At 72.8% G+C, this 55,153-nt stretch carries 55 protein-coding genes and 3 tRNA genes (1 of these 58 cut by a window edge); 34 read left to right on the top strand and 24 right to left on the bottom strand.

Annotation, left to right across the window (positions count from 1 at the left end):
- Positions 1–646, top strand: the 3' portion of a protein-coding gene (locus ABZ815_RS40645) for an MFS transporter (RefSeq protein WP_357706688.1). Its footprint begins 653 nt before the window's first position; the window shows 646 of its 1,299 coding nt (coding positions 654–1,299); its start codon lies off the left edge, out of view; its stop codon occupies positions 644–646.
- 67 nt (positions 647–713) lie between these two features.
- Here ABZ815_RS40645 and ABZ815_RS40640 read toward each other — a convergent pair whose 3' ends face one another.
- Positions 714–2,045: an MFS transporter gene (locus ABZ815_RS40640; protein ID WP_357706687.1), complete on the bottom strand. Its 1,332-nt coding sequence runs from the start codon at positions 2,043–2,045 to the stop codon at positions 714–716.
- A gap of 91 nt (positions 2,046–2,136) precedes the next feature.
- Here ABZ815_RS40640 and ABZ815_RS40635 point away from each other — a divergent pair, with 91 nt between their 5' ends.
- From ABZ815_RS40635 to ABZ815_RS40615, 5 genes are all read left to right on the top strand, one after another.
- On the top strand, positions 2,137–2,817 hold the full coding sequence (locus tag ABZ815_RS40635; protein ID WP_357706686.1) for a GntR family transcriptional regulator: 681 nt from the start codon (positions 2,137–2,139) through the stop codon (positions 2,815–2,817).
- A gap of 10 nt (positions 2,818–2,827) precedes the next feature.
- Positions 2,828–3,190: a DUF2203 domain-containing protein gene (locus tag ABZ815_RS40630; protein ID WP_357706685.1), complete on the top strand. Its 363-nt coding sequence runs from the start codon at positions 2,828–2,830 to the stop codon at positions 3,188–3,190.
- Between the two features lie 73 nt (positions 3,191–3,263).
- Positions 3,264–4,217 (top strand): hypothetical protein, encoded by a 954-nt coding sequence (locus tag ABZ815_RS40625; protein WP_357706683.1) that lies wholly within the window; start codon positions 3,264–3,266, stop codon positions 4,215–4,217.
- Between the two features lie 5 nt (positions 4,218–4,222).
- Positions 4,223–5,179 carry a hypothetical protein gene (locus tag ABZ815_RS40620; RefSeq protein WP_357706682.1) on the top strand — a complete coding sequence of 319 codons (957 nt, stop codon included), beginning with the start codon at positions 4,223–4,225 and terminating at the stop codon, positions 5,177–5,179.
- 59 nt (positions 5,180–5,238) lie between these two features.
- Positions 5,239–5,778, top strand: coding sequence for a CGNR zinc finger domain-containing protein (locus ABZ815_RS40615; RefSeq protein WP_357706681.1), 540 nt, complete (start codon positions 5,239–5,241; stop codon positions 5,776–5,778).
- A 47-nt stretch (positions 5,779–5,825) separates the two neighbouring features.
- Here the strand turns inward: ABZ815_RS40615 and ABZ815_RS40610 are convergent, their stop codons facing one another.
- Positions 5,826–7,148 carry an MFS transporter gene (locus tag ABZ815_RS40610; RefSeq protein WP_357706679.1) on the bottom strand — a complete coding sequence of 441 codons (1,323 nt, stop codon included), beginning with the start codon at positions 7,146–7,148 and terminating at the stop codon, positions 5,826–5,828.
- A gap of 214 nt (positions 7,149–7,362) precedes the next feature.
- Here ABZ815_RS40610 and ABZ815_RS40605 point away from each other — a divergent pair, with 214 nt between their 5' ends.
- On the top strand, positions 7,363–7,992 hold the full coding sequence (locus ABZ815_RS40605) for an alpha-ketoglutarate-dependent dioxygenase AlkB (RefSeq protein WP_357706677.1): 630 nt from the start codon (positions 7,363–7,365) through the stop codon (positions 7,990–7,992).
- 54 nt (positions 7,993–8,046) lie between these two features.
- Entirely contained in the window at positions 8,047–8,379 is a 333-nt protein-coding gene (locus ABZ815_RS40600; RefSeq protein ID WP_357706675.1) for a hypothetical protein, read from the top strand.
- A 30-nt stretch (positions 8,380–8,409) separates the two neighbouring features.
- Here the strand turns inward: ABZ815_RS40600 and ABZ815_RS40595 are convergent, their stop codons facing one another.
- The 4 genes from ABZ815_RS40595 to ABZ815_RS40580 all read right to left on the bottom strand — a co-directional run bounded on the left by ABZ815_RS40595 (position 8,410) and on the right by ABZ815_RS40580 (position 12,592).
- Positions 8,410–9,465: an oxidoreductase gene (locus tag ABZ815_RS40595; protein WP_357706673.1), complete on the bottom strand. Its 1,056-nt coding sequence runs from the start codon at positions 9,463–9,465 to the stop codon at positions 8,410–8,412.
- 80 nt (positions 9,466–9,545) lie between these two features.
- On the bottom strand, positions 9,546–10,445 hold the full coding sequence (locus tag ABZ815_RS40590; protein WP_357706671.1) for a D-alanyl-D-alanine carboxypeptidase family protein: 900 nt from the start codon (positions 10,443–10,445) through the stop codon (positions 9,546–9,548).
- A 126-nt stretch (positions 10,446–10,571) separates the two neighbouring features.
- Positions 10,572–11,750, bottom strand: a complete 1,179-nt coding sequence (locus ABZ815_RS40585) for a glycosyltransferase family 4 protein (RefSeq protein ID WP_357706670.1) — start codon at positions 11,748–11,750, stop codon at positions 10,572–10,574.
- Positions 11,747–12,592, bottom strand: a complete 846-nt coding sequence (locus ABZ815_RS40580; RefSeq protein ID WP_357706669.1) for a sulfotransferase — start codon at positions 12,590–12,592, stop codon at positions 11,747–11,749. The genes ABZ815_RS40585 and ABZ815_RS40580 overlap by 4 nt, the downstream gene beginning before the upstream one ends.
- A 202-nt stretch (positions 12,593–12,794) precedes the next feature.
- Here ABZ815_RS40580 and ABZ815_RS40575 point away from each other — a divergent pair, with 202 nt between their 5' ends.
- Both ABZ815_RS40575 and ABZ815_RS40570 read left to right on the top strand, forming a co-directional pair.
- Complete coding sequence (locus ABZ815_RS40575) at positions 12,795–13,781, top strand: LacI family DNA-binding transcriptional regulator (RefSeq protein ID WP_357706761.1); 987 nt, start codon at positions 12,795–12,797, stop codon at positions 13,779–13,781.
- A 39-nt stretch (positions 13,782–13,820) separates the two neighbouring features.
- Positions 13,821–14,411, top strand: coding sequence for a phosphatase PAP2 family protein (locus tag ABZ815_RS40570; RefSeq protein ID WP_357706667.1), 591 nt, complete (start codon positions 13,821–13,823; stop codon positions 14,409–14,411).
- A 16-nt stretch (positions 14,412–14,427) separates the two neighbouring features.
- Here ABZ815_RS40570 and ABZ815_RS40565 read toward each other — a convergent pair whose 3' ends face one another.
- Positions 14,428–15,414 carry a LacI family DNA-binding transcriptional regulator gene (locus ABZ815_RS40565; RefSeq protein ID WP_357706759.1) on the bottom strand — a complete coding sequence of 329 codons (987 nt, stop codon included), beginning with the start codon at positions 15,412–15,414 and terminating at the stop codon, positions 14,428–14,430.
- Positions 15,415–15,659: 245 nt separating this feature from the next.
- Here ABZ815_RS40565 and ABZ815_RS40560 point away from each other — a divergent pair, with 245 nt between their 5' ends.
- From ABZ815_RS40560 to ABZ815_RS40540, 5 genes are all read left to right on the top strand, one after another.
- Positions 15,660–17,861: an RICIN domain-containing protein gene (locus ABZ815_RS40560; RefSeq protein ID WP_357706665.1), complete on the top strand. Its 2,202-nt coding sequence runs from the start codon at positions 15,660–15,662 to the stop codon at positions 17,859–17,861.
- 79 nt (positions 17,862–17,940) lie between these two features.
- Positions 17,941–19,257, top strand: coding sequence for an ABC transporter substrate-binding protein (locus tag ABZ815_RS40555; RefSeq protein ID WP_357706663.1), 1,317 nt, complete (start codon positions 17,941–17,943; stop codon positions 19,255–19,257).
- A complete protein-coding gene (locus ABZ815_RS40550; RefSeq protein WP_357706662.1) occupies positions 19,257–20,177 on the top strand; it encodes a sugar ABC transporter permease in 921 nt (306 codons plus the stop codon). Before ABZ815_RS40555 ends, ABZ815_RS40550 begins: the two co-directional genes overlap by 1 nt.
- Before the next feature lie 11 nt (positions 20,178–20,188).
- The gene (locus ABZ815_RS40545; RefSeq protein ID WP_357706661.1) at positions 20,189–21,040 is read left to right on the top strand and encodes a carbohydrate ABC transporter permease; all 852 of its coding nucleotides are present in this window, start codon (positions 20,189–20,191) and stop codon (positions 21,038–21,040) included.
- Positions 21,037–23,034 (top strand): DUF5107 domain-containing protein, encoded by a 1,998-nt coding sequence (locus tag ABZ815_RS40540; RefSeq protein ID WP_357706660.1) that lies wholly within the window; start codon positions 21,037–21,039, stop codon positions 23,032–23,034. The genes ABZ815_RS40545 and ABZ815_RS40540 overlap by 4 nt, the downstream gene beginning before the upstream one ends.
- 76 nt (positions 23,035–23,110) lie before the next feature.
- On the opposite strand, the gene ABZ815_RS40535 is transcribed toward ABZ815_RS40540, so the two are convergent.
- The 6 genes from ABZ815_RS40535 to ABZ815_RS40510 form a co-directional block, all read right to left on the bottom strand.
- Complete coding sequence (locus ABZ815_RS40535) at positions 23,111–23,857, bottom strand: hypothetical protein (RefSeq protein WP_357706659.1); 747 nt, start codon at positions 23,855–23,857, stop codon at positions 23,111–23,113.
- An 84-nt stretch (positions 23,858–23,941) separates the two neighbouring features.
- Complete coding sequence (locus ABZ815_RS40530; protein ID WP_357706658.1) at positions 23,942–24,562, bottom strand: maleylpyruvate isomerase N-terminal domain-containing protein; 621 nt, start codon at positions 24,560–24,562, stop codon at positions 23,942–23,944.
- Between the two features lie 177 nt (positions 24,563–24,739).
- A tRNA-Val gene (locus ABZ815_RS40525) sits at positions 24,740–24,814 on the bottom strand.
- A 1-nt stretch (position 24,815) separates the two neighbouring features.
- A tRNA-Cys gene (locus tag ABZ815_RS40520) sits at positions 24,816–24,889 on the bottom strand.
- Positions 24,890–24,905: 16 nt separating this feature from the next.
- Positions 24,906–24,977: transfer RNA gene (locus ABZ815_RS40515), tRNA-Gly, on the bottom strand.
- Positions 24,978–25,025: 48 nt separating this feature from the next.
- The gene (locus tag ABZ815_RS40510; protein ID WP_357706657.1) at positions 25,026–25,661 is read right to left on the bottom strand and encodes an ACT domain-containing protein; all 636 of its coding nucleotides are present in this window, start codon (positions 25,659–25,661) and stop codon (positions 25,026–25,028) included.
- A 79-nt stretch (positions 25,662–25,740) separates the two neighbouring features.
- Here ABZ815_RS40510 and dusB point away from each other — a divergent pair, with 79 nt between their 5' ends.
- Positions 25,741–26,850 (top strand): tRNA dihydrouridine synthase DusB, encoded by a 1,110-nt coding sequence (gene dusB / locus ABZ815_RS40505; protein WP_357706656.1) that lies wholly within the window; start codon positions 25,741–25,743, stop codon positions 26,848–26,850.
- A gap of 68 nt (positions 26,851–26,918) precedes the next feature.
- Here the strand turns inward: dusB and ABZ815_RS40500 are convergent, their stop codons facing one another.
- Positions 26,919–27,698, bottom strand: coding sequence for a phytanoyl-CoA dioxygenase family protein (locus tag ABZ815_RS40500; protein WP_357706654.1), 780 nt, complete (start codon positions 27,696–27,698; stop codon positions 26,919–26,921).
- Between the two features lie 41 nt (positions 27,699–27,739).
- Here ABZ815_RS40500 and ABZ815_RS40495 point away from each other — a divergent pair, with 41 nt between their 5' ends.
- Positions 27,740–28,648, top strand: a complete 909-nt coding sequence (locus tag ABZ815_RS40495; RefSeq protein ID WP_357706652.1) for a helix-turn-helix domain-containing protein — start codon at positions 27,740–27,742, stop codon at positions 28,646–28,648.
- 17 nt (positions 28,649–28,665) lie between these two features.
- Here the strand turns inward: ABZ815_RS40495 and ABZ815_RS40490 are convergent, their stop codons facing one another.
- Positions 28,666–29,169: a DUF2087 domain-containing protein gene (locus tag ABZ815_RS40490; RefSeq protein ID WP_357706650.1), complete on the bottom strand. Its 504-nt coding sequence runs from the start codon at positions 29,167–29,169 to the stop codon at positions 28,666–28,668.
- An 8-nt stretch (positions 29,170–29,177) separates the two neighbouring features.
- Here ABZ815_RS40490 and ABZ815_RS40485 point away from each other — a divergent pair, with 8 nt between their 5' ends.
- Positions 29,178–29,741 carry a hypothetical protein gene (locus ABZ815_RS40485; protein WP_357706649.1) on the top strand — a complete coding sequence of 188 codons (564 nt, stop codon included), beginning with the start codon at positions 29,178–29,180 and terminating at the stop codon, positions 29,739–29,741.
- Positions 29,742–29,872: 131 nt separating this feature from the next.
- Here the strand turns inward: ABZ815_RS40485 and ABZ815_RS40480 are convergent, their stop codons facing one another.
- From ABZ815_RS40480 to ABZ815_RS40470, 3 genes are read right to left on the bottom strand one after another with little or no spacing between them, the layout of a single operon-like run.
- On the bottom strand, positions 29,873–32,380 hold the full coding sequence (locus ABZ815_RS40480; protein WP_357706758.1) for a DUF3516 domain-containing protein: 2,508 nt from the start codon (positions 32,378–32,380) through the stop codon (positions 29,873–29,875).
- Positions 32,377–32,916 (bottom strand): N-acetyltransferase family protein, encoded by a 540-nt coding sequence (locus ABZ815_RS40475; RefSeq protein ID WP_357706647.1) that lies wholly within the window; start codon positions 32,914–32,916, stop codon positions 32,377–32,379. The genes ABZ815_RS40480 and ABZ815_RS40475 overlap by 4 nt, the downstream gene beginning before the upstream one ends.
- Before the next feature lie 37 nt (positions 32,917–32,953).
- Positions 32,954–34,219 (bottom strand): acyltransferase, encoded by a 1,266-nt coding sequence (locus ABZ815_RS40470; RefSeq protein WP_357706646.1) that lies wholly within the window; start codon positions 34,217–34,219, stop codon positions 32,954–32,956.
- A 186-nt stretch (positions 34,220–34,405) separates the two neighbouring features.
- Here ABZ815_RS40470 and ABZ815_RS40465 point away from each other — a divergent pair, with 186 nt between their 5' ends.
- Positions 34,406–35,653, top strand: coding sequence for a sensor domain-containing protein (locus ABZ815_RS40465; RefSeq protein ID WP_357706645.1), 1,248 nt, complete (start codon positions 34,406–34,408; stop codon positions 35,651–35,653).
- Positions 35,644–36,291: a response regulator transcription factor gene (locus ABZ815_RS40460; protein WP_357706644.1), complete on the top strand. Its 648-nt coding sequence runs from the start codon at positions 35,644–35,646 to the stop codon at positions 36,289–36,291. The genes ABZ815_RS40465 and ABZ815_RS40460 overlap by 10 nt, the downstream gene beginning before the upstream one ends.
- A 129-nt stretch (positions 36,292–36,420) precedes the next feature.
- On the opposite strand, the gene mihF is transcribed toward ABZ815_RS40460, so the two are convergent.
- The 3 genes from mihF to ABZ815_RS40445 form a co-directional block, all read right to left on the bottom strand.
- Positions 36,421–36,726 carry an integration host factor, actinobacterial type gene (mihF, locus tag ABZ815_RS40455; RefSeq protein ID WP_043641121.1) on the bottom strand — a complete coding sequence of 102 codons (306 nt, stop codon included), beginning with the start codon at positions 36,724–36,726 and terminating at the stop codon, positions 36,421–36,423.
- Positions 36,727–36,828: 102 nt separating this feature from the next.
- Positions 36,829–37,233 carry a heme-binding protein gene (locus ABZ815_RS40450; RefSeq protein WP_357706642.1) on the bottom strand — a complete coding sequence of 135 codons (405 nt, stop codon included), beginning with the start codon at positions 37,231–37,233 and terminating at the stop codon, positions 36,829–36,831.
- A gap of 108 nt (positions 37,234–37,341) precedes the next feature.
- On the bottom strand, positions 37,342–38,577 hold the full coding sequence (locus ABZ815_RS40445) for an ROK family protein (RefSeq protein WP_357706641.1): 1,236 nt from the start codon (positions 38,575–38,577) through the stop codon (positions 37,342–37,344).
- A 23-nt stretch (positions 38,578–38,600) separates the two neighbouring features.
- Here ABZ815_RS40445 and ABZ815_RS40440 point away from each other — a divergent pair, with 23 nt between their 5' ends.
- The 11 genes from ABZ815_RS40440 (at position 38,601) to ABZ815_RS40390 (ending at position 49,775) form a co-directional block, all read left to right on the top strand.
- Complete coding sequence (locus tag ABZ815_RS40440) at positions 38,601–39,827, top strand: MFS transporter (protein ID WP_357706640.1); 1,227 nt, start codon at positions 38,601–38,603, stop codon at positions 39,825–39,827.
- Positions 39,828–40,085: 258 nt separating this feature from the next.
- The gene (locus ABZ815_RS40435) at positions 40,086–41,117 is read left to right on the top strand and encodes a LacI family DNA-binding transcriptional regulator (RefSeq protein ID WP_357706639.1); all 1,032 of its coding nucleotides are present in this window, start codon (positions 40,086–40,088) and stop codon (positions 41,115–41,117) included.
- On the top strand, positions 41,114–42,028 hold the full coding sequence (locus ABZ815_RS40430; protein ID WP_357706638.1) for a sugar ABC transporter permease: 915 nt from the start codon (positions 41,114–41,116) through the stop codon (positions 42,026–42,028). Before ABZ815_RS40435 ends, ABZ815_RS40430 begins: the two co-directional genes overlap by 4 nt.
- Complete coding sequence (locus ABZ815_RS40425) at positions 42,025–42,843, top strand: carbohydrate ABC transporter permease (RefSeq protein WP_357706637.1); 819 nt, start codon at positions 42,025–42,027, stop codon at positions 42,841–42,843. Before ABZ815_RS40430 ends, ABZ815_RS40425 begins: the two co-directional genes overlap by 4 nt.
- 12 nt (positions 42,844–42,855) lie before the next feature.
- On the top strand, positions 42,856–44,166 hold the full coding sequence (locus tag ABZ815_RS40420; protein ID WP_357706636.1) for a sugar ABC transporter substrate-binding protein: 1,311 nt from the start codon (positions 42,856–42,858) through the stop codon (positions 44,164–44,166).
- On the top strand, positions 44,163–45,128 hold the full coding sequence (locus ABZ815_RS40415; protein ID WP_357706634.1) for an ADP-ribosylglycohydrolase family protein: 966 nt from the start codon (positions 44,163–44,165) through the stop codon (positions 45,126–45,128). Before ABZ815_RS40420 ends, ABZ815_RS40415 begins: the two co-directional genes overlap by 4 nt.
- Before the next feature lie 5 nt (positions 45,129–45,133).
- Positions 45,134–46,093 (top strand): ADP-ribosylglycohydrolase family protein, encoded by a 960-nt coding sequence (locus ABZ815_RS40410; protein WP_357706632.1) that lies wholly within the window; start codon positions 45,134–45,136, stop codon positions 46,091–46,093.
- Entirely contained in the window at positions 46,090–47,229 is a 1,140-nt protein-coding gene (locus tag ABZ815_RS40405; RefSeq protein ID WP_357706630.1) for an ADP-ribosylglycohydrolase family protein, read from the top strand. Before ABZ815_RS40410 ends, ABZ815_RS40405 begins: the two co-directional genes overlap by 4 nt.
- Complete coding sequence (locus ABZ815_RS40400; protein WP_357706629.1) at positions 47,226–48,566, top strand: ADP-ribosylglycohydrolase family protein; 1,341 nt, start codon at positions 47,226–47,228, stop codon at positions 48,564–48,566. The genes ABZ815_RS40405 and ABZ815_RS40400 overlap by 4 nt, the downstream gene beginning before the upstream one ends.
- Positions 48,563–49,456 (top strand): ribokinase, encoded by an 894-nt coding sequence (rbsK, locus tag ABZ815_RS40395; protein WP_357706628.1) that lies wholly within the window; start codon positions 48,563–48,565, stop codon positions 49,454–49,456. The genes ABZ815_RS40400 and rbsK overlap by 4 nt, the downstream gene beginning before the upstream one ends.
- A 58-nt stretch (positions 49,457–49,514) precedes the next feature.
- Complete coding sequence (locus ABZ815_RS40390; RefSeq protein WP_357706626.1) at positions 49,515–49,775, top strand: hypothetical protein; 261 nt, start codon at positions 49,515–49,517, stop codon at positions 49,773–49,775.
- 75 nt (positions 49,776–49,850) lie between these two features.
- On the opposite strand, the gene ABZ815_RS40385 is transcribed toward ABZ815_RS40390, so the two are convergent.
- A complete protein-coding gene (locus ABZ815_RS40385; RefSeq protein ID WP_357706624.1) occupies positions 49,851–50,552 on the bottom strand; it encodes an FCD domain-containing protein in 702 nt (233 codons plus the stop codon).
- Positions 50,553–50,753: 201 nt separating this feature from the next.
- Between ABZ815_RS40385 and ABZ815_RS40380 the strand changes: the two genes are divergently transcribed.
- On the top strand, positions 50,754–52,430 hold the full coding sequence (locus ABZ815_RS40380) for a 2-isopropylmalate synthase (protein WP_357706757.1): 1,677 nt from the start codon (positions 50,754–50,756) through the stop codon (positions 52,428–52,430).
- Here ABZ815_RS40380 and pyrF read toward each other — a convergent pair.
- The gene (gene pyrF / locus ABZ815_RS40375; protein WP_357706623.1) at positions 52,411–53,217 is read right to left on the bottom strand and encodes an orotidine-5'-phosphate decarboxylase; all 807 of its coding nucleotides are present in this window, start codon (positions 53,215–53,217) and stop codon (positions 52,411–52,413) included. The two genes, ABZ815_RS40380 and pyrF, sit on opposite strands and share 20 nt — an antisense overlap.
- A 127-nt stretch (positions 53,218–53,344) precedes the next feature.
- Here pyrF and ABZ815_RS40370 point away from each other — a divergent pair, with 127 nt between their 5' ends.
- The gene (locus tag ABZ815_RS40370; protein ID WP_357706622.1) at positions 53,345–53,821 is read left to right on the top strand and encodes a DUF2283 domain-containing protein; all 477 of its coding nucleotides are present in this window, start codon (positions 53,345–53,347) and stop codon (positions 53,819–53,821) included.
- 65 nt (positions 53,822–53,886) lie between these two features.
- On the opposite strand, the gene ABZ815_RS40365 is transcribed toward ABZ815_RS40370, so the two are convergent.
- Complete coding sequence (locus tag ABZ815_RS40365; RefSeq protein WP_357706620.1) at positions 53,887–54,270, bottom strand: hypothetical protein; 384 nt, start codon at positions 54,268–54,270, stop codon at positions 53,887–53,889.
- A gap of 52 nt (positions 54,271–54,322) precedes the next feature.
- Between ABZ815_RS40365 and ABZ815_RS40360 the strand changes: the two genes are divergently transcribed.
- A complete protein-coding gene (locus ABZ815_RS40360) occupies positions 54,323–55,126 on the top strand; it encodes a Cof-type HAD-IIB family hydrolase (protein ID WP_357706619.1) in 804 nt (267 codons plus the stop codon).
- Positions 55,127–55,153: the final 27 nt, after the last annotated feature.

Here is a 55,153-nt window from a genome sequence, read left to right as displayed (position 1 = left end):
GAAGGTCGACGCGGGACGGGTGCGCGAGCTGTTCAGGCATCCCCACCTGTGGGCCCACGTCCTGGGCAACACCGGCTGGCAGGTGCTCTACTGGACGTTCGCGATCTTCGGTCAGACCATCCTGGTGGAGGCGTTCGGCCTGGAGCCGGCGGGGGCCAACCGGGTCGTGGCGCTCGGCATCGTGCTCAACGCGGTCGCCGTCGTGGTCGTCGGACGGGTCTCCGACCGGCTGCGGCTGCGCAAGCCGTTCACGGCCGCCGGCACCGCGCTGACCGTGCTCACCCTGGCCTACTTCATCGGCCTGGTCGGCCCCGGCGTCTCCCCGGGACACGTCACCGCCGTCTTCGCGCTGCTCTTCCTGTTCATGGGCGTCGCGTACGTCCCGTGGATGGCCAACTTCTCCGAGAACGCCGAGGACGTCGAGTCGCGCCTGCAGGGCTCGGCGCTGGGCATCTGGGGCATGGTCGTCCGCGTCATGATCGTGGTGCTGCTGGTCGTCTCGCCCATGGTGGTGGCCGCGGGCGGCTGGGGCACCTGGCTCACCGTGGCGCTGGCCGGGCAGGTCGTGTTCCTGGCCTCGATGGCGGCGTTCAAGGGCGACTGGCGCAGGCGCCGCCGGGTGACCGAGCCCGAGACCGCCGTCTGAACGGCCCGCGTGGGCGGCGGTGGCAGCCGCCGCCCACGCCTTCGCGGCGTTCCCGCCTCCCTCCGGCTCAGGCGAAGGGGCCCACCTGGCCGGGCAGCCTCCTGGCGGTGCCGCTCTCGCCGGCGGCGAGGTCCAGGTCGCGGGTTTCCGGGGCGATGGCCAAACCTACGGCGGTGACGGCCAGCGCGACAACCACGTACAGGGACACGGCGAGGGTGGTGCCGTACAGATCGAAGAGCTTGAGCGCGATGAGCGGGGCCAGCGCGCCGCCGACGATCCCGGCCACCTGGTAGCCCATGGAGGCGCCGCTGTAGCGCAGCCGGGTGCTGAACAGCTCGGCGATGAAGGCGGCCTGCGGGCCGTACATGGCGGCGTGGGCGACCAGCGCGACCACCGCCGCCAGCACGATCAGCGGGAACGACTTCGTGTCCAGCAGCGGGAAGAACGCGAACACCCACACGGCCGCCGCCAGCACGCCCGCGAAGTAGACCGGCCGCCGGCCCAGCCGGTCCGACAGCGCGCCGAACAGCGGGATCAGCCCGAGCTGCAGCGCCGAGCCGATCAGCACCGCGTACAGCGCCACCGACCGCTCCACCTTCAGCTGCCCGGTGAGGTAGACGATGATGTACGCGGTGAAGGTGTAGAACGCCACGTCCACGCCGATGCGCGCGGTGAAGGCCGACAGCAGGGCCCGCGGATGCGTGCGCACCACCTCCACCAGCGGCATCCTGGCCGTGCCGCCGTGCCTCTCGACGCGGGAGAACAGCGGCGACTCGGTGATCCGCGTCCGCACCCACAGCCCGACGAACACCAGCACGCCCGACAGCAGGAACGGCACCCGCCATCCCCACGCCTGGAAGGCCGCGTCCGACAGGCTGAAGGACAGGATCGCGAGCAGGCCGGTGGCCAGCACGTACCCGGCCGGGACGCCGACCTGCGGCCAGCTCGCGTTGAAGCCGCGCCGCCTGCTGTCGCCGTGCTCCAGCGACATGATCACCGCGCCGCCCCACTCGCCGCCGAGCCCGAAGCCCTGGACGAAGCGGAGCACGGCCAGCAGGACCGGCGCGGCCACCCCCACGCTCGCGTAGCCGGGAAGCACGCCGATGAGGAACGTCGAGAGGCCCATCAGCAGCAGCGTCACCACCAGCACGGTCTTGCGGCCCGCCCGGTCGCCGAAGTGGCCGAACACCACGCCGCCGAGCGGCCGGGCGACGAACGCGACGGCGTTGGTCGTCAGGGCCGCCAGCGTCGCGTTGAGCGGGTCGAGCGTCGGGAAGAACAGCTTGCCGAAGACCAGCGTCGCGGCGGTGGTGTAGAGGAAGAAGTCGTACCACTCCAGGGACGTGCCGATGAGAGCGGCGAGGATCACCCGGCGGGTCTGGTGCGCGGAGCTTGACATCGAAGGCTCCCAGATGGTCGAGGGGATAGTTTCAACGTAAGGATTGTTGAACAATTCGACAAGAGGTTTGCTCCATGATTCCCTGGCGAACGTGGATGACGTGGTCGCGGACCTCGCCCGGCACCGGTCGAGACTGAGCCGCAGCAGCACGGCCGAGCGCGTGGCCGACATCCTCCGCGACAACATCATCGAAGGCGCCTTCCCGCCGGGTGAGCGGCTGTCGGAGGAGGCCATCTCCGAAGGGCTCGGCGTCTCCCGCAACACGCTGCGCGAGGCGTTCCGCCTGCTCGGCCACGAACGCCTGCTCGACCACCGGCTCAACAGGGGCGTCTTCGTCCGGCTCCCGTCCGTGGAGGACGTCTCCGACCTCTACACGATGCGGCGGGTGCTCGAAGGGGCCGCCGTCCGGCGCGCGGCGTCACGGCAGGCGCTCACGCTCATCGGGGAGGCCGTGCGCGACGCCGAACGGGCCGCCGCCCAGGGCGACTGGCAGGGCGTCGGCACCGCCAACATCCGCTTCCACCAGGCCCTCGTCGGCCTGCACGGCAGCCCGCGCCTCGACGAGGCCATGCGGCAGCTCCTGGCCGAGCTGCGCCTGGTCTTCCACGTGATGGACAACCCGCGCGCCTTCCACGAGCCGTTCATCGGCCGCAACCGCGAGCTGCTCGCCCTGCTGGAGGCCGGCCGCACCGAGGAGGCGGCGGCCTGCCTCGACGACTACTTCGACGAGGCCGAGCGGCTTCTCATCCACGCCTACCAGCCGAACGGGTAGCGTTTTCCGCATGGACCGGATCTTCACCCTGGACGAGGCGCGTGCCCTGCTGCCCGGCATCATCGCCGAGGCGCGGGAGATCGTCGCGGGCCGCGCCGACCTGGCCGAGATCGCCTTCGACCGGGAGGCCGCCGGCGGGTCGCAGCTCGGCGGGCTGCCCGAGATCAAGGCCATCGAGGCGCGCATCCAGGAGACGCTGACCGGCTGGAGCGAACAGGGGATCGAAGTCAAGGGCATCGCGCCGCTGCTGATCGACTTCCCCTCGGTGCTCGGCGGGGCGTCGGTGCGGCTGTGCTGGATCGAGGGGGAGCCCGAGCTCGCCTGGTACCACCGTACGGATCTGGGCTTCGCGGGGCGCCGTCCGCTGCCTTGAAGCGTGGCCTACATGTGACCAACTCGCCACCGTGCCCATGGGTCTAACCAGGTGAGCGAAAGGATCACCACTCATGAGGCAATCCTCAGCGGCCGTCGCGCTCCTCGCGCCGGCGGTCGTCGGCGGGCTCGGGCTTCCGGCCGCCGCATCCGCGCACACCGGGCCGCCGCAGGCTCGCGCGGCCTGGGTCACCACCTGCGAACTCCCCGTCGAGGGGACGTCCCCGTGCGGCCCCTGGCACCTGCTCTTACGGGACGGCCGCAAGGTCACCGTGAGCGACTCCGCCGCCCGCGCCAAGGGCCGCGCGACCTCGCTGTTCGCCCTCAGCGGCGACGGCCGGACGATCGTCTACCAGCGGGCCCGCGACCACCGCCTCGTCGTACGGGCGGCGGCCGGCGGCCCGGTCAGGGAGCTGCCCAGCTCCTTCCGGCCCGGCGGCGAGGACGGCGCGCTGTTCCTGTCCCCGGCGGGCGACCGGGTCCTCGCCGGCGGCAAGGGACACGTCAAGGTGCTCACCCTGGCCACCGGCCGGATCACCCGCCTGACCGTCAAGGGCGACCCGGCCGGCTTCAGCGGCGACGGGGACGAGGTGCTGGCCACCCGCGACCTGAGCGACGGCACCAAATGGCTCTACTCCCACGGGCTCGACGGCCGCACGCTCAGGAGCGCGGCCCCGCAGTTCGTCGCCAACGCCGTCGCCCTCGCGCTGTCCTCCGACGGGCATACCGTCGCCGCGTTCAGCTCCGGCGACCCCGGCCGCGGGACCCCGCCCAGGACGCGCACCTACGACCTGGAGACCGCGCGGCTCTCCGACGGCGTGAACCTCCCCCTGACCAGCGACACCCCGCCCGACCACGCCCGCTGGGCGCCTGACGGCACGCTCGTCGTCTACTCCTACGACAGCGGCACCACGAAGTCGACGGTGGTACGGGTGCTCACCGTCGACCCCGCTTCCGGCCAGGCCCGCCGTACGGACACCTACAAGGTGGGCCCCGACTCCCACACCATCGTGTTCCCAGGGGAATGATCACCATGAGAATCGTCCCATTGCTGACCGCGGCCCTGCTCACCCTCGCCGCCGTGCCGGCCGCCGCCCAGGCGGCGCCGCACCACGGTCACGACAGCATCCGGTACGCCTCCGTCAAGGGCTGCCCCGGCAAGGACGGCGCCTCCAGGCCCTGCGGGCAGTGGCGGCTCGTCATGCACGACGGCGGGCGCATGACGCTGCCCGACGCCCAGGTCGTCGCGCTCGACGCCCGGCGACGGTCCGTCGTCGACTCGCCGGCGCCGATCGCGGTCAGCGGCGACGGGCAGCGCGTGGCGTACTTCACCAAGGCCGGGCGGCTGGCCGTACGCGTCCTCGGCGGCGGCGTCACCCTGCTGCCCAAGGACGCGCTGCCGCGGGTCGCCCAGAACGAGGTGACGCTGCAGCTGTCCGACGACGGCGCGCGGCTGGCCGTCGTGATCGGGAGCGAGAAGCCCGCCGACGCCAGGATCTTCGACACGGCCACCGGCGCCCTGCTCGGCACCGTGCCCGCGGACGAGACCGTCCTGGGCTTCAGCGGTGACGGCGACGAGGTGCTGTCCACGATCGACTCCGACGACTCCGTCACCGACCTGGTCGTCCGCGACGAGACGGGCGAGCAGCTCGTCCGCGCCACGCCGCCGCAGGTCGTGGCCGCCAACGGCCCGCAGGCGCTGGCCGGCGACGGGCACACCGCGGCCGTCGTGATCCGCGGGAAGAAGACCGAACTGCTCACCTACGACCTGGCCACCGACGAGGTCACCGGACGCAAGAAGATCAAGCTGCCGGCCGGCGACCTCAGCATGATCGACTGGACCGGCGACACGCAGGTCACGCTGCACCTGGTGTCCGGGTCGTCCAGGATGACGATCGTGCAGATCGACACCGGGACGGGCGCCGTACGGGTCAGGGACCGGTACACCGTGCTCAAGGACACCTTCGTCTTCGCCGCCTGCGGCGGCTGACCCGGGATCGCGGTCCACGGCGCGGGCAGGGGGAGCCCCGCCGTGGATACGCTTGCCGCGTGGAGGTTCACTCGACCAGGGCGATGGCCGTCAGAGCCGTCGAGCTGTGCACGGAGCTGCTGCACGGACAGCCGACGGCCGCCTCGGTGACCCACGTCCTGCGCCGCCACGGCGAGCACGGCGACCTGCGCCTCGGCGACTCCGACGTGGCCGCGATGCGCGCGGTGGCGGCCCGGCTGCGCGACGTGCTCGGGGCCCGCGACGCCGGGGAGGCGGCGGACCTGCTCAACCGGCTGCTGTCGGAGTCGGCCCGGCCGCCCCGGCTGACCAGCCACGCGGGCACGACGTCCTGGCATGTCCACGTCGACAGCGGCGACGACGCGCCGTGGGCCGAGTGGTTCCTGGCCTCCTCGGCGATGGCCCTGGCGGTGCTGCTCGCCGATCATCAGCGCGTCCCGGGCGGGTTGTGCGCGGCGGCGGGGTGCGGGCGGCCGTACCTGGACCTGGGCGGCGGCAGTCCACGCCGCTACTGCGGCACCCGCTGCGCCACCCGCGCCCGCGTCGCCGCCCACCGCTCCCGCCTCCCCACCACCCCCTGACGTCCCTGGCTCCCGATGCCGCCTGATGGCGTTCCCGCGTGCCTCCGTCAGCGGCTTTCCGCTGACGCCCGCCGTGCGCGGCGGTGGGCGAGGACGCAGACGGCCACGAGCTGCGTCACCGCGCCGGCCAGCAGGGCCGCGGCGGCCGAGTGGGCGCTCAACGGCCCGGCCAGCGCCGAGCCGACGGCGAACGACGTGATCTTGAGGCTGGCGCCGGTCGTGAACACCTGACTCCGCAGCCCGGCGGGCGCCTCCCGCTGCCGCACCGCGAACAGCGCCGTCAACTGCGGCCCCTCGCCCACCCCCACCAACCCCGCCCCGGCCACCGCCACCCAGTACAACCCCGCCACGGCCGCCCCGATCCCCGACGGCCCCTCCACGGAGGGCTCCACGACGGACATCCCCACCAGTCCCGCGACGGCCGCGACTGCCATGCCCGCGCCGACCAGGGCAGTGGCCCACACCAGCGTCGCGTCCCACGGCGGGGTCGCCTTCCGCCTCCGGGAGCCGCCTCGCCAGGCCAGGAGGCCGTTCGCGGCCAGGCCGGCCGCCGCCGTGACGGCCAGCAGCAGCGTCCCGCGGCCACTGTCACCCGAGAGCTCCAGGCCCAGCACCGGCGCCGACACCACGAACATGCCCGTCCCGGCGCAGGAGATCATCGACCCGGCGGTGGCCCGCCACAACACCCGGTTCCCGAGAACCACCCTGACCCCGGCCACCACCTCACCCACGACCTCCCTGCCGGCCCGCGCCGTGGAGGCGAGGAGCCCGGCGCGCCGCCGCTCGCGGGTTAGACCCTCACAGACGGGCCCATCGTGGGCGGGGCGGTCGTGGGCGCGGTCGTCGCGGGTGGGGAGGGCCCAGGCCGTGGGGAGGGCGGACAGGAGGAGGGCGACGGAGACGAGCACCGCCGTCGTCCCGCCGGCCATGGCCGCCACCACGCCCACCGCCGCCGGACCGGCCAGGCCGGCCACGTTGTACGTCATGGCGTCGAGCGCGGTGGCCCGGGCCAGCCGTTGCCGGTCGGGGCCGGAGACCAGGGGGAGCTGTCCCGTCCAGCCGCCTGTCAGCGCGGGGCCCGCCAGTCCGGTCACCATGGCCAGCGCGACCAGGGCCGTCCCGGGAACCCGGCCGACACCGGCCGCCACCAGCAGCAGGCCGGTCGCGTACCCGAGCAGGCACCACGCGAGCAACCGGCCCGGACGGCGGGCGCGGTCCAGCAGCACGCCGAGCAGAGGCCCGCCGACGGCCGCCGAGACGGTCAGCCCGGCCAGCAGCGACGCTCCGAGCAGCGGCGAGCCGGTGGCGGCGAGCCCGGCGACCAGGAGGGCGGGCCCGGACATCTCGTCGCCGGTCCGTGCCGCCACCACGCCGGCAATGTAACGGGATAACACTGGCAAGACGTTACAGGATGAGCGTTAGGTGCTGGTTCGGGCGGGAAGGACCTTGGGCGACCGTCCCGCGCGGGTCTCGCGCCCGCCGGCGGCGGCCTGCCCGGCCTGTACGGACTGCGTACCGCACAGGCCGGGCACCCTCACGCTCCCAGTCGAAAATGTGTTTGAGAGATGACGTAGACTCGGCCTCATGAAAGCCGCGTTCCAAGCATCTCTGCTGGGTCTCGACGAGGAGCTCGGCGTCGGGCGGCTGGGCGCCACGGTCCGCAGGACGTACCTCGACCACGGGGCCTGGATCGACCTGCGGCCGGGCTGGCTGGCCGGGGCCGACACGCTGTTCGGGCGGCTGGCCGAGACGGTGCCCTGGCGCGCGGAGCGCCGCCGCATGTACGACCGGGTCCTCGACGTCCCGCGCCTGCTGAAGTTCTACGACGAGGGGGAGGCGCTGCCCGACCCCGTCCTCGACGAGGCCAGGGCGGCGCTCGACGACCACTACGGCGAGGAACTGGGCGAGCCCTTCCGCACGGCGGGCCTGTGCTTCTACCGCGACGGCCGCGACAGCGTGGCCTGGCACGGCGACACCATCGGCCGGGGCAGCAGCGAGGACACCATGGTCGCGATCGTCTCGGTGGGCAGCCCGCGTCCGCTCCTGCTGCGTCCGCGCGGCGGCGGCCCGTCGATCCGGCACGACCTCGGGCACGGCGACCTGATCGTCATGGGCGGAAGCTGCCAGCGCACGTGGGAACACGCGATCCCCAAGACGGCCCGGCCCGCGGGGCCGCGCATCAGCATCCAGTTCAGGCCCCGCGGCGTCCGCTGACCCCGCCCCTCGGTACGGCCTCCCTCCGCTTGGTTCGTGGGCTACCCTCCGGCCATGGGTAAGTTTCTCGCTGTCCTGAACGGCGCGGCCGACGACGCCGACAAGGCGAAGTTCACCGAGCAGCAGCAGAGTGAGTTCATGAACGCGTGGGCGGTGTGGGCTCAGAAGAACGAGCACGCCCTGATCGATCCCGGGGCGCCGCTCTTCCGCAAGAAGCTGGTGACGGCCCGAGGCGTCGAGGACTTCACCGACTCGAAGACCGGATACGCGATCGTGGAGGCCGAGACGCATGAAGACGCGGCGCGGCTCTTCAGCGACCATCCCCATATCGCTCTGATGCCGGGGAACTCGATCGAGGTCCTGGAGTGCCCGCCTGTCCCGTCCTGAGTTCTGCTCCTCCTCGCGTCCGGACGCGCTCTAGCGGAGCCGGAGGCGGGCTATGCGGCCCTGTTCGCCGGAGGCCCAGCAGGACAGGTCCGGGGTGCACGAGACCGTGTCGAACGAGCCGCCGTCGAAGGTCTCCCAACGGGCCCCGCCCGAGTACGTCACGTCGCTCCCCGTCGGCCCGACGGCGATGGCCGCGAACGGCAGGTGCGGCAGCCACGTCACCCCCGACCGGTACGCGGGCGGCGGGGTCGTGGCGGTCTGCCAGGTGGCGCCGCCGTCCCTGGTGACCGCGGCGGCGTTCGGGGAGGGGCGGCCGGGCTGGTAGTCGCCGCCGACCGCGATCCCGCGGTGCCGGTCGCGGAAGGCCAGCGCGAAGACGCCCTTGGCGGCGTCGGCGGCCGGGACGGGGGTGTCGGCGACGGTCCACGTACGTCCGCGGTCGGCCGAACGGAACACGCGCGACCGCTCGCCGCCGCCGGTGGCGATCCACGCGTCGCGCCCGCCCGCGGTCACTAGGCACTGCCCGCTCGCCGCGAACCCGGCCTCGCCGGGCAGCGCGTCCGGCATGCCGGTCGAGGGCAGCACCTGCCAGCTCCGTCCGCCGTCCTCGGTGGCCAGGACGCGGAACCTGCCGTCCACCGGGTCGCTCATGGCCAGGCCGTGGCGGCGGTCGAAGAAGGCCATGCAGTCGTAGAAGGCGTTCGGTTCGTCGTTCCTGAAGGACTCGGTCCAGGTGCGGCCGCCGTCCTCGGTGCGGTAGACGCGGCCGTCCGTGCCGGTGCCGATCGACAGGACCAGGGCGCGGCGGGCGTCGAACGCCTCCACGTCGCGGAACTGGAGGGCCTCGGTGCCGGGTGGGGAGACGTTCTGCCAGGTGCGGCCGCCGTTCACGGTGCGCAGGACGGTTCCGCCGGTGCCGGCGGCCCACACCACGTCCCTGCTCACGGGCGCCAGGCCGCGGAAGCGGGCGGTCACGCCGGTCTCCTTCAGCTCCCAGCCGAGTCCGGGGGTGGCCGCGTGGGCGGGGAGGGGGGCGGCGAGCACGAGCGCCGCGGACATCACGCTCATCGCGATGCGAACGTTCATGTCGGGCAAACTAACCCAACAGATCACGAGCGTCCATCATGCGGACACCGAGCGCGCGGCCGGGAGCCGGCGGCGATGCCTCAGGCGGCGGCGCGGGTGGGGGCCCAGGTGAGGAGGGCCTGGGCGGTGTCGAAGCGGCGGCTGGAGACCGACTCGCCCAGGATCACGCCCACCAGTCGTCGCCCGTCCCGCTCACCGGCGAACGCCAGGCTGTACCCCGCCGCCCGGGTGAACCCGGTCTTCAGCCCGATCGCGCCGGGCTCGGCGAGCAGGCGGTTGGTGTTGCGCCAGCCGTACGCGCCGTGCTCGTCCGTCGCGGCCACCTCGTGGTAGCGGGTCCCGGCGACCCCCTCGATCAGCGGCACCGAGAGCGCCTTGGCGGCCAGTACGGACTGGTCGCGGGCCGTGGACCAGCCGTCGCCGGCCGAGGTGGGCAGGCCGTCGGCGTTGACGTACCGGGTGTCGTTCATGCCGAGCGAGCGGGCGGTGTCGTTCATCCTGTCGACGAACCCCGGCACGCCGGGCCCGTACGTACGGGCCAGCGCGTGGGCGGCGTCGGCGCCCGAGGGCAGCATGAGCGCGTACAGCAGTTCGCCGACCGGGAGCCGGTCGCCCGGCCGCAGGTCGGCGGTGGTGCCGCCGCCGTCCTCGGCGTACTGCGCGTCCTGGGCGGTGATCTCCACCATGTCCGTGGGCTTGGCGGCCTGCAGCACCACGTACGCCGTCATCGTCTTGGTGAGGCTGGCGATCGGCATGCGGGTGTCGGCGGCCTTGCCGAACAGGGCGGCGCCGGACCTGGCGTCCATCAGGTAGGCGGCCCGGCCGTAGACGGCGGGCGCTTGGGCGCCGTCGACCACGGAGGCCGCGGCGACAGGGCCGGTGACGGGAGCGGCGGTCTGGGCGTACGCAGGCACGCCGAACCCCGTGACCAGGGCGAAGGCGCCTGCGAACGCGGTGAGTCGAGCTTTCCGGTTACGCATGTACCCCAGGCTGCCGCCCGGTTTGGCATGCTCTTAACGATTTGCAGCTAAATCTGTGACCTAATCGTTAGAAACGCCGCCCTGGCCGCAGGATCCGTCGGGTAGATCTTCGCGGATCCAGGTAGATCAGCGGCCCGCCCAGAAGTTTCCCGCCGTCCGGTTCCCCTGCACCAGCCCCGAGAACAACTCCTCCCACATCGGCATCACCACCCCGGGCGCGTACGCCCGCGACGTCGCCGCCGCCGCCTCGCCCATCCGCACCCGCCGCTCCCGGTCGCCGATCACTTGGATCAGCGCCGCGGCCAGCCCGTCCACGTCCCTGGGCGGCACCAGGACGCCGTCCACGCCGTCGGTCAGCACGTCCCGCGGCCCCGTCGGGCAGTCGAAGGCGACCACGGGCAGCGCGTGCGTCATCGCCTCGATCATGACCATGGGCAGGCCCTCGAAGCGGGAGCTGAGGGCGTACACCGACGCCTCGGCCAGCTCCTTCTCCAGCCGCTCGGTACGTCCGGGCAGCGTCACGTGATCGGCCAGCCCGTGCTGCGCGATCAGCCCGCTGAGCTGGCTGCGGCGCGGCCCGGTGCCGAACACGCGCAGCCGCCACTCCGGATGCACCCGTACGACCTGCGCGAACGCCTCGATGAGCAGGTCGAACCCCTTCTGCGGCACCAGCCGCCCGGCGGCCACCACGACCGGGTTGACCTGCCGGGACCGCTCCTGCTCCACGCGGTGGACGGCGTTCGGGATCACGACCACCGGCGTGTCCGGCAGCAGCCGCTGGTATTCGAGCTTGTTGGTCATGGTCAGCACGGTCACCGCGGCGAACCTGCCGTAATGGCGGGCGATCTCCCTGCGGATCGTGTCGGGATAGGCGGACAGGTTCATGTGCTCCTGCGCGATCCTGACGACGTCGGCGGGGGTGCGGCGGGCGGAGATCAGGTTCAGCGCGGGCCTGGTCGTCACCAGGACGCCGCCCGACAGGCCGGAGACGTAGTCCATCGCGGCGCGCTCCACCCGCTCGGTGAAGTAGTCGGCCGCGAACTCGCCGCGCGGCACGATCTTGCCACGGATCCGCCGCCACGCCTTGCGGCCGACGGAGTCGGGCAGCCTGCCGTCGCGCTGGTCCACCAGCGTGGTGACGGTGATCCGGGGGTCGATCGCGAACTGCGGGGTTTCGCGCCGCCGTACCAGGCTGACCAGCTCGACGTCGTGCCCGGCCGCGGCCATCGCGTTCGCCTGGTTGACCACGGTGCGGATCGTGCCGCCCATGCCGTAGGCGTGCAGCATCAGGTAGCGGATCTTCACGTGAGGTACCCCCAGGTCCGGGAGATGGGCTTGAGGGGTTCGGGGATCAGGTCGGGGGAGGGCAGCTCGCGGGCGGGCTGGACGGTCCCGGTCCTGATCTTGTCCCGCCAGTCGCCGAGTCCCTTCTCCAGCACCCGCTGCTCGCCGTAGGAGAGCATCCGCGGCTCCCACTCCAGGCCGAGGAACGCGCAGATCTCGCGGGTGACGCGCTCGGGCTCGGCGCTCAGCTCCTCGTACCTGACGGTCAGCCCCGGCAGCGCGGCCCTGGCCTTCTGCACGGCCTTCATGTACCGCAGGGCGTCGAGCGCGGCCTCCTCCGGGGTGCGCCGGTCCGGGCCGGCCTCGTGCCAGGACGTGGCGATCGAGGCCGGGTGGCGCAGCAGGAAGACGAACCGGGCGTCCGGCCAGCAGGCGGCGATGCGCTGGTGGGCGAAGGCGTTGGCGGGGGTCTTGTCCACGACGTACCGCTTGCCGCTGCGGACCAGCTCGCGGTGGAGCACCCGGTCCCAGAGCAGGTGTTCCAGGTCGGCCTGGTTGTGCCCGAGCGCGCCCATCGCCTTGGCGGCCAGCGAGGTGTCGAACTGCACCCGCAGCCGGCGTACGTGCAGCTCGTGCGGGGCGTGCAGGTCGGGGTGGGCGTTGAGGATCGCGCGCAGGAGGGTGGAGCCGGAACGTACGGGGGACAGGACGAAGACGGGGGATTCGAGCAGCCGGTCGGTTAGCGGATCCGCGGGCGGTCTGATCTCGGGAGCGGGCGGGGGAGAAGGGGCGTTCCCCACTCGCTCGATCTGGAATCCGGTGAACCTGACCAGCGCATTGTTGACGTGCCGCTGCCAGTTCATGGCGAGGCAGACTACATACCGTTCCTGGCAGTTAGCTGGCAGTGTCAAGCCGCCGACCAGGCACGCCGGGGCTCACCGGACCACATGCCGGGCCCGCTCAGGGCATCGGCGCGGGCGCACGATCTCGTCCCTGGCCTGTTAGCGTTACCGCTGACAGGAGGGAGCGGCGGTGAAAGCGAAGGGCGACAGGCCCGCGGTGCTCATGGACGTGGCCGTCCTCGCCGGGGTCTCTGCCATGACCGTCTCGCGCGTGCTCAACGCGCCCGACCGGGTCCGCGCGGAGACCAGGGCCCGCGTGATGGCCGCGGTGCGCGAGCTCGACTACCGGCCCAACCAGGCCGCCCGCCAGCTCGTCACCGGCAGGTCCGGCGTGCTCGGCGTGGTCAGCATCGACACCACCCTCTACGGCCCGGCCTCCACGCTCTACTGCATCGAGCAGGCCGCCAGGCGGGCCGGCTACAACGTCAGCATCGCCAGCCTGCCCTCGCTCAGCCGCAGGTCGATGGAGGAGGGCGTGCAGCGGTTACGCGCCCAGGCGGTCGACGGTGTGATCATCGTGGCGCCGCACGAGTCGGCCGCCGACGGCCTGCGTCACCTGCCGCCGGAGATGCCGGTGGTGGCCGTCGACGCGGGCGACGACATCCCCGTGCCGGTGGCCAAGGTCGACCAGCAGGCGGGCGCCAGGCGGGTCACCCGCCACCTGCTCAGCCTCGGCCACGAGACGGTCTGGCACGTCGCGGGCCCGGCCGACTGGCTCGACGCCAACGGCCGCATCGAGGGCTGGCGCGGCGTGCTGGAGGCCGCCGGTCGCCAGGCGCCCGACGTGCTGCGCGGCGACTGGAGCGCCCGCTCGGGCTACCAGCTCGGCCGCCGCCTCGCCGAGAACCCCGACGTCACCGCCGTGTTCGTGGCCAACGACCAGATGGCGCTCGGCGTGCTGCGCGCGCTGCGCGAGGCCGGCCGCCGGGTGCCCGAGGACGTGAGCGTGGCCGGGTTCGACGACATCCCCGAGTCGGCCTACTTCTGGCCCCCGCTGACCACCGTGCGACAGGACTTCGGCGAGGTCGGCAGGCACGCCTTCCACCTGCTGCTCGACTTCATGGCCGGGCACGAGCCCGAGGCCCGGCGGCTGGTCGAGCCCGAGCTCGTGGTCAGGGAGAGCACGGGAGCCAGGCCGTCCCGGGCATGATCGGCGTGATCGGCGGGCAGGTGTAGGGCCGTCGCGGAGGTGATCGGCTGGATGATGCTGCTCGAACGTCTCGACGCCTGGGACAAGCGGGCCTTCGACCGGGTCGCGCGCGCCGACCTGCCCGTGCTCGACGCCCTGCTCCCGCACCTGTCGTCGGCCGCCGACAACTCGGTCCTGTGGGGGCTGGTCGCGGGCGTGCTGATGCTGACGGGCCGGCCACGGTTGCAGCGGGCCGGCGTACGGGGGCTGCTGGCGATCTCGCTGGCCAGCCCGCTGACCAGCATGGTCGTCAAGCAGGCGATCCGCAGGCCGCGCCCGCTGACGGACCTCATCCCGGTGATCCGCCGCCGCCGGGTGCCGTCGTCGTCCTCGCTGCCCTCGGGGCACAGCGCGTCCGCGGTCGCCTTCGCGGTGGCGGTGGCCAGGGACGCGCCGCTTCCGGTCGCCGCCCCGGTCATGCTGCTGGCCGCCGCGGTGGCCGCCTCCCGCGTGTACGTGGGCGCCCACTACCCGGGCGACGTCCTCGCCGGGGTCGCCGTCGGGGCGGCGGCGGGCTGGAGCGTCCGGGGCTGCGGGCGCGGGGCCGGCCGGTGGGTCCGCCGCGCGCTCGCCGGGCAGGCCGCGCCGTAGCAGGTGCCGGAGCAGGTCAGGCGGGGCCGCTGCTGGCCCTGACGATCAGGGTCGAGCGCAGCAGTTGCAGGGAGTTGACCGGCGGGCGGCCCTCGTCCAGGGCACGCAGCAGCAGCTCGATGGCCTGCCTGGTCATCTCCCGGCTCGGGATGGCGACCGTGGTGAGGGCGGGGTGCGTCACGCGTACCTCGTCGATGTCGTCGTGGCCGACCACCGACAGGTCGCCCGGGACCGAGCGGCCGCCGAGGCGGGCCGCCTCCAGCGCGCCCAGCGCGAGGATGTCGTGGGTGCAGAAGACCGCGGTCACCTCCGGGACGGCGGTCAGGGCGGCGGTGGCGGCGGTGAAGCCGCCCATCGCCGTAGGCTCCGGCGCGGTGAAGACGGCCGAGGCGGGGACATCGAGGCCGTCGCGGGCGAACGCGCGCCGGAACCCCTGCACGCGCAGGGCGTGCGGCGCGCTGCTCAGCACCGCGACGCGCTCGTGGCCCAGCTCGCGCAGATGCCGCCCGGCCAGGTAGCCGGCCTGCTCGTAGTCGATCGTGACCACGGGCAGGCTGTCGGGCACCTCGCTCTCCCACGCGCACAGCGCCACGGGGAAGCGCGCGCCGGCCAGCAGCGGCAGGTGCTCGGTGAGGCCGTTGTCGCCGGCGATCAGCAGGGCGTCGACCGAGCGGCTGGTCAGGCCGGTGATGTGCCGGCGGGCCCGCTCGCCGTCCAGGCGGGTGGTGCACAGCAGCAGGTGGTAGCCGTGCTCCTCCAGGACGTTCTCGGCCTCCTCGACCACGGCCGAGTAGAACGAGCTGGCCACCGTCGGCACGAACAGGCCGACGGTCATGGTGGTGCCGGTGGCCAGGGAGCGGGCCACCAGGTTGGGGGTGTAGCCGAGCTCGGCGATGGCCGCGCGCACCTTGGCCTCGGTCTCGGGGCGGACGCGTACGCGGCCGGTGACGACGTTGGACACGGTCTGCTTGGTGACCCCGGCCCGTTCGGCCACGTCCTGCATCGTGACCACCGCTGCCTCCAGAGGGTTTGACCGGTCCAACACGTCGCCCCGAAACGTAGCCGTCGCGCTCCGACGGAGTCAACCAGCGTGCTCATTACGTGCTGTTTGACCGGGCAAGAGAGCAAAAACGCGAAATCGGGCCTTGTTTGAGCGGTCAAATCTGGCGTATGGTCCGGCCACGCGGTTCTGGCTCGTGGTTCACCGGGGGCACGCCGGCGTGGCGTGCCCGACAGAAAGGAGCACCCGTGTCCCCCCATCGCAACGTGCTCACCGCCACCGCCGCGGCCCTGGCGCTCGTCCTGGGCGGCGCACTGCCCGCCCCGGCCGCGTCGGCCGCACCGCCCGACGCCTCCTACACCATCACCGTCGACTCCACCGGCCGCTACGCCCACCCCACCGACACCCCGGCGGCCACCTACATCGACAAGGACGGCACCTTCTACTTCCAGCAGTCGGCCGCCCTCTACGGCAGCTCCGACCCCCGCTACTGGGACTTCTTCACCGGCACGAACTTCGAGACCGCCACCCGCTCGGCCGCGATCAGCGACGCGGTCAACCCGGCCAACTCCGCCGACCGCAACAACGACACGACCTGGCGCTGCAACAACAGCCCGACCGGCGTCGAGGCGACCTCCGCCGGGGCCGGCTCGGGGTACGCCCACAAGAACTACTGCGACCTGGTCGGCGTCTGGGTGGACCCCGACACCGGCGACTGGTACGGCCTGGTCCACAACGAGTTCACCCCGCAACCCTTCGGCGACGGGCTGCACTACGACTCCCTCGACTACGCCGTCTCCCGGAACCAGGGCCGCGTGTGGACGATCCTCGGCCACGCGATCACCTCGCCGTACAGCACCAGGCGCAACGACGGCACGGCCTTCCCCAACCAGACCTACGACTACGGCGACGGCGACCCGCGCCTGTTCGCCGACCCGGTCTCCGGCTACTTCTACGTCTACTACGGCTCGCGGATCATCCCCAAGGGCGGCGTGGGCGGCGGCAACGGCGGCCTGGCCCACGTGGCGCGGGCGCCGATGTCGGCCAAGATGGCGACCGGCTCGTGGACCAAGTGGTACGACGGCTCCTGGTCGCAGCCCGGCGTGGGCGGCAAGGAGAGCAACATGGTGCCGGTCACCGCCGCCAACCCCCAGGGCTACACACCCGTGGGCGGCGACTACGACCCGGCCAACACCGGCACGGTCGACCAGCAGATCGCCGCCGGGAAACTGCCGCCGAAGTCCGACCTGTTCATCATGAACATCGCCTACGACGCCCACCTCGGCCTGTACGTCGGCGAGCCCGAGGTCGTCTCCGGACGTCAGCCCCAGCGCTTCTACGTCACCGACGACCTCTCGACGCAGAAATGGCGCCTGATCGGCGACTCCGGCGGCTACGTCTCCGGCTCCTGGTACCGCTGGTTCCTCGACCAGGTCAGCAAGACCGGCTCGACCGTCGTCGGCAGGACGTTCCGCTCGTACTGCTCGATCGAGTGCGCGACCTCCAGCGGCGAGTACGCGACCCTCACCATCTCCTCCACCGCGCCCGCTCCCGCCCCGGCGAACCCGGGCCGGACCTACCGGATCGGCAACGGCGCCGGCCGCGTGCTGGCCCAGGTCTCCGGCGGCGCGGCGACCACCTCCACCGCCGCCCCGACCGGCTCGGCCCTGGAGAGCTGGACGTTCACCTCCAACGGCGACGGCTCCTACCGGATCGCCAACGCCTCGACCGGCGGCCTGCTCGGCGTGGACGCGGCCACCGCCGCCGGCCGGGCCTGGGGGGCGAAGCCGGTCGTCACCGCGCCCGGCGCCGGCGGGCCCACCGCGGGCCAGCAGTGGTTCGCCGTGCCGAGCGGGAGCGGCCACCGGCTGGTCAACCGCTACAGCGGCCTTTCCCTCGGCCTGTCGGCGGAGGCGGCCCGGCCGGCCGAGACCACGCCCGTACGCCACTGGAGCGACACCTCGGGCGGGACGGTCGGCGGGCGGCGCACCGAGGCCGAGCAGACCCTGACGCTGACCGACACCGGCGCGGCGGGCGGCGACCTGAGCGGCGTCCACACCCTGACCGCCGCCGGCAAGGCCCTGGACGACCCCGACCACTCCACCACCCCGGGCACCCTGCTCATCGCCTGGGCCCCCAACTCCGGCGCCAACCAGCGCTGGATCCTCACCCGCCAGTCCGACGGCTCCTACCAGATCGCCAACGACCTGTCGAAGCTCTGCGCGGACGTCAGCGGCGGCTCGACCGCCGCCGGCGCCAAGGTCATCCAGTGGACGTGCACCGGCGCGGCGAACCAGCGCTGGCAGGTCACCCCCGCCTCCGCGGGCGGCTACCGGATCGCCTCGCAGAAGAGCGGGCTGTCGCTCACCACGGCCTCCACCGCCGACGGCTCCCCCGTCACCCAGCAGGCCGACACCGGCTCGGCGCTGCAGCGCTGGACCGTCGGCTGACCCTTCTCCGGCGGGCCTCCGTCCGGGGCCCGCCGGACCGACCACCCCCCGGAACTCACAGGACAGGCGGTGCGGCTCGATGAGCTCATCCCGACATCTCCCCTCCCGCAGGACGCTCGCCGGCCTCGCCGCCGGCGCGCTGGCCCTCGGCCTGCTCACCGCCTGCGGCGGCGGCTCCCCGGACGAGCCGGGCAAGGAGCTCGTCTACTGGTCGATGTGGAAGCAGGGCGAGCCCCAGCAGGTGGCCCTGCAGGCGGCGATCATCCGCTTCACGCGGGCCACCGGCATCAAGGTCGGCGTGGAGTGGGCCGGCCGCGACGTGGTCAAGCAGAAGCTGCCCGCCGCGCTCACCACGTCCAAGGTGCCGGACGTGGTCGACCAGTCCGACGACACGATCCGGCCGTTCATGGTCACTCCGGGCGTGGCCCGGGGCCTGGCCAAGGTGTACGAGGCCGACGTGCCCGGCGAGGCGGGCAAGAAGGTCAAGGACGTCATCCCGGCCAAGTACCTCCAGAGCCCGGCGCTGCGGCTGCCGGGCGGGGAGCCGTACATGGTGCCCTACAGCGTCGCCGGCATCGGCCTGTTCTACGACGCCGCCACCCTCACCGAGCCGCCGCCGAAGGACTGGAACGCGTTCCTGGCGCTGCTCGGCAGGCTCAAGGCCGCCGGGACGGCCCCGCTCACGGCCGACGGCGAGCAGTACTGGTCCGACTCCTACTGGATGAACTACTACCTGTACCGGACGATCGGCGCCGACGGCCTCAAGGCCATCGCCGAGGACCGGACCGGGCAGTCGTGGAAGAAGCCCGACGTGCTGGCCGCCGCTCGGCAGATCGAGAAGTTCGCCAAGGAGGGCTACCTGCTCAAGGGGTACGACGCCGGCAAGTACCCCGAGCAGCAGAAGAACTGGGCCCAGGGCCGGGCCGCCTTCATGATCATGGGTTCCTGGCTGCCCAGCGAGGTCGGCTCGTACGCCAAGGCCGGGTTCAGGCCCGCCTCCATGCCCTTCCCCGAGGTCGGCGGCCCGGCCGAGGGCGAGGAGGTCGTGCAGTTCGGCTTCGCGATGCCCGTCAAGGCGAAGAACGTCGAGGCCGGCGAGCGGTTCATCGCCTACATGACGACCAAGACCTTCGCCGACGAGCTGGCCAGGACCGCCTCGGTGCTCTCGCCGCGCGAGGACGCGTACGTACCCGAGGCCCTGGCCGGGGTGAAGAAGCAGCTCGACGGCGTGCCCGCCACGTATCCGTTCGCGGCCGGGCTGAGCGTGCCGGGCTGGACCGACAAGGTCTACTACCCGACGGTGGGCGAGCTGTTCAACGGCAAGCTCACCGCGCAGGGGTTCGTGGACAAGATCACCGCTGTCCAGGCCGCCTTCTGGAAGAACCAGGGCGACTGATGGCGCTCGCACCCGAGCCGCGGCCCGGCCCCGCCGGACGGGCCCGGCAGCGGGCCTTCGTCCCCATGGTCGCCCCGGCACTCGCGCTGCTGGCCGTCTTCGTCCTGGGCCCGGCCTGCTACGCGGTGTGGATCAGCCTCCAGCAGACCGCCGGGTACGGCGAGTCGCACTTCGTCGGGCTGCGCAACTACGCCCGCCTGCTGGGCGACCCGGTCTTCCACACCGCGCTGCTCAACACCCTGAAGCTGCTGGTCATCGGCGGCGGCGTGACGTTCGTGACGGGCTTCGCGCTCACGATGGTGCTCAGGGAGATGCGCGGGCGGCTGGTCGCGCGCAACATCCTGTTCTTCCCCAACATCGTCAGCGCGCTGGTCCCGGCGATCGTGGCGGGCTTCCTGTTCAACCCCGACGGGCTGGTCAACACCGTCCTGAGGGGCGTGTTCGGGGTGAGCGACCCGCCCAAGTGGCTGGCCGTGGACAACACGTTCACGCTCATCCTGATCGTGGCGATCTGGGCCGCGGTCGGGTACTACACCACGATCATCATGGCCGCCGTCGACCGCATCCCCGCCTACTTCTACGAGGACTGCGCGCTTCTCGGGGCCACGTCCTGGCAGCGGCTGCGGCACGTCACGATCCCGCTGAGCTGGGACGTCTTCAGCGTCTGCGCGCTGCTGTGGACCATCAGCTCGATCAAGGTGTTCGAGCTGGTGCTGGTGTTCGGCGGCGGCACCGCGGGCACCCCGCCGAGCAGCACCTGGACCGTTGCCCTCTACAGCTACGCGGCCACATACGGCGGCTCGGGCTCGCCGCCCGAGCTGGGGATGACCGCCGCCAGCGCGCTGTTCAGCCTGCTGATCGCGGCGGCCGTGGTGCTGCTGCTGCGGCGGGCGCTCGACCGTGAAGCCGTCCGGTTCTGAGAGGGCAGACCATGAGACCGACCCTGAGACCGACCCTGAGACTGACGGGGCTCGCGCCCGTGCGCATGGCCGTGTGGGCGGTCGTCGCCGCCGACGTGGCGCTGCTGGCCTGGGTGCTGATCACCTCGCTGAAGAGCACCCGCGAGGTGTTCGACCATCCGTGGCGGCTGCCGATGCCGCCGACGCCGGACAACTACCTGACCGCGCTGGAGGTCGGGAACTTCGGCCGGGCCGCGGTCAACAGCGCGGTCGTGGGCTTGCTGTCCTCGCTGCTGGCCGTGGCGGTCGCGGCGCCGGCCGCCTACGCGCTGACCCGGACGACGAACCGCGCCGGAAGGCCGCTCACGCTGCTGTTCGCGCTGGGGACCGGCGTGCCCACGCAGGTCATCCTGCTGCCGATCTTCCTCATGCTGAGCAGCCTGGAGCTCACCTCCACCCTGACCGGCCTCACCCTGGCCTACGTCGGCACCGCCATGCCGTTCACCGTCTTCCTGCTGACCGGCTTCTTCCGGTCGCTGCCCGGCGAGCTGGAGGAGGCCGCCGCGCTGGACGGCGCCGGGGTGTGGCGGACCTTCCTGCGCATCGTGGTCCCGGTCGCCCGGCCGGGGCTGGTCACCGTCTTCGTGCTGCAGCTCATCGTGTCCTGGAACGAGACGATGCTCGCCCTGGTGCTGATGCAGGATGACGAGAAGGAGACGCTGCCGGTGGCCTTGATCGGCTTCGCCCAGCAGCAGCAGTACACCGGCACCAACTGGGGCGGCATGTTCGCCGGCGTCTGCGTGGTCGTGCTGCCCATGGTGGTGCTCTTCGCCTGGGTCGGACGCCGCGTCACCGAAGGCATGACCTTGGGAATGGGGAAATGACGACAACCGTCCGCCGGACCACGATCACCCTGCCGGTCGCGCTGCCCGGCCCGGACAACCCGCTGCCGCCCCTGGGCGACGCCGCCGGGCACGCCGTCACGGTCGCCGGCGCGCCGCCCGACATGGCCTTCCAGCTCTCCTACGGCAGGCTCGCCTCCGTGCTGCCCTGCCGTACGCAGGACGGCTACGACCGGGCACGCCGGCCCCGCCGGGTCGAGGCGATCCAGCTCGCCAACGACCGGCTGACCGCGACCGTGCTGCCCGGCTGGGGCGGACGGCTGTACTCGCTGGTCCATCGCGACCACGGCGAGCTGCTCTACCGGAACCCGGTGCTGCAACCGGCCAACTTCGGGCTGACCGGCGCCTGGTTCTCCGGCGGCGTCGAGTGGAACTCCGGCTCGACCGGCCACACCACCCTGACCTGCCGTCCGGTCTTCGCCGGGGAGGCCGAGGGGCCCGACGGCACGCCGATGCTGCGCGTGTGGGAGTGGGAGCGCACCCGGGACCTGCCGTACCAGGTCGACTTCTGGCTGCCGCGCGGGTCGGACTTCCTCTACGTGGGCGTCCGCATGCGCAACCCGCACGGGCACGAGGTGCCGGCGTACTGGTGGTCGAACATCGCCGTCCCCGAGACCGGGCGGACCCGCGTGCTCGCCCCGGCCGCCACGGCCTGGCACTTCGGCTACACCGAGCGGCTCGAACAGGTGCCCTTCCCGGCCTGGGACGGCCTGGACCGCAGCTACCCGGCCCGCGCCGGCCACGCCGCCGACTACTTCTTCGAGCTCGGCGACCGTCGTCCCTGGATCGCCGCGCTCGACGGCTCCGGCGCGGGCCTGGTGCAGACGTCCACCGGGCTGCTGCGCGGGCGCAAGCTCTTCCTGTGGGGACGCGGGCGGGGCGGGCGTCGCTGGCAGGAATGGCTCACCGAGCCCGGCACGGGCGGTTACCTGGAGATCCAGGCGGGGCTGGCCCGTACCCAGCTCGAACACGTGCCGCTGCCGGGCGGGGGCACGTTCTCGTGGCTGGAGGCGTACGGGCCGCTGCGCGCCGACCCCGAGGCCGTGCACGGCCCGGACTGGGCGGCGGCGGTGCGCGCGGCGGAGGCGGAACTGGCGGCCCGGCTGCCGGCCGCCGAGGTGACCGCCGCCTGGCACAAGTGGCGGCCGCAAGCCGACCAGGAGCCCACCCGGATCCTGGCGGAGGGCTCCGGCTGGGGCGCCCTGGAAACGCTGCGCACCGGCGTGCGCACGCCCGGCACCCCCTTCCCCGAATCCGCCCTCGGCCCCTCGCAGTCCCCCTGGCAGACCCTCCTCACCACCGGCGCCTTTCCCGAACCTCCTCGCACCGACGTGGCGGCGGACCCCGGGCACAGCCTGGTGTCCGGGCCGTGGCGGCGGCTGCTGGAGCAGGCGCCGGAGACCTGGGTGACGGCCTACCACCTGGGCGTGGCCGCCTGGCACGCGCGGGACCGCGAGGAGGCCGTACGAGCGTGGCGGCGCTCCGCCGAGCTGCGCCCCAACCCCTGGGCGACCCGCTGCCTGGCCCACGCCACCCCGGACCCGGACGACCGCGCCACCCTCCACCTCACCGCCCTCCACCAGGCACACCCCGCCCCGAAGGCTCCGGACGCCGACGCCCGGCCGCCCGCCCCGGAGAGTGTGGACGCCGACGCCCGGCCGCCCGTGCCGGAGGTCGCCGTTCTGAGGCGGGCCCTGGCGGTGGAGGCCGCCGTCGCCCTGCTGGACGCCGGCAGGCACGCGGAGTGCCTGGCCGTCCTGGACACCCTGCCCCCGACCGGCCGGATCGTCCTGCTGCGCGCCCGGGCCCTGCTCGCCGCCGGAGACCGGGACGGCGCCCGCGCGCTGTTCGACGCCGGCTTCGACGTCGACGACCTGCGCGAAGGAGAGCCCGCCCTGCACGACACCTGGTCACGCCTGACCACCGGCCCGCTGCCCGAGCGCTACGACTTCCGCATGCACCCGGACGATCTCTGAGCCGTCCCTCACGAAGACCCGCACGGGTACGGAAGCCGGAACCCCGTACCCGTGCGCCAGAGCCCCAGGAGGGCGGTCACTCGCCGCTGTCGGAGGTCACCTTCTCGGAGTCCGGCGCCTTGATGGACACCTTGGCGCCCCACCCGGTGAAGCGGCTGTCGATCGTGATCGTCCCGCCCTCGAACTGGTTGGTGTCGAAGATCCCCGTGGCCGCGTACGACGACTTCACCCTGCTCACCAGCCCGGCGGAGGTCAGCGTGAGCGTGTAGGAGACCTTCGTGTCGTCGTGCATGCGCAGCGGGATCGAGGCGTCGAACCAGCGCGACACCCTCGCCAGCTCCTTGAAGGTGATCTTCCCGGTGAGCGTGCTCCCGCGCAGGGCGCCCTTCTTGACCAGCGCCGCCAGCGTCGTGGGCTCGACGGGGTTGATCACCTGCCCGAAGAAGCCGCTGCCGCCGCCGGGCAGGCCGTTGCCCTTGAGCCAGGACTTGCCCTCGGGCAGGCGCTCGGCGTACATGCCGCCCGAGGTGTAGCTGACCTTGCCGATGCTGATCGTCCGCTCGCGGGGACGGCCCACGGGGACGGCGGAGATGTCGGAGGCCGCCACGCCCTTGGCGTTGAACTGGAAGGTCCCCTTGCGGCTCTGGATCTTGGCCTTCTTCTCGCCCGAGAGCATGGTCGTCTCGGTGAACCGCACGCCGTGCCCGGTGGCGAGCTTGGCCTTGAGAGCGCGTACGGGGTCCTTGGGGGCGGCCTGGGCGGGCACGGTCGCCGTCAGCACACAGGCGCAGGCCGCCAGGGCGGCGATCATCGTCTTCTTCACGAGCAGCGATCATGCCGCGCGCCGGTCACGGCCGGAGCACGGCCGCCTCACACAAGCGCCGAGACCACGCCCCCCGGACGTCGCTCACCCCAGCAGCGGGAACCGGTCGTCGGCGGACGGCACCCGTCCGGTGGCCTCCAGCACGTACGCGGGCAGGTCCAGATGGGACGGGCGATCCGCGCCCAGCAGCCCGTCGAGGGTCTCGCCCGCCAGCTCCAGCGCCTCCCGGGCCGGCGGCCGTCCGGCCTGGAGGTCCAGGTGGTGGACGGCGGCCTCGGTGGCCAGGGTCGCCAGGAGGTCGGGCACGGCGATCACGTGCCCCTGCGTGGCGACGTGCCCGGCGGGGTCGGCCGCGAGCGCGGCCCGCACCGCGGCGGGGGCGGTGTCCGCCCACACCCGCAGCACCCCGGAGGGCCGCGCGAAGGCGGAGGCGGATCTGCGTACCCACCAGGCGTGGGCGTCCGCGCCCTCGGCGGCGGGCTGGAAGGAGCTCCAATAGGTGACGTGGTCCACGTCGGGTGGCCCGTCCGCGGGGGTGGCGAACGCGACGAGGGCCCGCTGGGCGTCGCACAGCACATGGAAGAGCAGGTCGACCCCGGCCCATCCGGCGCACCTGGTGGGCCTGAGCAGGTCCGACTCGTTCACCGTGACCGTGAGCTCGCGGTAGGCGGCGGCGAAGGCCGTGCGGGCACGTTCGATGTCCATGGGGACGTCCCTTCCCCAGGCTCGCCCCTTACGCCCGGACGGGCGGCCCCGCTGGTACGGGCGCCCCGGGAAGCCCGCCCGCCACTCGGCGGGCGTCAGGTGTCCACCTGAAGCGCGAATCGGGGAGCGGACAGCGAAAAGGCCAGAACCCGATCTTCCGAGTCTGGCCTTGGAGCGTGGTGGACGATACTGGGATTGAACCAGTGACCTCTTCCGTGTCAGGGAAGCGCTCTCCCGCTGAGCTAATCGTCCTTGGAGGTGGAGACGGGATTTGAACCCGTGTGGACGGCTTTGCAGGCCGCTGCCTCGCCTCTCGGCCACTCCACCGAGTCGAACCACTCCGAGCGGAAGACGGGATTCGAACCCGCGACCCTCACCTTGGCAAGGTGATGCTCTACCACTGAGCCACTTCCGCGCTGTTGCGTGCCTAACTCTAGCGCCTTTTCAGACCAGATGCCTCCCGCTATTTGCGGAGCTGGCGGGCGACGCTGCGTTCGGTGGCCGGCAGGCTCAGGAAGATCTCCAGGATCCGGGTGAGCCGGTGGACCTCGATGCGGTGGAAGGCCGGGCCCTCGGAGCGGGCCAGCAGGAGGGTGAGGGCGAGCGGCGGCAGCGGGGCGTGGATGGCGTGCGCGCCGCCGTCCAGCGTGAGGGCCGCCGGGCGTGGCGGGGCCGGGCTGGGGACGGCCAGGCCCTGCGGGGTGCGCCAGCTCGCGTAGACCACGCCGTGGTCGGCGGCCGTGGCGGCCCAGTCGGCGCTGAACAGCACGGGCAGCGAGTCGACGAGCGTGGTCAGCGCGCGGTCGCCGGCCAGGGTGATGTACTTGAGGATCTCCAGCTCGGGATAGGTGCCGGCGGTCTCACGAGTGGGCCAGATGCCCGCCACATGGACGTCCTCGACGCTCTCCAGGCTCTTGACCAGCACCTCCCGCGGGGTGCTCTCGGGGCAGAAGACGGTGATGTCGTCGACCGCCGTGCCGGCGCCCCGGTCGAGGACGGTGACCTGGGTGATGTCGGCCCCCGCCGTGCCCAGGGCCTTGGTGACCTGGGCCAGAGACCCTGGACGGTCGGGCAGCGCCACGCGCACGCGAAGAAGCATCGATCCCTCCCTGGGATACCGGTCCACAGCCTATCCGGCGAATACCGCTTCCGGCCTGAGCTGCGCTACAACTGACGGAGTGAAGATTGGGCCGATTGGGGTATGGCCGCCCGTGGTGCTCGCGCCCATGGCGGGCATCACGAACGCGGCGTTCCGGGTGTTGTGCCGGGAGCAGGGCGCCGGACTGTTCGTGTGCGAGATGATCACGACGCGGGCGCTGGTCGAGCGCAATCCCAAGACGTTCAGGATGATCAGGTTCGCCGAGTCCGAGCGGCCCAGGAGCCTCCAGCTCTACGGGGTCGATCCCGACGTGGTCGGGCGGGCGGTCAGGATGATCGCCGAGGAGGACCTCGCCGACCACGTCGACCTCAACTTCGGCTGCCCGGTGCCCAAGGTGACCAGGCGCGGGGGCGGGTCGGCGCTGCCGTACAAGAGGAACCTGCTGCGGCGGATCCTGCGGGCGGCCGTGACGAACGCGGGCCCGCTGCCGGTGACGATGAAGATGCGCAAGGGCATCGACGACGACCACCTGACCTACCTCGACGCGGGCCGCATCGCGGTCGAGGAGGGCGTGGCGGCGATCGCGCTGCACGCGCGGACCGCCAGGCAGCACTACGGCGGCGTGGCCGACTGGGAGGCGATCGCGCGCCTGAAGGAGGCCGTGCCCGAGATCCCGGTGCTGGGCAACGGCGACATCTGGTCCGCCGACGACGCGTTGCGCATGGTGGCGCGCACCGGGTGCGACGGCGTGGTGGTCGGGCGTGGGTGCCTCGGGCGTCCGTGGCTGTTCAAGGATCTGGAGAACGCCTTCAACGGCAGCCCCGAGCGGGTCAGGCCGACGCTCGGCGAGGTGGCCGGGATGATGGAGCGCCACGCGGCCGGCCTCACCGAGTGCTTCGACATCGAGCGGTACGCGATCGCCGACTTCCGCAAGCACGTCGGCTGGTATCTGAAGGGGTTCGAGGTCGGGAGCGCGCTGCGGCGGGAGCTGGCCACGGCCGAGTCGCTCGACGGGCTCCGGGAGGGGCTGGCCAAGCTGGACCACGACCAGCCGTGGCCGCCGAACACCGACACGCCCCGGGGGAAGTCGGGCGAGCGTCAGAAGGTGCAACTGCCTGACGGGTGGCTCGACGATCCGTGGGACTGCGTGGTCCCGGACGAGGCGGAGTCCGACATATCCGGCGGCTGACGGCGGCACACCGGCGGGCGTCCCGGCCGGTGTCCCGGCCGGTGTCCCGCCCGGTGATGTGAGTGCGGTCAGTGGGGGCCGGTGGCTTCGGTGCCGCAGGGGCCGCCGCCGGTGGACGGCTCCAGGAGCACGCGCTCCCCGTCCATCGTCAGCGTCTCGTAGTAGGCCGAGATGCGCTCGGCCGAGCGGCCGGTGTAGTGGCAGATGAAGCTGCGTCTGAACCGGTCGGCCGTGGTGTTGGGCTCCGACCCGTGCACCAGGCTGCCGTTGAAGAACAGCACGTCGCCGGGCCGCATGTCCACGGGCGCCCGTTCCAGGCCCGGGGGCGGCGGGACGTACTCGCGGGTGAAGGAGAGATCCTGGTCGGCCTCCTCGGGACAGAACAGGTCCATCAGATGAGTGCCGGGGACCACCTCCAGCCCGCCGTTGGCGCGGTCGACCTGGTCGAGCGCCACCCAGACGGCCACGCACGTGCCCGGCTCGACGCGCAGGTAGAAGTTGTCCTGGTGCAGCGCCTGCCCCCGGGCCCCCGGCGGCTTGAAGTAGAACATGCTCTGGGCTGCTATCGGCTCTTCGCCGAGCAGCTCGCGCAGGATCTCGGCGAAGCGGGCGTCGAGCAGGTAGCGCAGGGCGACGTCGTTCACCTGGTGGGGGTGCATGATCCGGGGGTAGTCGCGCAGGACGTCGTAGGGGGCGCCCGGATCCTGGGGACGAGGGGTGAAATGTCCGGGGATCGGGCCGCCGGCGTGCAGGGCCATGAACTCCTCGCGCAGCTCGGCCACCTCCTCCGGAGCCAGCAGCGCGGGGACGAGCACGTACCCCCGGTCGTGGAAGTCGTTCAGCCTCATGCCCTTCACGGTAGGGACCCGGCTCGTGGGACGGTATGACCGTGACCGCTGAGAACCTGTCTGTTCCTGCTGCCGAGCTGACGATCGTGGGCCACTTCGACCAGCCGGCCGGCTACGGCACCCGCCGCCCCCATGGTTCGCCGAGCTGGCTGCTGCTGTGGACCCAGGCGGGGGAGGGGCGCGTCGAGCAGGCGGGGGCGGCGTTCACCGTGCGGGAGGGGGATCTGGCGGTGCTCGGGCCGGACTCGCCGCAGCGCTACCGGGTCGCGCCGGGGGCGGAACGGTGGCGGTTCTGGTGGGTGCACTTCCAGCCGCGTCCCTCCTGGACGGGCTGGCTCGCGCCGTACGCCGTGGCCACCGGCTGTCACCTGGTCGAGGGCGTGCCCGCGGGGGTGCGTGAGCGCGTCGACCGGGCCTTCGGCCGCGCACTCCAGGACGCCCGCTGGATCCCGGGCGACGCCACGCCCACCGGTCCACCCACCGGTCCGCCCGCCGCGACCGCGCCGCCGCCGGCGGTCGTCAGGTCGGGCCCCGCGCGTGAGCTGGTGCTCGGCGCGGTGGAGGAGGTGCTGGTGCTGGCCACGGCCTCGGCCGGAGCCGTGCCCGCGCCCGGGTCCGAGGACGGCGACGAACGGGTGCGCCGCGCGCTCGACCTCATCGCCGCCGAGCCCGGCGCCCGGCACTCGGTCGCCTCGCTGGCCCGGGCCGTGGCGTTGTCGCCGTCGAGGTTCGCGCACGTGTTCGCGGCCCGGACCGGCCAGACCCCGATGGGCGCCGTACGGAAGGCGCGGGTGCGGCACGCCGCGAGCCTGCTGGAGGTGACCGACCTGGACGTCGGCCAGGTGGCGGCCGCCTCGGGCTTCGTCAGCCCGTTCCACTTCAGCCGCGCCTTCAGGCGCGAGTACGGCCTCCCGCCCCGCGACTACCGCGCCCGCCTGCGCCGCCCCTGACCGCGCTCATTCCGGCATCACACCTCGACCGGCCCGCCGCTGCGCCAGTAGACGTTGCCCTCCCTGGACAGCATCCCCTCGTCCACCAGGTAGCGGCGCAGCGCCGCGAAGTCGTCGTGGAAGGCCCGCAGAGCCACGTTGACGTCCTTCTCCGGGTAGCGCACGCCCGGCTCGAACACCCGCGAGATGTAGCGCAGCACGACCAGCCGCTTGTCGCGGCGCATGCCCATGGTGGTCAGCCGGCCGTCGACCAGGAACGTGCGCAGCACCCGCTCCTCGGCGCTCAGCTCGGCGGGGGGCTCGGCCTGCTCCCGCAGCAGCTCGCGGAACCGCTCCGGCCGCGCCCGCCACTTGCCGTCGTCGCCGCGCTCGGCCAGGCCGCCGCTGGCCAGGCGGTCGAGAGCCTTCGGGGGCAGATCGCCGGTGTCACCGAGCACCAGGGACGCGAGTGCGCGCAGGGTGTCGTCCTGACAGAGCAGCCCGAGCACGCGTCTGAGGTTTTCGTCGCTCACCCCTACCATTTTGTCCCATGATCACAGCACTGTTCGTCGCGGCCAGCCTGGCCATCCCGGGCAACTTCCTGCTGTACGAGAAGGCCGCCGCCAAGAAGGACCCCAACCCCGAGCACAGCTGGACGGTGTCGGGCAAGAAGAACGCGCAGCTCGTCGTGAACCCGTGCCAGAAGGCCGGGCTGGGCCTGGCCGGTCGCGCGGCGGCCAGGACGATCGTGTACACGTCGGTGCCCGACTACTCCAAGTCCGAGCAGGTGATCCTCTACTCCTCGCCGGAGGCCGCCGGCAAGGCGGTCGGCGACCTCAGGACGGCCGTACGGACCTGCGGCACCGCGGGCTACCGGTACAGCGTCGCCAAGCTGGCGCTCGGCGACGAGGGCCTGCAGGTCGTCGGCCAGGCCTACTCCCACGGCAAGCCCGCCGTCGGCGGCGAGCGGGCCGTCGTGACCCGCCGCGCGAACGCCCTGATCCTCTACACGGCCGGCGGTGAGTGGGGCAAGCCCGCCAAGTCCGACTTCAGGCAGCAGCGCAAGGACGCGGGCACGATGCTCGCCAAGATCTGCGACCTGGCGGAGTGCTGAATGTCTCGATCTTGAGACATCGTCATGACCGGACGCCTAACTTCGCCGCCTGACAATGAAGCGACAAGCCGGTGCCGGAACGCCCTTGCCAGTCCGTTCCGGCACACGGCTTGTTCTCTTTCGCGGAGCCTCTAGAGCCGGTTGAGCCCCAGCACGTGCAGCACGGCCCGGCCCTCCTCGTCGGAGGCGGTCAGGTCGACCTGGGCGTCGATGCCCCAGTCGCCGTCGCCGGCCGGGTCCTTGACCGTCTGGCGCACCCGCCACAGGCCGCTCTCCTCCTCGATCCGCAGCAGCGCGGGCCCGCGCGCGTCGGCGTCGGTGAAGATCTCCTCGTGCTCGGCGTAGTACGCGTCGAGCGCCGCGCCCCAGTCGACGTCGGGGGCCAGCTCCTCCAGCTCGTCCTCCTTCTCGATGGCGCACAGCTCGACCAGCCGGAACATGGCGTTCCGCACCAGCACGCGGAAGGCCCGCGGGTTGGCCGTGACCGGCCGCACCTTGGTCTCCAGCTGCGCCTGGCGCTCCAGCGCCTCCTCGGGGTTGGTGAGCTTCTCCCACTCGTCGATCAGCGAGGAGTCGACCTGCCGGACCAGCTCGCCCAGCCACTCGATCAGGTCGACCAGGTCCTCGGTCTTCAGGTGCTCCGGGACCGTGCGCGACAGCGTGCGGTAGGCGTCGGCCAGGTAGCGCAGCACCGTGCCCTCGGAGCGGGCCAGCTCGTAGAACTGGATGTACTCGCCGAACGTCATGGCCCGCTCGAACATGTCGCGCACCACCGACTTCGGGCTGACGGTGTAGTCGCCGACCCACGGGTGGCCGCGCCGGTAGGTCTCGTACGCCCCGAGCAGCAGGGTGTCGAGCGGCATCGGGTACATGACCCCGGCGAGCGCTTCCATGCGCTCCTCGTACTCCATGCCGTCGGCCTTCATCTGGGCGACCGCCTCGCCGCGCGCCTTCTTCAGCTGGGCCGACAGGATCTGGCGGGGGTCGTCGAGGATGGACTCGACGATCGAGACCATGTCGAGCGCGTACGAGGGCGACTCGCGGTCGAGCAGGTCGAAGGCGGCCAGCGCGAACGTGGACAGCGCCTGGTTGAGCGCGAAGTCCTCCTGCAGCTCGATCGTCAGCCGGGCCCGGCGGCCCTGCTCGTCGGGCTCGGCGAACTGCTCGACGATGCCGCCGGCCAGCAGCGACCGGTAGATGGCGATGGCCTGGCTGATGTGCCGCCGCTGCCACTTGCGGTCTTCGTGGTTGTCGGTGAGCAGGTGTTTCATCGCCTGGAAGCAGTCGCCCGGCCGGTTGATCACGGCCAGCAGCATCGCGTTGCTCACCTTGAAGCGGGAGTTGAGCGGCTCGGGCTCGGCCTGCTGCAGCTTTTCGAACGTCTCCTCGCTCCAGCCGACGAAACCCTCCGGCGGCTTCTTGCGGGCGTAGCCGCGCCGCCGCTTGGGGTCGTCGCCGATCTTGGCCAGCGCCTTGGCGTTCTCGATGTCGTGCTCGGGGGCCTGGCAGGCGACGTAGCCGATGGTGTCGAAGCCCGCGCGGCCGGCCCGGCCGGCGATCTGGTGGAACTCGCGGGCGCGCAGCCGGCGCACCTTGTTGCCGTCGTACTTGGACAGGGCGGTGAACAGGACCGTGCGGATGGGCACGTTGACGCCGACGCCGAGCGTGTCGGTACCGCAGATGACCTTCAGCAGCCCGGCCTGGGCCAGCCGCTCCACCAGCCGCCGGTATTTGGGCAACATCCCGGCGTGGTGGACGCCGATGCCGTGCTTGACCAGCCGCGACAGCGCCCGGCCGAACCGGGTGGTGAACCGGAAGCCGCCGATCATCGCGGCGATGGCCTCCTTCTCGGCCTTGGTCGACATGTTGATCGACATGAGCGCCTGGGCCCGCTCCATGGCGGCGGCCTGCGTGAAGTGCACGACGTAGACGGGGGCCTGCCCGGTGGTGAGCATCTCCTCCAGCGTCTCGTGCAGCGGCGTCATCCGGTACGAGTACACCAGCGGCACCGGCCGCTCGGCGTGCTTGACCACCGACGTGGGCCGCCCGGTGCGCCTGGTCAGGTCGCGCTCGAACATCGACACGTCGCCGAGCGTGGCCGACATCAGGACGAACTGCACGTCGGGCAGCTCCAGCAGCGGCACCTGCCAGGCCCAGCCGCGGTCGGGCTCGGCGTAGAAGTGGAACTCGTCCATGACGACCTGGCCGATGTCGGCCGCCGCGCCGTCGCGCAGGGCCACGTTGGCCAGGATCTCGGCCGTGCAGCAGATGATGGGCGCGCCCGGGTTGACGCTGGCGTCGCCGGTCATCATGCCGACGTTGTCGGTGCCGAAGACGGCGCACAGGTCGAAGAACTTCTCCGACACCAGCGCCTTGATCGGCGCGGTGTAGAACGTGCGCATGTCACGGGTCAGCGCGGCGAAGTGGGCTCCGGCGGCCACCAGCGACTTGCCCGAGCCGGTCGGCGTCGCGAGGATCAGGTTGTTGCCGGAGACGACCTCGATGAGGGCCTCCTCCTGGGCGGGATAGAGCGTGAGCCCCCGTTCGGCGTTCCAGGCGACGAACGCGTCGAATATGGCGTCGGGATCGGCGTCGATCTCTTCCGGCAGGCGGTCAACGAGAAGGCTCACGGTATCTATCCTGCCGAAGATTGCCGCATGGTCGAACCCGCCGCCCCCTGGGGGAGGTCGAGTTGCAGCAGCACGGTGTCGATCCAGCGGCCGTGCTTGAACCCCACGTTCCTCAGCCGTCCCACGTCCTGGAAGCCGAAGGCGGCGTGCAACCGCAGCGAGGCCGGGTCGCCGCCGTCGGCGATCACCGCGATCAGGCAGCGCGCGCCGGTCGCCGGCGCCCGCCGGATCAGCTCGCCCAGCAGCAGGCGGCCGAGCCCGCGGCCGGTGGACCCGGGCGCGAGGTAGATCGAGACCTCCAGGCTGTGGCGGTAGGCGGGTTTGGGCCGGTACTGGCCGAGGTAGGCGTAACCGGTGACCACGCCGTCGTCCTCGGCCACCAGGAACGGCAGCCCCGCCGCCGTGAGCGCCGCCGCCCTGGCCCGCCACTCGCCGGCCTCCGGCGGGACCTCGTCGAACGTGGCCACGCCGCCGGTCACGTAATGGGCGTAGATGGCGGCCACCGCGGGCACGTCGTCCTCGTTCAGGTCGCGAATCATCGTCATGGTCCCCGATTGTGGCCGGGCACGGATTTCGTCGGTGTTACGCGCGGGCCTTGGGCGCCGTCATCAGCAGGCCGCCGAGCACCGCCAGCACCGCCAGGAACGGGCCGCCGCCCGGCGCGAAGCCGCCCACGGTCAGCGTCAGGAGCCCGGCTCCGACCAGCCCGGCGGCCACCAGCATGGCCCCCCGGCCGGCGTTCCCGTACGGCAGCGACGGCGGGGTCTCGAACCTGGCGAACGCCCGTACCAGCCCCCACATGACCAGGCACAACATCCCGAACCACACCGGCCAGCCGGCGAACCAGGACAGGCTGCCCGGCTCTGGCGTCTCCACACCCAGCAGGACCACGACGACGCCGGTCACGGCGAACAGCGCGGGCATGTGCCACAGGTAGACGGTCATGATCCGCGGGCCGGCCCAGTCCAGGACGCGGCGCAGGGGCAGCCGGACCAGCCAGGGGCGCAGCAGCACGGCCAGGCCGATCTGGCCGACGCCGACGGCCAGGATGGCCAGCGTGGGCGGGGCCATGTTGGACACCTCGGCGCCGGGCAGGCCGATCATGCTGCCGGGGTAGGGGCCGAACCCGACCAGCAGCGCCGCCACGCCGAACCCGCCGGCCGCCAGCAACCCGGCCATCCGCACCCGGCCCTCGGCGTAGAAGAAGCCGATCTGGTGCACGGCCAGCCACACGAAGACGATGTTCAGGTAACCGGCCGCCTCCAGGCCGGTGGAGAAGCGCACCACGTCCGTCAGCGCCGCCCCGGCCGCCAGCGCGACGGGGACGAGCACGCCGAACCTGCGGTGCAGACGCAGCGCGTACGGCGTGACCGTGACCGCGATCAGGTACACGGCCAGGAACCACAGCAACTGCCCGGTCAGCTTGGCGCCCACCTCCAGCGGCTGCTCCGGCACCCCCAGCGTGAGCAGCACGTGGGGCAGCGGGATCCACACCGCCGCCAGCGGCAGCAACGGCCAGGCGAGCCTGCGCAGGCGTCCGGCCAGCCACTCCTGGTCGCTCTTGGCCGACCGGCCGCGGCTGATCGCGTTGGCCGCCCCGCCGGCGAAGAACACCAGCGGCATGACCTGGCTGAGCCACGTCACCACCCACACCCCCGGCGTGGACAGCGCGTTGCCCGTGGTCAGCCGGCCGCCCTCGTAGGACAGGACGGGGATCGTCCAGTGCTGGAGCACGATGAGCGCCATGCCGAGCACGCGCAGCAGGTCGATGAACGGGTCCCGCGCCGTCGCGCGCGGCGCCCGGACCGGCGCCTGTACCGGCGCCGGACGATCGAGCAGGACGGTCATGGGGAGCCTCGTTTCGAGCGGGGGAGCGGATGACTCAAGGCTTCCGTCCCGGGGGCTCGCGCACATTGCCGCAGGCCGCACTCTTCAGGTCAAGATCACACCACCCCCGGTGGTAGGGCTGGCCCTACCACCGGACGCCTGCGTACCGGCTCGTACCGCCCCGCCGGGGGACTTAGCCTTCAATGCATGCGCTCCCTGATGAGGCGTGTCCTTCTCGACACCCGCTACACGCTGGTCGGATTCCCGACGGCCGTCATCGGCTTCGTGATCATGATTGCCGGTTTCGCCGCGGGCGTCGGCACCGCGGTCGTGTGGATCGGCGTGCCGCTGCTGGCCGGCACGCTCCTGGTGGCGAGGGGCTTCGCCGACGCCGAGCGCGGCTGGCTGTCCGACGTGCTCAAGCGGCCGCCCGTACGGCCGCGCTACCGTCCGGCGCCGGAGGGGGCGGGGCGCTTCCGCCGGATCGTCAACCCGCTGACCAACGGCCAGTCGTGGCTGGACCTGCTGCACGGCGTCCTGAACTTCCCGTTCGCCGTCCTGGCGTTCGTGCTGACCGTGGTGTTCTGGGCGATCCCGATCCTCGGGCTGACCTACCCGCTCTACGGCCTGATCACCTCGCGCATCCCCGGCAACATGGAGCTGCCCCAGCTGCTCGGGATCGGCACCGGCTACGTCGTGAACACGATCTTCTACGTCTCGCTCGGCCTGGTGTTCGCCTTCATCATGCCGTTCATGGTGCGCGGGGCCGCGCTGGTCAGGGCCGGGCTCGGCCGGGCGCTGCTGACCGGCGTCGCCGAGCTGCAGGAGCGCATCGACGACCTGGCCGAGGGCCGGGCGGCGGCCGTCTCCGCCGAGGCCAACGCGCTGCGCAAGCTGGAGCGCGACATCCACGACGGCCCGCAGCAGCGCCTGGTCTCGCTGGCCATGGAGCTGTCCAGGGCGCAGCGGCAGCTCGCCAAGGACCCGCAGGCCGCCTCGGCCACGATCGGCGAGGCGATCAGCGCCACCCGCGAGACGCTCGACGAGCTGCGCGCCCTCTCGCGCGGCATCGCGCCGCCCATCCTGTCCGACCGCGGCCTCGCGCCCGCCCTGGCGGCCCTGGCCGGCCGCTGCACGGTGCCGGTCGACCTCGACGTGCAGACGGTGGGCCGCTTCCAGGCGGCGACCGAGAACGCGATCTACTTCGTCTGCGCGGAAACCCTCACCAACGTGGCCAAACACAGCCGCGCGACCATCTGCACGGTCCAGCTCGCCCGCATCGGTGACGTCCTCATGCTCACGATCGGGGATGATGGGGTGGGCGGCGCACACGTCGCCAAGGGACACGGCCTGGCCGGTCTGGCCGACCGGCTCCGCGCCGTTGACGGGGAGCTCACCGTTCGGTCGCCGGACGGCGGGCCGACGGTGATCGTGGCGGAGGTGCCGTGCGGGTAGTCGTGGCCGATGACGCGGTTCTGATCAGGGAGGGCCTGGTCAGGCTGCTGGAGGAGTTCGGCTTCGAGGTGGTCGCCACCGTGGGGGACGGTGACGCCCTCGTGGAGGCGATCGTCGAGCACAGGCCCGATGTGTCGGTGGTCGACGTGCGCATGCCGCCGTCGTTCACCGACGAGGGGCTGCGGGCGGCGGTCGAGGCCCGGCGCAGGGTGTCCGGCGCCCCGGTGCTCATCCTGTCGCAGTACGTCGAGGTCTCCTACGCCGACGATCTGCTCGCCGACGCCCGTGGCGCGGTGGGCTACCTGTTGAAGGACCGGGTCGTCGACGTCGACGAGTTCCTGGAGGGGCTGCGGCGGGTGGCGGCGGGGGGCACCGTGTTCGATCCGCAGGTGGTGTCCCAGTTGATGGTCCGCAGACGCAAGGACGACCCGCTGGCGCAGCTCACGCCGCGCGAGCGTGAGGTGCTCGGGCTGATGGCCGAGGGCAAGTCCAACCCGGCCATCGGGCGGCAGCTCGTCATCAGCGACGGCGCCGTGGAGAAGCACATCAGGAGCATCTTCAACAAGCTCGGCCTCTACGCCGACGACAGCGACCAGCATCGCCGCGTGCTCGCCGTGCTGGCCTACCTCAGGTCCTGACCTTCGCCTGAGGTTGACCCCTCGGCCGGGCCCGCCGTGGAGCGCTCGCCGCTCTCCGGCCCCTCCTGGCCCTACGAGGGGTCGCCGGCCGGTCCGCGCGCCGTGGCGCGCGGACCCGGCCGCCCGGTTCTAGCCGAGCGCGTCGACCAGCTTCTTGCGCTGCTGGGCGCCCAGGCCGCCGAGACGGCGCTTCTCGTCGACGCCGGCCTCCTCCATGAGCGCGGTGGCCTTGGCCGGGCCGACGCCCTTGACCGCGCGCAGGGCCTGGGACACCTTGATCTTCTTCGCGATGTCGTCGTCGCGCTCCAGGAGCTGGGCGAAGGTCAGCTCGCCCGCCTTGACCTTGGCGAGCAGGGCCGTGCGGGCCGCGCGGGCCTCGGCCGCCTTCGCCAGAGCCGCCTGACGCTGCTCGGGGGTGAGAGTGGGAAGTGCCATCTCGTTTCTCTCCTCGGGGAGTTGGGTTCGGGAAAGTGTTTCCCGTGGTGCAGTGGCTAATCATGGCGGATACCAGCGGTTCGTGTTGCGGAAAGCGCCCGCTCAACGAGTCCGCCACACCAGGGCGGCCGCTTCGGCGCACGCCACGTCCTGGGCGATCGTGCCGCCGCTGACCCCTACGCCGCCGACCACGCGTTCCCCTTCGCCGTTGTCCGCCCAGAGGGGGACACCACCACCAAAACAGACAAATCGGTCACCCGTCAGGCCGAAGAGCTCCCCTCCCGGCGCCACCAGCGGAGCGAGGTCGGCGGTGGCCGTGCGAAGGGCCACCGACGTGTACGCCTTGCCCGGCGCGAGCACCGGCCCGGCGATCTCCGCACCCGCCATACGCTGGAAAGACACCAGATGTCCGCCCCCGTCCACGACCGCCACGGAGACCAGCGCGCCCTCCCGGACGGCCTGCTTCAGAGCGGCCTCGGTCATGCGGAGCGCGAGTTCCAGATCCATGCGTTCCCACCCCCGTCGATGGTCGTGAGCGCGCCGGGCTCTTCCATCCGTACAGCGGCGGGGCCGGGGCCCGCAAGATCGCCTGGTCGGGGCTCGTACGGCCGAGCGCTATTGCAGGATTTTCTGCTTCGGGGTGGAATGCGTCACATTTCGTGATCCGGGCGTGTCGGCGCCCTGGTCGGGGCCTGTTTCACGCCATCTCTCCAGCCCTTCGGGGGTCAGGAAGGCGTCGAAGACCGACTCCATGGCCCCCAGCAGCGTGCCGCGCCAGCCGAGCGCGGCGGCCTCGATCCGGGGCGGGCGCTCCCGCCGGATGGCCATCAGCGCGGGAGCGCAGGAGCCGGTCAGGGCCTCGCCCGCGCGCTCCAGCAGCGCGGGGCCGTGCCCGGAGAGCGTGACGACCTCGGGATCGTGGGCGTTGACCAGGGCGGCGATGCCCAGGCCGAGCGCGCGGGCCCCCGCCTCGACCGCCTCCCGGCTGCCGGCCAGCACCTCCTCCGCCTGCGCGCGGCCCCGGCCGCCGCCGTAGGCCAGGCCCACGTGGCGCAGCAGCGCGTTCGCGCCCACCTCCTGGCCCCAGCAGCCGGTCGCGCCGCACGCGCACGGCCGGTCGCCGCCGCCCAGCGGCATGTGGCCGAACTCGGCGCCGGGGCCGCTCGCGCCGTCCAGCGGCCGGCCGTCCACGACGAGGACGCCGCCGAGGTCGAAGTCCACGTGCAGGTGCAGGCCCAGCCGTACGCCGCGCAGCCGTCCCCGGCGGGCCTCGGCCAGGGCGGCCAGGCCCGCGTCGTTGCCCACCACGACCGGGTCCGGGCCGGGCGCCCGCCGGCCGAGGGCCAGCAGCCGGGGCACGTCCACCGACCGCCAGCCCAGGTGGGCGATGTCGACCAGCCCGTCGTGCCGGACCGGGCCCGCGAGCGCCACCCCGAGGCCCACCACCCGCCGCGACAGGTGGTCCGACACCGCCTGGCCCAGCGAGGCCAGGGCGCCTTCCGGGGTGCCGTCGTGCGGCTGGACCTCCAGGACGCTCACCCGTCCGCCCAGCTCGCACGCCGCCAGCTCCCAGGCGTCCTCGCGCACGTCGGCGGCCAGGGCCAGCGGGCCCCGCGGGTGGGGGCCGGGCACCTGCGTGGGCCGTCCCCTGGTGTGCCCGGCGGCGGGCTCCTCGTGCAGCAGGGCGTCCTCGGCCAGGCCGGCGACGAGCACCGACGCCGTGCCCCTGGCCAGGTTCAGGTCGCGGGTGAGCTGCGACCTGGTACGGGTCGCCCCGCAGTCGTGCACGGCGCGCAGCAGCCGGACCCGGTTGTGCGCGCGAAGTTCGCCGCTCGTCGTAGCACTTCTCACACATCACAGCTTATGCTCTTGGCGTGAACAAAAGCCTCATTGATGCCAAACGGGCTCGTGTCGGAGTCTTCGGTCTCTTCACTCTCAGCGGATTCGTGATGGGTCTGTGGGCGGCCGGGCTGCCCTCGTTGAACGACCGCCTCGGCCTCGGCGCCGCCAGACTGGGCACCGTCCTGCTGTTGATCTCCGGTGGCGCGCTGGTGTCGATGCTGGTGGCCGGGCGGCTGGTGGACAGGTGGTCGAGCCGGCGGGTGTGCTGGGTCGGCGGGCCGCTGTCGGCCGTGCTGCTCCTCGGGCCCGCGCTGGCGCCCTCGTACGGGGCGCTGATGGCGCTGGCGCTGCTGTTCGGGATCGGGCTGGGGGTGGTCGAGGTCGCCATCAACGCCCACTCCGTCGAGGTCGAGCGGGTCTACGGCCGGCCGATCATCTCGGCCTTCCACGGCACGTGGAGCCTGGGTGGGGCGGCCGGGGGCCTGCTGACGTCCCTCGTGCTGCGGATGGCGATCGACCCGCAGGCGCTGCTGGTGACGGCGGCGATCGTGGTGCCGTTCCTGTACCTCCTGGCCTGCCGCCTGCTCCTGCCCGACGCCGCCCGGCAGGCCGGCGAGGAGGCGGACGGCGGTGAGAGCGGCGGCACGCTGAAGTGGGCGCTCATCGCGCTGCTCGGGGTCGCGGCCTTCGCCGGGCACCTGAGCGAGGGCGCCGCCATCGACTGGGCCGCGCTGCACGCCCGCTGGGTGCTGAACACCGACCCGGCCGCCGCGCCGCTCGCCTACACGATCTTCTCGGTCGCCATGACGACGATCCGCCTGCTCGGCGACCCGATCAGGGCCCGGCTCGGCTCGGTGCGCACGATCCAGCTCGCCGGCGGCTTCGCCACCCTGGGGTACGTCCTGGTGCTCGGCGCGCCGGTGTTCGGCGGGGCGCTGCGCGTGGTGTGCGCGTGGACCGGCTGGGCGCTGGCGGGCGTGGGGCTGGCCACGGTCGTGCCGGTGCTGTTCAGCGCGGTCGGCGCGGCGGGCGGTCCGGTGGGCCGCGCGCTGGCCATGGTGACGGCCTTCGGCTACAGCGGGCTGCTGCTCGGCCCGGCGGTCCTCGGGTACGTGGCCGAGGCGACGAAGTCGCTGCCCGTGGCGCTGATCATCCCGGCCGTCCTGGCCGCCGTCGTCGCGCTCAGCGGCGCCCCGGCGATCCGTTCGCTCACCGGGCGGACGGCCCCCGCGCCCGTCCCCGCCGAACGTCCCGCGTAACCCCGGCGGGCGCCCGCTGCCGCCGACCCTCGCGCACCCGCCGCCAAGGGCCCTTGAGCGCCCGCCGTCACGGGCCCTTGTGCGCCCGCTTCCCCGAGCCCGGGGGAGCGGGCGCTCTTCTTTTGCCGACATGCCCGCTGACCTGGCGTTATGGGATCGTGACTTGACCCCGAAGTTACGGGCCGGTTTCATGTGCGAAACACGGTAAACGTTTACAGACACTTTCCCGTAAACGTTTACCTTCTTGGAAGGACAGCCTTGGCCGACGGACCCACGATCACCACGATCGCCGAGCGCGCCGGTGTCTCGATCGCCTCCGTCTCGCGGGTCCTCAACGGCCTGCCGACCAGGCAGGAGACCGTGCGCAAGGTGATGGCCGCCGCCGACGAGCTGGGCTACGTGCGCAACGCCGTGGCCAGGTCGCTCAAGTCCCGGCGCACCCACCAGGTGGCCTTCGCCATGGCCGACGTCGGCAACCCCGCCTACCTGGCGATGCTGCGCCAGATCCAGCCGGTGCTCAAGGCGGCCGGCTACCGGCTCGTGCTGCACTCGACCGACGCGGTCGTGGCCGACGAGATCGACGTGCTGCACAGCCTGGGCGAGCGGTACGTGGACGGGCTGATCATGAGCCCGCTCCGGGTCACCGACGCCCACCTGCAGATGCTGGCCGCGGCCAGGGCGCCCGTCGTGATCATCGGCACGGTGCCGGAGGGCACGCCGGTGGACAACGTGCGGGCCGACTCGCGTACCGGCGTCAGGCTCGCCGTCGACCACCTGCACGCGCTCGGCCGCCGGCGCATCGCGCTGGTCAACGGCCCGCCCGACACCTGGCCCGGCGCCTCGCGAGGCGCGGCCTACCGCGAGGCGCTGGAGCAGCTCGGACTGCCCTACGACGACGACCTCGTCCAGATCGGTGACTTCTACCGCGCGCAAGGGGGCCGCGCGGTGGCCGAGCTGCTGGACCGGGCGCCCGACGTAGACGCGCTGATGTGCGCCAACGACCTGATCGCGCTCGGCGCCCTGGACGTGCTGCGCGCGGCCGGCCGCCGGGTGCCCGACGACGTGGCGGTGGTCGGCATGGACGACACCGACCTGGCCGCCGCGTCCTGGCCGTCGCTGTCGAGCGTCTCGCTCGGCTCGGCCGAGCGCGGCAAGGCCGCCGCCGAGCTGCTGCTCGACCGGCTGAACGGCGACGACGCCGCGCCGCGCGTGATCACCGTGCCGCCGCGCCTGGTGGTGCGGGCCTCGACGGCGGGCGAGACCTACGGACATGAGGGAGGCAGGACGTGACCGCGACCGTGACCACGGCGGCACCACCCCGGCGCCCGCCTTCCCGGCGGCGCCCCAAGTCGCGCAGGAACCGCGAGATGTGGCTGCTCATGCTGCCCGCGCTGGTTCCCGTCGCGCTGTTCAGCATCGGCCCGCTCCTGTACGGCATCGGCCTGGCCTTCACCGACGCCCGCAACACGCGCGTCCACGAGACCAGCTTCGTCGGCCTGGAGAACTTCGGCCGGCTGCTCACCGACGACGACTTCTGGGCCTCGTTCCGGATCGGCGCGATCTGGTCGGTCTCGGTGACCGTGCTGCAGTTCCTGGCCGCGCTCGGCCTGGCCGTGCTGCTCAACCAGAACCTGCGCTTCAGGACCCTGGCCCGGGTGCTCGCGGTGGTGCCGTGGGCGATGCCGCCGGTGGTCATCGGCCTGATGTGGAAGCTCGTCTACCACCCTGACGCGGGCATCCTGAACAGCCTGCTCGGCACGCACGTCAACTGGCTGGCCGACTTCTCGCTCGCGCTGCCCGCGATCATCGTGGTCGGCGTCTGGACCGGCATGCCGCAGACCACCGTCGTGCTGCTCGCGGGCCTCCAGGGCATCCCCAAGGAGCTCTACGAGGCCGGCGAGGTCGACGGCGCCGGCCGCTGGCGGCGGTTCTGGAGCATCACGCTCCCGCAGCTCCGGCCGGTGATCGTGTCGATCACCTCGCTCGACTTCGTGTGGAACATCAACCAGTTCGGCCTGGTCTACGTGCTCACCCAGGGCGGGCCCGGCGGCCAGACCCGGCTGCCCATGCTGTTCGCCTACGAGGAGGCCTTCCGCTACCGGATGGCCGGATACGCCTCGATGCTCGGCCTGGCCATGGCGATCGTCGTGCTCGCGGTGCTCGGCCTGTACCTGTGGCGCCAGATGAGGGAGACCCGATGAGACGCGCCCCGCAGTACGTCGCGCTGGTCGCGTACATCGTCTTCCTGGCCTTCCCGCTGTTCTGGCTGCTGTCCACGGCGCTGAAGACGCCCCAGGAGATGGCCCTCGCCGACCCGACGTGGATCCCGCGCGAGCCGACCCTGTCCAACTTCTCCGACGCCTTCGGCGAGCAGGACCTGATCGGCGCGGCCGGCCGCAGCCTGGTCGTGGCGCTGTTCAGCAGCGTGATCACGGTGCTGATCTCGCTGCCGGCCTCGTACGCCATGGCCCGCTACCGCAGCCTGCTCAACAAGGTCGCGATCGGGTGGGTGCTGGTCAGCCAGGTCTTCCCGTTCATCCTGATCATCATCCCGCTCTTCATGATCCTTCGGGATCTGGAGCTGGTGAACACCCTGCCGGGGCTCGTCGTCGTGCACGTGACGTTCACGCTGCCGTTCGCGCTGTGGATGCTCCAGGGCTACGTGCGGGCCGTCCCGCGCGAGCTGGAGGAGGCCGCGGCCGTCGACGGCGCGACCCGGCTGCGCTCGATCGCCAGCGTGGTGGCGCCGCTGCTCGCGCCCGGCGTGGTGGCCACGCTGCTGTTCTCTTTCATCTCGTCGTGGAACGAGTTCCTGTTCGCGCTCGTGATCCTCCAGGACCCCGACGTGATGACACTCCCGCTCACGCTGGTGCGGTTCACCGGCCCCGAGGGGGTGGCCAGGCTCGGCCCGCTGGCCGCGGCGTCGCTCATGGCGACGATCCCGAGCCTGATCTTCTTCGCAATCATTCAGCGGCGACTGAAGTCCGGCCTGATGGCCGGCGCCGTGAAGGGCTAGTAGGAGGCTCATATGCGAATCAAGTCCGCATTGGCGGCGGCGGCCGTCGTCGCTCTCGCCGCCGCGTGTGGCAGCAGCGGAGGAGGGGGCGGTGGAGAGGCCGCCTCCTCCGGCGAGCCGGTGAAGCTCAACTTCCTCAGCCTGGCCTGGCAGAAGGAGTCCGTCGCGGCCAACAATCAGCTCGTCGAGGAGTGGAACAAGGCCAACCCGAAGATCCAGGTCACGTACGTGCAGGGCAGCTGGGACAACGTCAACGACCAGCTCGTCACCCAGTTCGCCGGCGGCACCGCGCCCGACGTGATCCACAACGACTCGCCGGCGCTGGCCGGGTTCGCCTCCGACGGCTACCTGCTCGACCTGACGAGCAAGCTGCCCGCCGACCTCAAGGGCGACATCCCGCAGTCGGCCTGGGACACCGTCACCTTCAACGGCGGCAAGGGCGAGCAGGGCGTCTACGGCGTGCCGTTCCTGCAGGAGTCGCAGGTCATCATCGCCAACAAGAAGCTCCTGGACGCCTCCAAGGTGCGCGTCCCGACCGCGGACAACCCGTGGACCTGGGACGAGTTCTCCGAGGCCGCCAAGAAGATGACCAAGGGCGGCACGTTCGGCGTGGCCTGGCCGATGAAGTCGCCGGTCAACAAGACGCTCAACCTGGCGCTCAACTTCGGCGGCACGTTCTTCCAGACCACCGACGGCAAGACCACCGTCAAGGTCGGGCCGGAGGAGCGCGAGGTGCTGCAGCGCATCCACGACCAGCTCTACAAGGACAAGTCGGCCGACCCGGCCGCGCTCGGCCAGGGCACCGCCGACCCGCTGCCCGCCTTCTACAAGGGCAAGTTCGCGCTGCTGCCGGCCGGCGTCTACCTGCGCCAGCAGGTCGCCGAGCAGGCCCCGGACGACTTCGACTGGGTGACGCTGCCCGCGCCGAAGGGCACCAGCGCCCAGCAGGGCGCGGTCTCGCAGACGCTGTCGATCGCCCAGGACAGCAAGCACCCGGACGAGGCCATGAAGTTCATCTCGTTCTTCCTCAACGGCGCCAACCAGGCCAAGCTCGCCAAGGGCGACTGGCTGCTGCCGACCTCGCAGACGGCCGCCGCCGACCCGGCGATGACCACCCAGGAGAACGGCTGGGACGTCGCCACCGCCTCCGCCAAGAACCTGGTCGTGGCCCCGTTCCTGAAGGTGAACGGCTTCGACGAGTGGAAGAGCAAGGTCGCCACGCCGGTCCTCCAGGAGTACTTCGCCAATAAGATCACCATCGACGACGCGGCCAAGCGGCTCGTCGAGGACGGCAACCAGGTCTTGGAGCGGTACCAGCAGTGACTCATCGCCTGAGGGCCCGGGGGTGTCTGCTCGGCCTCGCGGCCGGCGACGCCCTCGGGGCCCCCGCCGAGAACCTGTCGCCGTCGGAGATCCGGCGGCGGTGGGGCCGGCTCACCGAGATCGAAGGGGGCGGCACCGACGACACCGAGTACGCCATCTTCGCCGCCTCGCTGCTCGTCCGGCACGGGCACGCCCTGACCGCGGCCGACGTCGCGCGGGCGTACCGGCGGGAGATCATCCCGTCGGTGACCGGGCCGATGCGCGGCGCCGGCTTCTCCGAGCTGGGCACCATCGAAGCGCTTCGCCGGGGGCTGGAACCCCCGCTGACCGGACGCGTCCACCAGCACGGCTGGTCCGACGGCCTGGCCATGCGGGCGGCCCCGTACGGGATCTTCTGCCCCGGCGACCCGGCCGAGGCCGCCCGCCTGATCGAGCAGGACGGGCTGGTCAGCGGGTCGGGCGAGGGCATACTCGGCGGCCGCGCGGTCGCCGGGGCCGTGGCCGCCGCGATGGCGGGCGGCACGCCCGCGGAGGCGGTGGCGGCCGCGCTGTCGGTGATCCCCGCCGACTCCTGGACGGCCCGCGCGATCGTCAGGGCGCGCGACGTGCTCGCGTCCGGCGCGGGCGACGACCTCGCCCTGATCGAGGCCCTGCACGAGGCCGTCGTGGTCAGGCACTACCCCTGGACCGACCTCGCGCCCGAGGCCGTCGCGCTGGCGCTGGGCGCCGTCCTGGCGGGCGGCGGCGAGCTGGAGGCGACGGTGACGTTCGGGGTGAGCCTGGGCAGGGACGCCGACACGATCGGCGCCATCGCCGGCGCGATCGCCGGCGCCATCCAGGGAGAGCAGGGCGTGCCCGCCCGATGGGCCGCCCAGATCGGCCCGGTGAGCGGGAAATGCCTGCCCGTCGTGGCCGGAAGACACGTGCTGGACGTCGCCGACGAGCTGGCGGAAGGACTGTAGATCATATGTCGGGGGACAGAATCAGGGGGGCCTTCATCGGGCTCGCCGTGGGCGACGCCGTCGGCTGGCCCGCGGCCAGGCACCGCGCCGCCCTGCACGCGCCCTGGAGCCGGCGCCTGCACCGCGAGCTGGACGCCTTCGCCGAGGAGCACCGGGTCACCACGCTGCCGGTGCCGTTCGCGCTCAACCAGCCGATCGCGCCGCTGGCCGTCGGCCCGTCCGACGACGCCGAATGGCTGGCCTGGACGCTGCTGACGATCGACCGGCCGCGGGCCGCGGCGTTCCGGGAGCTGACCGACGTCCGGGCGCGCATCTCGGTGGCCACCGCGCTGGACAACCTGGCCAGGGGCCTGGAGCCGCCGGCCTCCGGGCACGACAACCCGCACCACTTCGACGACGCCGCCGCCGTACGGGCGGTCGCGTTCGGAGCCCTGGGCAAGGACCCGACCGAGGACGCCCAGGTGACCAACGCGGGCGACGGGCTGCTCGGAGCCCAGGCCATGGCCGCCGCCGTCGCCGCGGCGGTCGCGTCGGGCTCTGTGGGGGAGGCCGTGGAGGCGGCGCTCGCCGTCCTGCCCGAGGACACCGCCATCGGGCACAACGCCCGGGTGGCGCTGGCCGCGGCCAGGAAGGCCGGCGACCCGTTCGGCGCGGTGCCCGCGCTGGACGCCGCGCTGCTCGACCACGTCTACAGCTACGGCGTGGGCGCCGCCCAGACGGTGCCCGTCGCCCTGGCGCTGGCCGAGGCGGCGGGGGGCGACCTCGCCCGCGCCGTCCCGGCCGCCGCCTGCCTGTCCGCGCTGGCCGACTCGGCGCCCGCGCTGACCGGCGCACTGGCGGGGGCCGCCAGTGGGTACGGCGCGATCCCGGAGGGGTGGCTCGCGCCGGCCCGCGCGCTGGCGGGCTGCTGCCTGCCGTCGCTGGCGGGCAAGGATCTGATCGAACTGACGAAGGGAATCGCATGACGCCGCTTGAGGACAGGGCCACTGGCTGCGTGGCGGGGGCGGCGGTCGGAGACGCGCTGGGCGGCGCCACCGAGGGCTGGACTCCCGAACAGATCGTGAACAGGTACGGCGGCCGGGTCGAGGGCATCGTGCCGCCGTACAACGAGGACTGGCGCAACGCCCGGCCGATCGCGCCGTACCACAAGGGCGACGGGCACATCACCGACGACACCCTGATGACGCACGCCCTGATCCGCGTGTACGAGAAGGTCGGCGGGCACCTGGGGGCGTACGCCATGGCCGACCACCTCGTGCCGGAGCTGATGGGCGAGCGGCGGTGGATCCCCGAGCTGGAGGCCGAGGCGCTGCCGCTGCACCGGATCTTCCTGGCCGAGAAGTGGATCGTGGCCCGCCTGCACTATGGGCACGTCGACCCGCGCGAGGCCGGCGTCGGCAACATCGTCAACTGCGGCGCGGCCATGTACGTCGCGCCCGTCGGCATCGTCAACGCCGCCGACCCCGACGCCGCCTACGCCGAGGCCGTCGACCTGGCCGGGGCCCACCAGTCCAGCTACGGACGCGAGGCCGCCGGCGTGATGGCCGCCGCCGTCGCCGAGGCCATGCGGCCGGGCGCCACGGTCGACTCCGTGGTCGCCGCCTGCCTGCGCCTGGCCAAGGACGGCACCCGCGCCGCCATCGAGGCGGTCTGCGAGGCCGCCGCCGGGGTCGGCCACTGGGAGGGCTCGTTCGAGACGCTGCGCGCGGCCGTACGGCCCTTCGACACGGTCGCCGACACCTACCGCGACCAGGGCCTCGGCGCGCGCCGGCCGAGCCGGGTGCACAGCATCGAGGAGCTGCCGCTGGCGCTGGGCTTCCTGGTCGCGGCCAAGGGCGACTTCCGCGACACCGTGCTCGGCGGCGTGAACTACGGCCGCGACGCCGACTCGATCGCCTCCATGGGCGGAGCGATCGCGGGCGCCCTCGGGGGGCTGTCCGCGGTGCCCACGCAGTGGGTGGAGCAGATCGGGGCGGCCAGCCGTACCGACCTGGTGGCGCCCGGCCTGGCCATCGCCGAGGTGGCGCGCCGGGTGCACGCCGACGACCTGGCGCGGCGGCGCGCCCACGAGACCGCCTTCGCCGAGCTGGACGCGCGATGATCAGGCTCACCTGGGTGCAGCCGGAGGACCTGGTGGGCCACGAGCTGCGCCAGGCCGCCGAGGACGGCAGGGGCGACCTGCCGCAGGTGCGCGAGCTGGCCGGACGCTGGCACGCGGCGGGCGGCCACGACGCCCCGCCGCGCGCCGGCGCCTCCGAGGCCGCCGCCGCCCGGCTGCGTCCCCTGGCCGAGAGCCTGCTGGACGAGCTGGCCGCGATCCCGTCGCCGCTGGCCGAGCCGTCCGAGCTGGACGCCATCGTCGCCGCCTGCCCCGGCTGGCCCTCGTCCGGGACGGCCGCGAAGGCCGACCCGGCGCGGCTGCTGGGCGCCTGGCAGGGACGGGCGGCCGGATGCGTGCTGGGCAAGCCGGTGGAGAAGATCCCGCGCGAGGGCATCAGGCAGATCGCCGAGGCCACCGGCAACTGGCCCGTGACCGGCTGGTTCACCGCCGAGGGCCTGCCGGAGGAGATCGCGCGCAGGTGGCCGTGGAACCGGCGCAGCGCGGTCAACTCCCTGGCCGAGAACATCGACGGCATCCCCGAGGACGACGACCTCAACTACCCGCTGCTGGCGCTGTCCGTCCTGGAGCGCCACGGCCGCGGCTTCACCACCGAGGACGTCGCCAAGCTGTGGCTGGATGAGCTTCCGGCCGGCCGGACGTTCACCGCCGAGCGGGTCGCCTACCGCAACCTGCTCGACGGCTTCGAGCCCCCGGAGACGGCCACCCGGCGCAACCCGTTCCGCGAGTGGATCGGCGCCTTCATCAGGACCGACGTCTACGGCTGGGCCAACCCCGGCGACCCCGCCGCGGCCGCCGAGCTGGCCTGGCGCGACGCCCGGCTCACCCACACGGCCAACGGGATCTACGGCGCGATGTTCGTCGCGGCCATGTGCGCCGCCTCGCTGGTCGCCGGTTCGCCCCGGGAGGTCGTCGAGGCGGGCCTGTCGGTGGTGCCGCCGAGCTCCCGCCTGCACGAGGCGGTCAGCCTGGCCGCCGCCGACGCCGGCCGCGAGCCGGACTTCGAGCGTGTCATCGACCTGCTGCACCAGCGGCATGGCACGCTGCACTGGGTGCACACGATCAACAACGCCGCCCTGGTCGCCGCCACCCTGATCCACGGGCGGGGCGACTTCACCGCCACGATCGCGGGCGCGGTCGCCGGCGGCTGGGACACCGACTCGGCCGGGGCCACGGCGGGGTCCGTCGCGGGCGCGCTGAACGGCGGCGTGCCGGACCGCTGGCTCATGCGCGACAGCCTGTCCAGCAGCCTGACCGGCTTCGACGGGGTGGGGCTCGGCGAACTGGCGCGACGTACTCAGGAGATGATGGCGTCATGATCTCGGTTTTCGGCAGCGCGAACATGGACCTCGTCGCGTACGTATCTGAAGCCCCCAAGCGGGGTGAGACGGTCACCGGTCACTCGTTCCGGACCGTGCCCGGCGGCAAGGGCGCCAACCAGGCCATCGCCGCGGCCCGCGCCGGTGCGCAGGTGTCCTTCCTCGGCGCGGTCGGCGACGACGGCTTCGGCGCCGAGATGCGCTCCACCCTGGCCGAGGCCGGCGTGGACGTCCACGGCCTGCGCGAGGTGCCCGGCCCCAGCGGCATCGCGCACATCGTGGTCGACGACGCCGGCGGCAACTCGATCATCGTCGTGCCGGGCGCGAACGGCACCGTGACCGGGCCGTCCGGCGGCGACCTGGCCACGATCGCCGGGTCGCGGGCCCTGCTGCTCCAGCTCGAACTGCCCATGGAGGCCGTCGTGGCCGCCGCGGAGGCGGCCCGCGTGTCCGGCGTGCCCGCCGTCCTGACCCCGGCGCCCGCCCAGCCGCTGCCCGACGAGCTGCTCGACGCGGTCACCATGATCGTCCCGAACGAGCACGAGGCCGCCGACATCACCGGGCAGGCCGACCCCGAGGCCGCCCTCGACGCGCTCCTCGAACGCGTCGAGGAGGCCGTCATCACGCTGGGCTCGCAGGGCGCGCTCTACGGCTCCCGCTCGGGCGAGCGGCTGCGGGTGCCCGCGATCAGGGTGAAGGCCGTCGACACGACGGCCGCCGGTGACACGTTCGTGGGCGCGCTGTCGGTGGCGCGGGCCGAGGGGCTGGCGCCGGCCGAGGCGCTGCGGTTCGCCTCGGTGGCGGCGGCGCTGTCGGTGCAGCGGGCGGGCGCCAGCACGTCGATGCCGGTCAGGGCCGAGATCGAGGACGCCCTGCGGAAGCTGTCCTAGCCCGTCCCTTGACGTCCGGCCGGGCGTCAAGGGACGCCGTCACGGGCAGGTGGGGGCCATGAGCGAGCAGCCCGACGACCTGCCCGAGGCGGTGGGCCACGCGAGGCGGAAGCCCGACGACCTGCCTGAGGCGGTGGGAGGCGTGGAAGGGGAGACCGACGTGGTCGCCGAACGATCCTTCTCGGGGTCGCCCAGGACCCGCCGCCCCGTGTCCGCCGACCCGCCGGACGAGCAGGAGGAGCCCACCCCGGAAGAGCCGCCCGAGGAGGACGACGAAGGCGAGGACGTCATCCGCCCCGACGCCGGCCCCACCTCCTGACCGCACCCGCCGCACCCGCCGCACGGTCTGCCCCCCGGTCCGTCGCCGCGACGGGCCCGGTCCGCCGGTCGGCGGTCACCGGCCGCCCGGGGTCGTGTGCAGGCGGGCGAGGGTCTGTTCCAGCTCGGCCGCCAGCAGGTCGCTCGCCGCCGTCGCGTCCCCGTCGCGGACCGCCGCCACGAGCGCGGCGTGCGTGCCGTGCCCCGGGTTGCGGTCGTGCTCGCGCAGCCCCAGCAGCTCCACCATGTCGATCAGGCCCTCCCGCAACGCCGGGGCGAACTCGGCGAACAGGTCCGTGAGCACCGGGTTGCCCGCCGCCGCCACGACCGCCGCGTGCAGCGCGATGTCGGCGTCCACGAAGGCCGCGTCGTCCCCGCCGGCCGCCTGCTCGCGGGCCTGGAGCGCCGCCTCCATCGCCGCCACGTCCTCGTCGGTACGCCGCGCCGCCGCCAGCCTGGCCGCCTGCGTCTCGACCATCATGCGGACCTCGTACACGTCGGTGATCGCGGCCCGCCGCAGCCGGGCGGGCCAGTCCTGGACCGGCTCCGAGGCGATGACGAACACGCCCGAGCCCTGACGCGCCCGCACCAGCCCGGCGCCGGCCAGCGCCCGCAGCGCCTCGCGGACCGTGGACCGGCCCACCCCGAGCGTCTGGGCCAGCGCGTTCTCGCCGGGCAGGCGGGTGCCGACCGGCCAGTGGCCTCCGGTGATCTGCTCGCGCAGATGCTCGACGGCCTGGTCGACCAGGGGGCTGCGGCGGAGGGCGCCGAGCGGCATGTGTACCTCTCAGGTTGTCTGAGGACCTGTGTTGTGGTTAGTGTAGCCGCCATGTCGTCGTACGGTCTCCTTCTTCTCGGCCGCCGCGGCGGGGCCTGACCGGACCGGCACCCCGCCGCGGCGTGCGAGGTGCTGCCGGTCGTCCGATCGCCGAGAAGGAACGAAGACGTGTACGAATGGAACCGGCAGCGCCCCAGCGCGATGCCCTCCCACCGCTACCGGCCCGCCCACGAGCGGGTCGAGGTGCCCGTGGCCGGCGAGCGCGCCTGGCCCTCGCGCCGCATCACCAGCGCCCCCCTCTGGGTCCCCGTCGACCTGCGTGACGGCAACCAGGCGCTGGCCGAGCCGATGGACCCGGCGCGCAAGCGCCGCCTGTTCGACCTCCAGGTGCGGATGGGCTTCAAGGAGATCGAGGTCGGCTACCCGTCGGCCAGCAGGCTCGACTTCGACTTCCTCAGGGAACTGGCCGAGCCCGGCGCGGTGCCCGAGGACGTGACCGTGGTGGCCTTCACCGCCGCCCGTCAGGACCTGATCGAGCGCACCTTCGAGTCGATCCGCGGCCTGCCCGACGTGGTCGTGCACCTCTACACCGCGACCGCGCCCGTCTGGCGGGACGTGGTGCTCGGCCGCGACCGGGACGACCTGCGCAAGCTCGTCCTGGACGCGGCCGGCCAGGTCGCCCGCCTGGCCGAGGGGCTGCCGGTGCGCTTCGAGTTCTCGCCCGAGGTGTTCAACCTCACCGAGCCCGACTACGTGCTGGAGGTCTGCAACGACCTGACCGCCCTCTGGGACGCCTCCCCGGACCGCCCGGTGATCCACAACCTGCCCGCGACCGTCGAGATCTCCACCCCCAACGTGTACGCCGACCAGATCGAGTACATGCACCGCCACCTCGACCGCCGCGACTCGGTGATCCTGTCGGTGCACCCGCACAACGACCGCGGCACCGGCGTGGCCTGCGCCGAGCTGGCCGTGCTCGCCGGGGCGCAGCGGGTGGAGGGCTGCCTGTTCGGCAACGGGGAGCGCACCGGCAACGTCGACCTGGTGACCCTCGCGCTCAACCTGCACTCCCAGGGCGTCGACCCGATGATCGACTTCTCGGCCGTCGACGAGGTCCGGCGCGTCGTCGAGCACTGCAACCGCCTGCCCGTCCACGACCGCCACCCCTACGCCGGCGACCTGGTCTACACCGCCTTCTCCGGCACCCACCAGGACGCCATCGGCAAGGGCCTGGCCCACCACGTCGCGCGGGCCGCCGAGCTGGGCGTGCCGCCGGAGCTGGCGCCGTGGGAGGTGCCGTACCTGCCCATCGACCCGGCCGACGTGGGGCGCGGCTACCAGGCCGTCATCCGGGTCAACAGCCAGTCGGGCAAGGGCGGCATCGCGTACCTGCTGGGCGCCCGCCGCGGGCTCGACCTGCCGCGCCGTCTCCAGATCGACTTCTCGGCGGCGGTGCAGCGGGCCACGGACGACAGCGGCGAGGAGATCACCGCCGACGAGCTGTGGTCGCTCTTCCACGCCACCTACATCGCCCCCGGCGAGCGCGGCGGGTTCGTCTCCTGGCGCACGGCCGAGACCGCGCCGGGGACGCACGAGTTCGAGGGCGTGCTGGAATCCGGACGGGTGCTGCGCGGCACCGGCAACGGGCCGCTGTCCGCGCTGACCGCCGCGCTGGCCGGGGACGGCGTCGAGGTCGACGTCCTGCACTACGCCGAGCACGCCGTGGACCCGGGGACGGGCAGCAGCGCGGTCGCGTACGTGGAGGCCCGGGTCGGTGGCGTGATCGGCTGGGGCGCCGGTCAGGACACCTCGGTGCTCACCGCCTCGGTACGGGCGGTGCTGGCCGCCGTCGACCGGCTCAGTCCGTCAGGTATCTGACGCATTCGTCCCGGTAGTGCAGGGTCCTCGACCGCAGCCGCTTCGGGTCGGCCAGGACGGCCCTGGAGACCGACGGGACGACGGAGCCGCGTACCGGGGCGAACAGGCGGGCCACGTCGGCGGGGGAGGCGCCCTGCGCGCCGAGCCCCGGAGCCAGGATCGGCCCGTCGAGGCCGACCAGGGAGTGGTCGAGCGCGGGCAGCGTGGCCCCCATCACCACTCCCACCGGCCCGAACGGCTCGTGGCCCGCGTTCGCGGCGGCGGCCCCGGCGATCACCAGGTCGGCCACCCGCTGCTGCAGCCCCGCCGCCGCCGGGTTGGAGGTGCGGGCCAGCACGAAGACCCCGGCGTCGTTGGCCACCGCCGAGGTGATCGCCACCTCCAGCGAGCCGAACCCCAGGTAGGGGCTGAGCGTCACCGCGTCGGCGGCCAGCGGGCTGCCCCGGTCGAGGTAGGCCTCGGCGTAGGCGGCCATCGTGGTGTCGACGTCGCCGCGCTTGACGTCGAGCAGCACCAGCGTGCCGGCCTCGCGCAGGTCGGCGATGGTGCGTTCCAGGACGGCCACGCCGCGGCTGCCCCAGCGCTCGTAGAAGGCCGACTGCGGCTTGACCACGGCGGCCACGTCGCTGATCGTGTCGGCCACCGTGCGGCTGAAGCGCTCAAGGCCGCCCGGTGAGTCGTCGAGGCCCCAGGCGTCGAGCAACGCCGGGCTCGGATCGATGCCCACACAGAGCGGGCCGAATTTGTCCAGCCTGGCACGCAGGCGTGTGCCGAACGACTCGTTCATCTAGGCCCCCTTGCGACCCCAACGCACACTAACCCGCCGCGGCTCGAATCCGGTAAGCATCGGCCCCGGATGATATGGCTCGGGTCGCGGGTCTTCCGGAAGCGGGCGCCGGGGTAGATGATGCGACATGTACGAGATCGCCCAACGAGTACTGGTGCTGGAGACCGTGCCGCTGCGCGAGGTGGTCGTCACCGTCGGCGTGCCGTACGAGGAGGCGGGGGAGTGGTCGTGCCCGTACCGGATCGACGGGCTGGCCGGATGGGAGCACGAGCGCAGGGCGACCGGCCGCGACGCGCTGGAGGCGGTCGAGGTGGCGCTGGCCATGGTACGGGCCGCGCTGGCCGGCTCGCACGAGGCCAAGGAGGGCCTGCTACACCCGGACGACACCCCGCCGGACCGGCAACGCACCCAGACCGTGTACGTCAACTGGGACAAGGACCGAGACATCGCCTATATCGCGATGAAGCATGAAATAGTGCCAGGTGAGGCGGTACGACAGACCGTGTCGGAGGACGTCGTCCTCGACTACGGCGCCTCGGGCGAACTGCTCGGCCTGGAACTCCTCAACGCCGCCACCCGCCTCCCCTCCGAGATGCGCCTCTGAAGGGCCTGCCCGCAACGCCTGAAGGGCCTTCGTTCAGGAGGGCCGCGACGCCGCTCCGAAGGGGCTCAGCCGGTCAGCAGCCAGCGCCAGCGGGGCAGTTCCAGCACCACGGTGACCATCGCCAGCACCGTGACCACCGCGGCCACCGCCGCGTGCCAGGCCACCCACGCCGCCGCCACCGCCGCCACGAGCTGGAGGGCCACCAGCGCCACCGTCACGAACCCCGGCACGGCGACCACCACGCCGCGCTTGTCGCCGGGTGTGGCGAACACCGTCGGCAGCCCGATCAGCACCACCACCGACAACACGGCCGCCCACACCGACCAGGAGGCCAGCGCCCACGGCGTCGCCACCCAGGCGACCAGCTCGGACGCGAACCGGAACACGGGCGCGAGCCCGTCGGCCGGCCGCGGCCCAGATCGGGCGAAACGCCCCGAAGGAGTAGACACGAGGGCACCCTACTCCGCGGGCCCCCGCACCCCAGGCCCTACCGTAGGTGACGTGACCCCCGCCACCCGGCCCCGCATCGTGGCCACCGACCTGGACGGCACCCTGCTGACCTCCGCCGGGATCATCTCCCCGCGCACCGAACAGGCCCTGGGCCTGGCCCGCGACGCCGGAGCGGAGATCGTCTTCGTCACCGCCCGGCCGCCGCGCTCCGTCCACGCCATCGCCGGGCAGGCGGGCCTGACCGGCCTGGCGATCTGCAGCAACGGCGCCCTCCTGTACGACCTGGCCGCCGCCGAGATCGTCGCCAGCCGCACGATCGAGCCGCGGGCCGCCAGGAAGGTCGCCGACAGCCTGGCCGCGGCGCTGCCCGGGGCGGCCTTCGCGATCGAGACCGGCACGGGCGTGCTCACCGAGTCCGGCTACACCAGGCGGGTCGCGCACGACGTCGAGCACTACCGGGAGGTGGCCTCGGCGTGCGAGGCCGGCGAGCCGATCGTCAAGCTGCTGGTGCTCTCGCCCGCGCACACCGCCGACGAGATGTCCGCCGTCGCCGCGGCGGCGGTCGGGGAGCTGGCCGAGGTCACCCACTCCGGCGTGCCGGGGCTCCTGGAGGTCAGCGCCCTGGGCGTGACCAAGGCGGGCATGCTGGCGGAGCTGTGCGAGGAGCGCGGGGTCGAGCCCGCGCAGGTGGTGGCGTTCGGCGACATGCCCAACGACCTGGCCGTGCTGGCCTTCGCCGGGGCCGGTTACGCGATGGCCAACGCGCACCCGCTGGTGCTGGCCGCGGCCGGGCACCGTACGTCCTCCAACGACGAGGACGGCGTGGCCGAGGTCCTCGAACGCCTCTTCGGCTGACCCGGCCGGACCCGGCGCCCGCCCGCC

The sequence above is a fragment of the Nonomuraea sp. NPDC047529 genome, assembly GCF_040642995.1.
Lineage (GTDB): Bacteria > Actinomycetota > Actinomycetes > Streptosporangiales > Streptosporangiaceae > Nonomuraea.
The sequence above is the reverse complement of the archived record's forward strand: the minus strand, read 5'-3'. Positions and strand labels throughout refer to the sequence as shown.

Excerpts from the sequence above, each read along its gene's own strand:
- ABZ815_RS40640 (WP_357706687.1), bottom strand. The coding sequence starts at position 2,045 with ATGTCAAGCTCCGCGCACCAGACCCGCCGGGTGATCCTCGCCGCTCTC.
- ABZ815_RS40630 (WP_357706685.1), top strand. The coding sequence starts at position 2,828 with ATGGACCGGATCTTCACCCTGGACGAGGCGCGTGCCCTGCTGCCCGGC.
- ABZ815_RS40625 (WP_357706683.1), top strand. The coding sequence starts at position 3,264 with ATGAGGCAATCCTCAGCGGCCGTCGCGCTCCTCGCGCCGGCGGTCGTC.
- ABZ815_RS40620 (WP_357706682.1), top strand. The coding sequence starts at position 4,223 with ATGAGAATCGTCCCATTGCTGACCGCGGCCCTGCTCACCCTCGCCGCC.
- ABZ815_RS40605 (WP_357706677.1), top strand. The coding sequence starts at position 7,363 with ATGAAAGCCGCGTTCCAAGCATCTCTGCTGGGTCTCGACGAGGAGCTC.
- ABZ815_RS40600 (WP_357706675.1), top strand. The coding sequence starts at position 8,047 with ATGGGTAAGTTTCTCGCTGTCCTGAACGGCGCGGCCGACGACGCCGAC.
- ABZ815_RS40595 (WP_357706673.1), bottom strand. The coding sequence starts at position 9,465 with ATGAACGTTCGCATCGCGATGAGCGTGATGTCCGCGGCGCTCGTGCTC.
- ABZ815_RS40590 (WP_357706671.1), bottom strand. The coding sequence starts at position 10,445 with ATGCGTAACCGGAAAGCTCGACTCACCGCGTTCGCAGGCGCCTTCGCC.
- ABZ815_RS40580 (WP_357706669.1), bottom strand. The coding sequence starts at position 12,592 with ATGAACTGGCAGCGGCACGTCAACAATGCGCTGGTCAGGTTCACCGGA.
- ABZ815_RS40575 (WP_357706761.1), top strand. The coding sequence starts at position 12,795 with ATGGACGTGGCCGTCCTCGCCGGGGTCTCTGCCATGACCGTCTCGCGC.
- ABZ815_RS40565 (WP_357706759.1), bottom strand. The coding sequence starts at position 15,414 with ATGCAGGACGTGGCCGAACGGGCCGGGGTCACCAAGCAGACCGTGTCC.
- ABZ815_RS40555 (WP_357706663.1), top strand. The coding sequence starts at position 17,941 with ATGAGCTCATCCCGACATCTCCCCTCCCGCAGGACGCTCGCCGGCCTC.
- ABZ815_RS40550 (WP_357706662.1), top strand. The coding sequence starts at position 19,257 with ATGGCGCTCGCACCCGAGCCGCGGCCCGGCCCCGCCGGACGGGCCCGG.
- ABZ815_RS40545 (WP_357706661.1), top strand. The coding sequence starts at position 20,189 with ATGAGACCGACCCTGAGACCGACCCTGAGACTGACGGGGCTCGCGCCC.
- ABZ815_RS40540 (WP_357706660.1), top strand. The coding sequence starts at position 21,037 with ATGACGACAACCGTCCGCCGGACCACGATCACCCTGCCGGTCGCGCTG.
- ABZ815_RS40530 (WP_357706658.1), bottom strand. The coding sequence starts at position 24,562 with ATGGACATCGAACGTGCCCGCACGGCCTTCGCCGCCGCCTACCGCGAG.
- ABZ815_RS40510 (WP_357706657.1), bottom strand. The coding sequence starts at position 25,661 with ATGCTTCTTCGCGTGCGCGTGGCGCTGCCCGACCGTCCAGGGTCTCTG.
- ABZ815_RS40500 (WP_357706654.1), bottom strand. The coding sequence starts at position 27,698 with ATGAGGCTGAACGACTTCCACGACCGGGGGTACGTGCTCGTCCCCGCG.
- ABZ815_RS40490 (WP_357706650.1), bottom strand. The coding sequence starts at position 29,169 with ATGGTAGGGGTGAGCGACGAAAACCTCAGACGCGTGCTCGGGCTGCTC.
- ABZ815_RS40485 (WP_357706649.1), top strand. The coding sequence starts at position 29,178 with ATGATCACAGCACTGTTCGTCGCGGCCAGCCTGGCCATCCCGGGCAAC.
- ABZ815_RS40475 (WP_357706647.1), bottom strand. The coding sequence starts at position 32,916 with ATGACGATGATTCGCGACCTGAACGAGGACGACGTGCCCGCGGTGGCC.
- ABZ815_RS40470 (WP_357706646.1), bottom strand. The coding sequence starts at position 34,219 with ATGACCGTCCTGCTCGATCGTCCGGCGCCGGTACAGGCGCCGGTCCGG.
- ABZ815_RS40465 (WP_357706645.1), top strand. The coding sequence starts at position 34,406 with ATGCGCTCCCTGATGAGGCGTGTCCTTCTCGACACCCGCTACACGCTG.
- mihF (WP_043641121.1), bottom strand. The coding sequence starts at position 36,726 with ATGGCACTTCCCACTCTCACCCCCGAGCAGCGTCAGGCGGCTCTGGCG.
- ABZ815_RS40450 (WP_357706642.1), bottom strand. The coding sequence starts at position 37,233 with ATGGATCTGGAACTCGCGCTCCGCATGACCGAGGCCGCTCTGAAGCAG.
- ABZ815_RS40425 (WP_357706637.1), top strand. The coding sequence starts at position 42,025 with ATGAGACGCGCCCCGCAGTACGTCGCGCTGGTCGCGTACATCGTCTTC.
- ABZ815_RS40420 (WP_357706636.1), top strand. The coding sequence starts at position 42,856 with ATGCGAATCAAGTCCGCATTGGCGGCGGCGGCCGTCGTCGCTCTCGCC.
- ABZ815_RS40410 (WP_357706632.1), top strand. The coding sequence starts at position 45,134 with ATGTCGGGGGACAGAATCAGGGGGGCCTTCATCGGGCTCGCCGTGGGC.
- ABZ815_RS40405 (WP_357706630.1), top strand. The coding sequence starts at position 46,090 with ATGACGCCGCTTGAGGACAGGGCCACTGGCTGCGTGGCGGGGGCGGCG.
- ABZ815_RS40400 (WP_357706629.1), top strand. The coding sequence starts at position 47,226 with ATGATCAGGCTCACCTGGGTGCAGCCGGAGGACCTGGTGGGCCACGAG.
- rbsK (WP_357706628.1), top strand. The coding sequence starts at position 48,563 with ATGATCTCGGTTTTCGGCAGCGCGAACATGGACCTCGTCGCGTACGTA.
- ABZ815_RS40390 (WP_357706626.1), top strand. The coding sequence starts at position 49,515 with ATGAGCGAGCAGCCCGACGACCTGCCCGAGGCGGTGGGCCACGCGAGG.
- ABZ815_RS40385 (WP_357706624.1), bottom strand. The coding sequence starts at position 50,552 with ATGCCGCTCGGCGCCCTCCGCCGCAGCCCCCTGGTCGACCAGGCCGTC.
- ABZ815_RS40380 (WP_357706757.1), top strand. The coding sequence starts at position 50,754 with ATGCCCTCCCACCGCTACCGGCCCGCCCACGAGCGGGTCGAGGTGCCC.
- pyrF (WP_357706623.1), bottom strand. The coding sequence starts at position 53,217 with ATGAACGAGTCGTTCGGCACACGCCTGCGTGCCAGGCTGGACAAATTC.
- ABZ815_RS40370 (WP_357706622.1), top strand. The coding sequence starts at position 53,345 with ATGTACGAGATCGCCCAACGAGTACTGGTGCTGGAGACCGTGCCGCTG.